General features: G+C 40.4%; 50 protein-coding genes and 2 pseudogenes (1 of these 52 running past the window's edge). 44 read left to right on the top strand and 8 right to left on the bottom strand.

All coding sequences use genetic code 11. The features are described 5' to 3' along the window. The 23 genes and pseudogenes from STRDD10_RS04595 to comGG form a co-directional block, all read left to right on the top strand. Positions 1 to 148: pseudogene (locus STRDD10_RS04595) on the top strand (HI_0552 family protein); it begins 472 nt to the left of the window's first position. Between the two features lie 158 nt (positions 149 to 306). Beyond that, positions 307 to 441, top strand: a complete 135-nt coding sequence (rpmH, locus tag STRDD10_RS04590; RefSeq protein ID WP_000831903.1) for a 50S ribosomal protein L34 — start codon at positions 307 to 309, stop codon at positions 439 to 441. Between the two features lie 74 nt (positions 442 to 515). Further along, complete coding sequence (locus tag STRDD10_RS04585) at positions 516 to 1304, top strand: TatD family hydrolase (protein ID WP_331709904.1); 789 nt, start codon at positions 516 to 518, stop codon at positions 1302 to 1304. Between the two features lie 3 nt (positions 1305 to 1307). Further along, complete coding sequence (gene rnmV, locus STRDD10_RS04580; RefSeq protein WP_067193510.1) at positions 1308 to 1874, top strand: ribonuclease M5; 567 nt, start codon at positions 1308 to 1310, stop codon at positions 1872 to 1874. Between the two features lie 167 nt (positions 1875 to 2041). Continuing rightward, positions 2042 to 2932 carry a 16S rRNA (adenine(1518)-N(6)/adenine(1519)-N(6))-dimethyltransferase RsmA gene (rsmA, locus tag STRDD10_RS04575; RefSeq protein WP_067193509.1) on the top strand — a complete coding sequence of 297 codons (891 nt, stop codon included), beginning with the start codon at positions 2042 to 2044 and terminating at the stop codon, positions 2930 to 2932. Next, the gene (gene rsgA, locus STRDD10_RS04570; protein WP_067193507.1) at positions 2933 to 3811 is read left to right on the top strand and encodes a ribosome small subunit-dependent GTPase A; all 879 of its coding nucleotides are present in this window, start codon (positions 2933 to 2935) and stop codon (positions 3809 to 3811) included. An 11-nt stretch (positions 3812 to 3822) separates the two neighbouring features. Beyond that, positions 3823 to 4482: a ribulose-phosphate 3-epimerase gene (rpe, locus tag STRDD10_RS04565; RefSeq protein WP_067193505.1), complete on the top strand. Its 660-nt coding sequence runs from the start codon at positions 3823 to 3825 to the stop codon at positions 4480 to 4482. Beyond that, positions 4475 to 5107 (top strand): thiamine diphosphokinase, encoded by a 633-nt coding sequence (locus STRDD10_RS04560; protein ID WP_067193503.1) that lies wholly within the window; start codon positions 4475 to 4477, stop codon positions 5105 to 5107. Before rpe ends, STRDD10_RS04560 begins: the two co-directional genes overlap by 8 nt. A 1-nt stretch (position 5108) precedes the next feature. After that, on the top strand, positions 5109 to 6365 hold the full coding sequence (rmuC, locus tag STRDD10_RS04555) for a DNA recombination protein RmuC (RefSeq protein WP_067193501.1): 1257 nt from the start codon (positions 5109 to 5111) through the stop codon (positions 6363 to 6365). Further along, complete coding sequence (locus STRDD10_RS04550) at positions 6355 to 7296, top strand: 3'-5' exoribonuclease YhaM family protein (protein WP_067193499.1); 942 nt, start codon at positions 6355 to 6357, stop codon at positions 7294 to 7296. The genes rmuC and STRDD10_RS04550 overlap by 11 nt, the downstream gene beginning before the upstream one ends. Before the next feature lie 102 nt (positions 7297 to 7398). Then, positions 7399 to 8217, top strand: a complete 819-nt coding sequence (gene purR, locus STRDD10_RS04545) for a pur operon repressor (protein WP_067193497.1) — start codon at positions 7399 to 7401, stop codon at positions 8215 to 8217. Positions 8218 to 8225: 8 nt separating this feature from the next. Beyond that, positions 8226 to 8882, top strand: a complete 657-nt coding sequence (locus STRDD10_RS04540; RefSeq protein ID WP_067193495.1) for an RAD23 family protein — start codon at positions 8226 to 8228, stop codon at positions 8880 to 8882. A 687-nt stretch (positions 8883 to 9569) separates the two neighbouring features. Next, complete coding sequence (gene rpoB, locus STRDD10_RS04535; RefSeq protein ID WP_067193493.1) at positions 9570 to 13142, top strand: DNA-directed RNA polymerase subunit beta; 3573 nt, start codon at positions 9570 to 9572, stop codon at positions 13140 to 13142. 263 nt (positions 13143 to 13405) lie between these two features. Then, positions 13406 to 17053: a DNA-directed RNA polymerase subunit beta' gene (gene rpoC / locus STRDD10_RS04530; protein ID WP_067193491.1), complete on the top strand. Its 3648-nt coding sequence runs from the start codon at positions 13406 to 13408 to the stop codon at positions 17051 to 17053. An 84-nt stretch (positions 17054 to 17137) separates the two neighbouring features. Beyond that, positions 17138 to 18583 carry a glycoside hydrolase family protein gene (locus STRDD10_RS04525; RefSeq protein WP_067193489.1) on the top strand — a complete coding sequence of 482 codons (1446 nt, stop codon included), beginning with the start codon at positions 17138 to 17140 and terminating at the stop codon, positions 18581 to 18583. A gap of 158 nt (positions 18584 to 18741) precedes the next feature. Next, positions 18742 to 19110, top strand: a complete 369-nt coding sequence (locus STRDD10_RS04520; protein ID WP_067193756.1) for a DUF1033 family protein — start codon at positions 18742 to 18744, stop codon at positions 19108 to 19110. Positions 19111 to 19175: 65 nt separating this feature from the next. Continuing rightward, positions 19176 to 20117 (top strand): competence type IV pilus ATPase ComGA, encoded by a 942-nt coding sequence (comGA, locus tag STRDD10_RS04515; protein ID WP_067193487.1) that lies wholly within the window; start codon positions 19176 to 19178, stop codon positions 20115 to 20117. Beyond that, positions 20047 to 21081, top strand: coding sequence for a competence type IV pilus assembly protein ComGB (comGB, locus tag STRDD10_RS04510; RefSeq protein ID WP_082782041.1), 1035 nt, complete (start codon positions 20047 to 20049; stop codon positions 21079 to 21081). The genes comGA and comGB overlap by 71 nt, the downstream gene beginning before the upstream one ends. After that, complete coding sequence (gene comGC, locus STRDD10_RS04505) at positions 21078 to 21404, top strand: competence type IV pilus major pilin ComGC (protein ID WP_067193486.1); 327 nt, start codon at positions 21078 to 21080, stop codon at positions 21402 to 21404. Before comGB ends, comGC begins: the two co-directional genes overlap by 4 nt. Further along, positions 21364 to 21798 carry a competence type IV pilus minor pilin ComGD gene (gene comGD / locus STRDD10_RS04500; protein WP_067193754.1) on the top strand — a complete coding sequence of 145 codons (435 nt, stop codon included), beginning with the start codon at positions 21364 to 21366 and terminating at the stop codon, positions 21796 to 21798. The genes comGC and comGD overlap by 41 nt, the downstream gene beginning before the upstream one ends. A gap of 8 nt (positions 21799 to 21806) precedes the next feature. After that, positions 21807 to 22082 (top strand): competence type IV pilus minor pilin ComGE, encoded by a 276-nt coding sequence (comGE, locus tag STRDD10_RS04495; protein WP_067193484.1) that lies wholly within the window; start codon positions 21807 to 21809, stop codon positions 22080 to 22082. After that, positions 22066 to 22503 (top strand): competence type IV pilus minor pilin ComGF, encoded by a 438-nt coding sequence (gene comGF, locus STRDD10_RS04490; protein WP_067193482.1) that lies wholly within the window; start codon positions 22066 to 22068, stop codon positions 22501 to 22503. Before comGE ends, comGF begins: the two co-directional genes overlap by 17 nt. Continuing rightward, positions 22484 to 22918 (top strand): competence type IV pilus minor pilin ComGG, encoded by a 435-nt coding sequence (comGG, locus tag STRDD10_RS04485; RefSeq protein ID WP_197458300.1) that lies wholly within the window; start codon positions 22484 to 22486, stop codon positions 22916 to 22918. The genes comGF and comGG overlap by 20 nt, the downstream gene beginning before the upstream one ends. An 868-nt stretch (positions 22919 to 23786) precedes the next feature. Here comGG and STRDD10_RS04480 read toward each other — a convergent pair. After that, positions 23787 to 24692, bottom strand: a complete 906-nt coding sequence (locus STRDD10_RS04480) for a helix-turn-helix domain-containing protein (RefSeq protein WP_067193480.1) — start codon at positions 24690 to 24692, stop codon at positions 23787 to 23789. A 263-nt stretch (positions 24693 to 24955) separates the two neighbouring features. Here STRDD10_RS04480 and STRDD10_RS04475 point away from each other — a divergent pair, with 263 nt between their 5' ends. The 6 genes from STRDD10_RS04475 to STRDD10_RS04450 all read left to right on the top strand — a co-directional run bounded on the left by STRDD10_RS04475 (position 24956) and on the right by STRDD10_RS04450 (position 31129). Then, entirely contained in the window at positions 24956 to 26083 is a 1128-nt protein-coding gene (locus STRDD10_RS04475; protein WP_067193478.1) for a G5 domain-containing protein, read from the top strand. Between the two features lie 102 nt (positions 26084 to 26185). Then, positions 26186 to 26833 carry a hypothetical protein gene (locus STRDD10_RS04470; protein WP_067193477.1) on the top strand — a complete coding sequence of 216 codons (648 nt, stop codon included), beginning with the start codon at positions 26186 to 26188 and terminating at the stop codon, positions 26831 to 26833. Positions 26834 to 26905: 72 nt separating this feature from the next. Beyond that, entirely contained in the window at positions 26906 to 27520 is a 615-nt protein-coding gene (locus tag STRDD10_RS04465) for a DUF6287 domain-containing protein (RefSeq protein ID WP_067193475.1), read from the top strand. A 148-nt stretch (positions 27521 to 27668) separates the two neighbouring features. Beyond that, positions 27669 to 28760: a DUF6287 domain-containing protein gene (locus tag STRDD10_RS04460; protein WP_067193473.1), complete on the top strand. Its 1092-nt coding sequence runs from the start codon at positions 27669 to 27671 to the stop codon at positions 28758 to 28760. Between the two features lie 168 nt (positions 28761 to 28928). Continuing rightward, positions 28929 to 29885, top strand: coding sequence for a class I SAM-dependent methyltransferase (locus tag STRDD10_RS04455; RefSeq protein WP_067193471.1), 957 nt, complete (start codon positions 28929 to 28931; stop codon positions 29883 to 29885). Between the two features lie 53 nt (positions 29886 to 29938). Then, positions 29939 to 31129, top strand: coding sequence for an acetate kinase (locus tag STRDD10_RS04450; RefSeq protein ID WP_067193469.1), 1191 nt, complete (start codon positions 29939 to 29941; stop codon positions 31127 to 31129). Between the two features lie 193 nt (positions 31130 to 31322). On the opposite strand, the gene pepA is transcribed toward STRDD10_RS04450, so the two are convergent. Further along, positions 31323 to 32387 carry a glutamyl aminopeptidase gene (pepA, locus tag STRDD10_RS04445; RefSeq protein WP_067193467.1) on the bottom strand — a complete coding sequence of 355 codons (1065 nt, stop codon included), beginning with the start codon at positions 32385 to 32387 and terminating at the stop codon, positions 31323 to 31325. Between the two features lie 101 nt (positions 32388 to 32488). Here pepA and STRDD10_RS04440 point away from each other — a divergent pair, with 101 nt between their 5' ends. The 10 genes and pseudogenes from STRDD10_RS04440 (at position 32489) to groL (ending at position 39971) form a co-directional block, all read left to right on the top strand. After that, a complete protein-coding gene (locus STRDD10_RS04440) occupies positions 32489 to 33343 on the top strand; it encodes a DNA adenine methylase (protein ID WP_067193465.1) in 855 nt (284 codons plus the stop codon). Next, a complete protein-coding gene (locus tag STRDD10_RS04435) occupies positions 33333 to 34145 on the top strand; it encodes a DNA-methyltransferase (protein ID WP_082782039.1) in 813 nt (270 codons plus the stop codon). The genes STRDD10_RS04440 and STRDD10_RS04435 overlap by 11 nt, the downstream gene beginning before the upstream one ends. A gap of 87 nt (positions 34146 to 34232) precedes the next feature. Continuing rightward, positions 34233 to 35144 (top strand): annotated as a pseudogene (locus STRDD10_RS04430) (type II restriction endonuclease). Between the two features lie 136 nt (positions 35145 to 35280). Then, positions 35281 to 35565 carry a DUF4651 domain-containing protein gene (locus STRDD10_RS04425; protein WP_067193751.1) on the top strand — a complete coding sequence of 95 codons (285 nt, stop codon included), beginning with the start codon at positions 35281 to 35283 and terminating at the stop codon, positions 35563 to 35565. A 2-nt stretch (positions 35566 to 35567) separates the two neighbouring features. Beyond that, a complete protein-coding gene (locus STRDD10_RS04420) occupies positions 35568 to 35882 on the top strand; it encodes a thioredoxin family protein (RefSeq protein WP_067193460.1) in 315 nt (104 codons plus the stop codon). Positions 35883 to 35885: 3 nt separating this feature from the next. Further along, the gene (locus tag STRDD10_RS04415; protein WP_067193458.1) at positions 35886 to 36410 is read left to right on the top strand and encodes a hypothetical protein; all 525 of its coding nucleotides are present in this window, start codon (positions 35886 to 35888) and stop codon (positions 36408 to 36410) included. Between the two features lie 31 nt (positions 36411 to 36441). Then, the gene (gene ytpR, locus STRDD10_RS04410; protein WP_067193456.1) at positions 36442 to 37065 is read left to right on the top strand and encodes a YtpR family tRNA-binding protein; all 624 of its coding nucleotides are present in this window, start codon (positions 36442 to 36444) and stop codon (positions 37063 to 37065) included. A gap of 66 nt (positions 37066 to 37131) precedes the next feature. After that, positions 37132 to 37527 carry a single-stranded DNA-binding protein gene (locus STRDD10_RS04405; protein WP_067193454.1) on the top strand — a complete coding sequence of 132 codons (396 nt, stop codon included), beginning with the start codon at positions 37132 to 37134 and terminating at the stop codon, positions 37525 to 37527. Positions 37528 to 37974: 447 nt separating this feature from the next. Next, a complete protein-coding gene (gene groES / locus STRDD10_RS04400) occupies positions 37975 to 38256 on the top strand; it encodes a co-chaperone GroES (RefSeq protein ID WP_067193452.1) in 282 nt (93 codons plus the stop codon). A 92-nt stretch (positions 38257 to 38348) separates the two neighbouring features. Then, positions 38349 to 39971: a chaperonin GroEL gene (gene groL / locus STRDD10_RS04395; protein ID WP_067193450.1), complete on the top strand. Its 1623-nt coding sequence runs from the start codon at positions 38349 to 38351 to the stop codon at positions 39969 to 39971. A gap of 272 nt (positions 39972 to 40243) precedes the next feature. On the opposite strand, the gene STRDD10_RS04390 is transcribed toward groL, so the two are convergent. Then, complete coding sequence (locus STRDD10_RS04390; RefSeq protein WP_067193449.1) at positions 40244 to 41707, bottom strand: glycoside hydrolase family 1 protein; 1464 nt, start codon at positions 41705 to 41707, stop codon at positions 40244 to 40246. A gap of 194 nt (positions 41708 to 41901) precedes the next feature. Between STRDD10_RS04390 and STRDD10_RS04385 the strand changes: the two genes are divergently transcribed. Together STRDD10_RS04385 and STRDD10_RS04380 are read left to right on the top strand one after the other, a co-directional pair. Continuing rightward, positions 41902 to 42816, top strand: a complete 915-nt coding sequence (locus STRDD10_RS04385; RefSeq protein WP_067193447.1) for an amidohydrolase family protein — start codon at positions 41902 to 41904, stop codon at positions 42814 to 42816. 1 nt (position 42817) lies between these two features. Then, positions 42818 to 43477, top strand: coding sequence for a putative quinol monooxygenase (locus STRDD10_RS04380; protein WP_067193446.1), 660 nt, complete (start codon positions 42818 to 42820; stop codon positions 43475 to 43477). Positions 43478 to 43563: 86 nt separating this feature from the next. Here STRDD10_RS04380 and STRDD10_RS04375 read toward each other — a convergent pair whose 3' ends face one another. From STRDD10_RS04375 to STRDD10_RS04355, 5 genes are all read right to left on the bottom strand, one after another. Continuing rightward, on the bottom strand, positions 43564 to 44892 hold the full coding sequence (locus tag STRDD10_RS04375; RefSeq protein WP_067193445.1) for a sensor histidine kinase: 1329 nt from the start codon (positions 44890 to 44892) through the stop codon (positions 43564 to 43566). After that, positions 44889 to 45545, bottom strand: coding sequence for a response regulator transcription factor (locus STRDD10_RS04370; protein ID WP_067193444.1), 657 nt, complete (start codon positions 45543 to 45545; stop codon positions 44889 to 44891). Before STRDD10_RS04370 ends, STRDD10_RS04375 begins: the two co-directional genes overlap by 4 nt. Positions 45546 to 45703: 158 nt before the next feature. After that, entirely contained in the window at positions 45704 to 47086 is a 1383-nt protein-coding gene (locus tag STRDD10_RS04365; RefSeq protein WP_067193442.1) for an FtsX-like permease family protein, read from the bottom strand. Positions 47087 to 47126: 40 nt separating this feature from the next. Beyond that, a complete protein-coding gene (locus STRDD10_RS04360) occupies positions 47127 to 47768 on the bottom strand; it encodes an ABC transporter ATP-binding protein (RefSeq protein ID WP_067193440.1) in 642 nt (213 codons plus the stop codon). 13 nt (positions 47769 to 47781) lie between these two features. Then, positions 47782 to 49038, bottom strand: a complete 1257-nt coding sequence (locus tag STRDD10_RS04355) for an ABC transporter permease (protein ID WP_067193438.1) — start codon at positions 49036 to 49038, stop codon at positions 47782 to 47784. Positions 49039 to 49330: 292 nt separating this feature from the next. Between STRDD10_RS04355 and STRDD10_RS04350 the strand changes: the two genes are divergently transcribed. The 3 genes from STRDD10_RS04350 (at position 49331) to STRDD10_RS04340 (ending at position 57332) form a co-directional block, all read left to right on the top strand. Further along, entirely contained in the window at positions 49331 to 54511 is a 5181-nt protein-coding gene (locus STRDD10_RS04350) for a ZmpA/ZmpB/ZmpC family metallo-endopeptidase (protein WP_067193436.1), read from the top strand. Positions 54512 to 54705: 194 nt separating this feature from the next. Continuing rightward, positions 54706 to 55620, top strand: coding sequence for an iron chelate uptake ABC transporter family permease subunit (locus tag STRDD10_RS04345; RefSeq protein ID WP_067193435.1), 915 nt, complete (start codon positions 54706 to 54708; stop codon positions 55618 to 55620). A 941-nt stretch (positions 55621 to 56561) separates the two neighbouring features. Continuing rightward, complete coding sequence (locus STRDD10_RS04340; RefSeq protein ID WP_067193433.1) at positions 56562 to 57332, top strand: Cof-type HAD-IIB family hydrolase; 771 nt, start codon at positions 56562 to 56564, stop codon at positions 57330 to 57332. Positions 57333 to 57671 lie beyond the last annotated feature (339 nt).

Genomic DNA, 57671 nt, shown 5'->3' with positions numbered 1-57671 from the left:
ATGTGATAAGGTAGCTAATGGAGCAGTCCGTAAAGTGTTAGTGAAGAAGGATGTCAATCTGTCTCAAGCAACATCTCATTCACACGTTTTACACCACATGCAAGTAGCTTTAGAAAGTTTGATTCCGTATTATGATGCCACCAGGTAGCCGAAACAGCAGAATATAGTAACAAGCTTGATTTTGTAAAAAAGAAGATAGAGGCTTGACAAATGGAAAATAATCCGATAGAATAGTAAAGTATGTTTAGTAACTGATCAAAAATAGCCGGCTAAACGAATACACAAATCTATCAGGAGGTATTCAACGTGAAACGTACTTATCAACCAAGTAAAATCCGTCGTCAACGTAAACATGGATTCCGTCACCGTATGTCAACTAAAAACGGCCGTCGCGTGCTTGCTAGCCGTCGCCGTAAAGGACGTAAAGTCTTGTCTGCATAATAGACGATTAAAAACCAGTAGAGACTCGAGACTACTGGTTTTTTGCTTGCCTTTTGGTATAATGGAGAAAAGAAATGGGAGGATTGAAAGTGAACATTTTTGACACACATACACATCTGAATGTGGAAGAATTTGCGGGTCGTGAGCAGGAAGAGTTGGCCTTGGCAACGGAGATGGGCGTGACTCGTATGAACATCGTAGGTTTTGACACACCAACCATCGAGCGTGCCTTGGAACTGGTGGAGAACTACGACCAACTCTTTGCAACAGTTGGATGGCACCCTACAGAAGCTGGGACTTATACGGATGATGTGGAGAACTATTTGTTAGAGAAACTTAAGCATCCTAAGGTAGTGGCTCTGGGGGAGATTGGACTAGATTATCACTGGATGACTGCTTCGAAGGAAGTACAAGAGGACGCTTTTCGTCGTCAAATTCAACTGTCAAAAAACTGTAACTTACCTTTTGTGGTGCATACACGGGAGGCTTTAGAGGATACTTACGCTATTATCAAAAGCGAGGGTGTAGGATCTCGTGGAGGCATTATGCATTCCTACTCAGGAACATTAGAAATGGCAGAAAAGTTCCTAGATTTAGGGATGATGATTTCTTTTTCAGGGGTGGTAACCTTTAAAAAAGCATTGGATATCCAAGAAGCTGCGACGAAGTTGCCACTGGATAAGATTTTAGTCGAGACAGATGCTCCTTATCTAGCTCCAGTTCCTAAGCGTGGTCGGGAAAACAAGACGGCCTACACACGTTATGTAGTTGAAAAGATAGCGGAACTCCGTGACTTAGAAGTTGAGGAAGTAGCAGTAGCGACTTATGAGAATGCCCAACGTCTTTTCGGTTTGAGGGATTAAAAAATGAGAAAAAGAATTTCGCAAGTCATTGTTGTGGAAGGACGGGACGATACGGCTAATCTTAGGCGATATTTTGAAGTTGAAACCTATGAAACCAGGGGATCGGCTATCGATGATAGAGATATGAAACGGATTGCTCGACTTCATGAACTGCATGGAGTGATTGTTTTTACGGATCCAGACTACAATGGCGAACGGATCAGGCGGTTAATCACAACAGCTATCCCTAGCGTACAGCATGCTTTTTTGAGAAGGGATGAGGCAAGACCCAAGTCTAAGAGTAGAGGTCGCTCTTTAGGTGTTGAACATGCTAGCTATGAAGATTTGAAAACTGCCTTGGCACAGGTTACAAAAAATGAGAAACGAGAAAAATATTGTGACATTAGCAGAAGTGATTTGATTCGTTTCGGTTTTTTAGCAGGGAAAGATAGCCGCAAACGGCGGGAGTTTTTAGGGGAGACTCTTCGTATCGGATATTCTAATGGTAAGCAGCTCCTTAAACGCTTGGAACTTTTTGGAATAACCTTGCACGAGTTGGAAAAGGCGATGAAAGAGTATCAAGGTAATTGATGAAAAGTGAAAGAAATCTTTCAATAGAAATGCATCGGAATAGAGAGGAATCAAGAAGGGGTGTCTCGTACGAGGGAGACAAAGTCAATATTTTTACTTATAAATTTTTAGGTAAAATGTAAGGAATTATGTTAAAATAAAAGCAGTACAGTTAGAAAAGAGAATACATGCGGATTGCAGATTACAGCGTGACGCGCGCTATTTTAGAGCGTCATGGGTTCACTTTTAAAAAGTCCTTTGGGCAGAACTTTTTGACAGATACGAATATTTTACAAAAGATTGTCGATACAGCTGAAATTGACAAAGATGTTAATGTTATTGAAATCGGGCCTGGTATCGGAGCCTTAACCGAGTTTTTAGCGGAAAACGCAGCAGAAGTTATGGCATTTGAGATTGATAATCGTTTGGTACCGATTTTAGCAGATACCTTGCGTGATTTTGATAATGTGACAGTTGTTAACGAGGATATTCTCAAGGTTGACTTGGCACGACATATACAGAATTTTAAAAATCCTGATTTGCCTATTAAAGTGGTGGCTAATTTGCCCTACTATATCACGACCCCCATTCTTATGCATTTGATTGAAAGTAGGATTCCTTTTAGCGAGTTTGTAGTCATGATGCAAAAAGAGGTAGCAGATCGGATATCAGCTCAACCGAATACCAAAGCTTATGGAAGTTTATCCATTGCTGTTCAGTATTACATGACTGCCAAGGTTGCTTTTGTCGTACCACGGACAGTCTTTGTACCAGCGCCAAATGTAGATTCTGCCATTCTTAAAATGGTGCGACGCCCTGAACCAGCGGTGACAGTAAAGGATGAGTTATTCTTCTTTAAGGTAGCGAAAGCCAGTTTTACTCATCGTCGGAAAACGCTTTGGAATAATCTAATAGGTTATTTTGGTAAGGGGGAGGAAGTAAGGGAGCAGTTGACAGCTGCTTTGAACTCATCAAACCTTGCACCCAGTGTCCGAGGCGAGGCTTTGGATTTAGTCGATTTTGCGAGACTGGCAGATGCTTTACAGGAACAAGGGTTAGGAACTAGGAGAGGAATATAGTTGCAAGGAAGAATTATCAAGGCGTTAGCAGGTTTTTACTATGTCGAAAGTGATGGAAAAGTTTACCAGACGCGTGCCCGTGGGAATTTTCGTAAGAAAGGGCAGACGCCTTATGTGGGGGATGAGGTTGACTTTACAGCTGAGGAAAACTCAGAGGGCTATATTCTTAGTATTGAACCACGAAGAAATAGCTTAGTTCGGCCGCCGATTGTTAACATTGATCAGGCGGTGGTCATTGTGTCAGCTAAAGAACCAGACTTTAATAGCAATTTGCTTGATCGCTTTCTAGTTCTATTAGAGTACAAGAGGATTCACCCGATTATTTATATTTCAAAGATGGATTTGTTAAAAACTGACTCTGAATTGAACCAGTTTCAGGAAGTTTATAGGGAAATAGGATATGATTTTGTGACCAGTAAAGAGGCGCTTTTGCCATTGTTGACTGGTAAAATCACGGTTTTTATGGGGCAAACCGGTGTAGGGAAATCGACTCTTCTCAACACGATTGCTCCGGACTTACAGCTTGAAACAGGGGAGATATCAGATAGCCTAGGGCGAGGACGCCATACAACACGTGCTGTTAGTTTTTACAATCTTAATGGTGGAAAAATAGCAGATACACCTGGTTTTTCATCTTTGGACTATGAAGTGTCCACAGCTGAAGAACTCAATTATGCTTTTCCTGAAATAAAGGAAGAAAGTCAAGCTTGCAAGTTTCGTAGCTGTACCCATACGCATGAACCAGCCTGCGCTGTGAAGCCAGCTGTTGAAGCTGGTCAAATAGCCCGTTTTCGCTTTGATAATTATTTGCAATTTCTCAGTGAAATTGAGAATCGTCGTGAAACCTATAAAAAAACAGCTAAAAAAATACCGAAATAAAGGAGTTTCGTATGTCACATTACAAAATCGCTCCATCTATTCTCGCTTCAGACTATGCCAACTTTGAACGAGAAATCAAACGCTTAGAAGAAGCAGGAGCAGACTACGCTCATATTGATATTATGGATGGGCACTTTGTCCCTAATATTAGCTTTGGTGCGGGTGTAGTTGCTGCCCTTCGTCCCCATAGTAAGTTGGTCTTTGACTGCCATCTTATGGTGTCTAACCCAGAGCAACATATCGAAGAGTTTGCCAGAGCAGGAGCCGATATTATCAGTATCCATGTGGAGGCAACGCCTCATATTCACGGTGCTTTACAAAAAATCCGTGCTACAGGTGTCAAACCTGCAGTGGTATTAAATCCAGGTACCTCTATTGAAAGCATTAAACCAGTGTTGCATTTGGTTGACCAGGTCTTGGTTATGACAGTAAATCCTGGTTTTGGAGGACAGGCTTTTCTACCAGAAACCATGGATAAAGTAAGAGAATTGGTAAACCTTCAAAAACAAAATCAGCTAGATTTTGATATCGAAGTAGATGGTGGTATTGATGATCATACAATTGCTGTTGCAAAGGAAGCAGGTGCTACCATCTTTGTTGCGGGTTCCTATGTCTTTAAAGGGGATGTAGCTGAGCGAATTCAGCTTCTTCGCGAAAAACTTCATGACTAAGATAGGGGTATTTGCAGGTGGTGATTTGAGTTATTACCATACAGATGTTGATTGGATGGTCGGAGTTGATAGAGGCGCTTTATGGCTGTTAGAGAAAGGGCTACCCCTTGACTACGCTGTTGGGGACTTTGACTCTGTGACGCAAAAAGAGTTTGACTGGATCCAGCAAAAAGCAGTCAAACTGGTGACAGCCTGTCCTGAAAAAGATGATACAGACTTGGAATTAGCCCTTTTAACGGTTTTAAAAGAACATCCTAAAGCGGATATCGTTATTTTTGGTGCTTTTGGGGGGCGATTGGATCACGGATTGGCAAATGTTTTTTTGCCTAGTAATACGCAACTTGCTCCTTATATGCAACAAATTCAGCTACAGGACCAGCAAAACCTGCTTTGTTATTGTCCGCAAGGATCTAGTCGTCTAGAGGAAAAATCAGGTTATCATTACCTAGCCTTTCTGCCTGTTCAAGATTGTCAATTGACGATTAAGGGAGCCAAGTATGAACTGAATGAAGAAAATTTTTTCTTTAAGAAAGTCTATGCTTCCAATGAATTTGATGGTCAACCTGTTGAAGTGTTCTGTCCACTTGGCTATGTGGTGGTTATATACAGCAGGGATAGGAGTTAGTATGGACGTCATCATTGTAATCTTGTTGTTACTTAATCTAGTGGGTCTTTATTTACTATTTCAGGGTCAAGGGAAGCGAGATGACCAGTTGAAACGTAACTTAGAAGACCAGGCTGATCATCTGTCAGACCAGTTGGATTATCGTTTTGACCAGGCGAGACAGGCTGATTTGATAGCTCAGAAAAATCTGGAAGTTGCCATTAGTGATCGTCTGCAAGCTGTCAGAGAGGATTTGTATCAAGGTCTCACTCAGGTTCGCCAAGAGATGACAGACAACCTTTCGCAAAATAGGGATAAAACAGATGAGCGTCTCAAAGAAATTCAAGCTTCCAATGAAGTCCGTTTGGAACAGATGCGACAAACAGTTGAAGAAAAACTAGAAAAAACCTTACAAACCAGACTTCAGTCCTCTTTTGAAACAGTCTCTCGTCAGTTAGAATCTGTTAATCGTGGTTTAGGGGAGATGCAAACTGTTGCAAGGGATGTAGGAACGCTAAACAAGGTTTTGTCGAATACGAAGACTCGAGGTATTTTAGGAGAGTTGCAACTTGGTCAAATTATCGAAGATATTATGACACCGGCTCAATATGAACGAGAATTTGCAACGGTTGCCTCTTCTAACGAGCGGGTTGAATATGCGATTAAACTTCCGGGACAAGAAGGTCAGGATTATGTTTATTTACCTATTGATTCGAAGTTCCCTTTGGCGGATTACTATCGCTTAGAAGACGCTTACGAAGCAGGAAATAAGGAAGAAATAGAGTTTCATCGTAAGGCGCTACTAGCTAGTGTTAAGCGATTTTCTAGGGATATACAACAGAAGTATCTGTCACCACCTAGGACAACAAATTTTGCGATTTTATTCCTGCCGACGGAGGGTCTCTACTCGGAAATTGTTCGCAATCCATCCTTTTTTGATGGGCTTCGTCGAGAAGAACAGATAGTGGTTGCAGGTCCAAGTACCTTGTCTGCACTACTGAACTCCCTATCTGTTGGATTTAAGACACTAAACATCCAGCGTAGTGCAGATGATATCAGCAAGACCTTAGCCAGTGTAAAAACAGAATTTGGTAAGTTTAGTGGTATTTTGGTTAAAGCCCAAAAGCATTTGCAACATGCTTCGGGTAATATTGATGAGCTGTTGACTCGAAGGACAAATGCCATCGAGCGAACACTTCGCCATATTGAATTATCAGATGGAGAGGCTCCACTTGAATTGTTGCAATTTCAGGAAGATGAGGTAGGATATGAAGATTAGTCAAATGAAAAAAGATGAGCTGTTTGAAGGTTTTTACCTCATCAAATCAGCTGAAGTTCGTCAAACGCGTGCAGGAAAGAATTATCTAGCCTTTACATTTCAAGATGATAGTGGTGAAATTGAAGGAAAGCTCTGGGATGCCCAAGCGCATAATGTTGCAGAATTTACAGCGGGGAAGGTTGTCCATATGCAAGGGCGACGCGAAGTTTATAACAACACTCCTCAGGTTAATCAAATTACACTGCGATTGCCTTTGTCAGGAGAGCCTCACAATCCAGCTGATTTTAAAGAGAAGCCTCCAGTTGACGTGAAGGACTTACGAGACTATCTCTCTCAAATGATTTTTAAAATTGAAAACCCAATCTGGCAACGCCTGGTACGAGCTCTCTATGCGAAGTATGACAAAGAGTTCTATCGTTATCCTGCTGCAAAGACCAACCATCACGCTTTTGAATCTGGCTTAGCTTATCATACGGCTACGATGGTACAACTAGCAGAAGCTATTGCCCAGATTTATCCTCAGCTCAACAAAAGTTTACTATATGCAGGAATTATGTTACATGATTTGGCCAAAGTTATAGAGTTGTCAGGACCAGATCAAACTGAGTATACGATAAGAGGGAACCTGATTGGGCATATTGCTTTAATTGATGAAGAAATTAGTAAGACTCTAACAGAGCTTAATATTGATGATAGCAAGGAAGATGTGATTGTTCTTCGACATGTTATCCTGAGTCATCATGGATTATTAGAATACGGCAGCCCTGTTAGACCTAAAATTATGGAAGCAGAAATCATTCACATGATTGATAATTTAGATGCTAGCATGATGATGATGACATCTGCTCTCGACCGAATCGGGGTTGGAGAAATGACCAGTCGTATATATGCTATGGACAATCGTTCTTTTTATAAACCTGATTTAGATTAATAATTTATTACAAACGAACATTTTTTAATTCGCAATGTTCGTTTTTTGAATAAAATGTGATATAATAAAAATAAATATGAATAGAATGGAATGAAAGATTAAATGAAATTACGACGTAGTGAACGTATGGTAGTCATTTCAAACTACCTAATTAACCATCCATATGAACTAACGAGCCTAAATGTTTTTGCACAACGCTATGATTCTGCTAAATCATCCATTTCAGAGGATATTGTGATTATTAAGCGTGCCTTTGAGCAGATGGAAATCGGGAATATTGAAACCATCACAGGGGCTGGTGGAGGGGTAGTCTTTACTCCTACCATCTCAGATCGTGAATCACGAGCAATGGCTGATGAATTATGTGAAAAATTATCAGAAAGTGATCGCATCTTGCCTGGTGGTTATATTTACTTGTCTGATTTACTATCTACACCTAGTATTTTGACCAATATCGGTCGTGTGATTGCTAAGTCTTTCCGTGATCAAAAAATTGATGCTGTTATGACTGTAGCTACAAAGGGAGTTCCTCTTGCAAATGCTGTTGCAAATGTCTTGAATGTTCCCTTTGTCATTGTCCGTCGTGATTTAAAAATCACGGAAGGATCTACTGTTTCTGTTAACTATGCATCAGGTTCTAGTGACCGCATCGAGAAAATGTTTCTTTCAAAAAGGAGTCTTAAAGCAGGGAGTCGAGTTCTTATTGTAGATGATTTCCTTAAAGGTGGAGGTACAATTAACGGAATGATTAGTCTCTTGTCTGAGTTTGATTCAGAATTAGCAGGTGTAGCGGTATTTGCAGATAATGCACAAGAAGCGAGAGAACAACATTTTGACTATAAGTCTCTACTTAAAGTGACGAACATAGATGTGAAAACAAATCATGTGGATGTCGAACTCGGGAATCTCTTTGACAAGTAGGAGTAGATATGAGGAATTTATTAGATAAGTTTGATCAAAGCTCACTGGTGGTTAAAATCTTGGCCTCTGCTTTGACGCTAGTTATTCTTTTTACAGGTCTTTTCTTTGCGAGTCGCAGTACAGCAAGCCAAAGTCAATACCGCTCTGTCCGTCGCGAAGCAAGTAGCACAAGTTCAAGTGTTACGACTAGTAGTCAGTCAGAAACTGAGCAAGAGATAAAGCAAGCTGCTGAAGATGCTGTTAAAAATTTGGAAGAAAATCCGGATGCAGATAAACTAGAAGCAGCGAAAACAGCCGTCGCTAAGATAAAATCTCCTGAAGATAAGAGAGCTTTTGAGGAGCGAATTGAAGCTGTTGAAAAAACTATGGCTGGTGAAACAACTGTTCAAGAGTCACAGGCAAGTAGTCAGACAAGCTCGTCTATTACTTCAAACCCAACAGTTACAACTCCACCTGCTGTCAATAATGCTCCATCCATTACGGTCCCAGAAACGAGTCAGCAACAGTCTGAAAGTTCGCAGACAGTTCCTAGCCAGTCTTCTTCTACTGTGGAAACTCCAGCTAGTTCTTCTACAGCCACTTATGTGGATTCTAGTGGACAAACTTATACTGCTGATCAGGTCTATACAGATCCAGCGACCGGAGAAACCTACGTAAGAGAATAAAGTGTTGAAAATGATTTGCATTTTCTGGGCAGATACGGTATAATAGTTATAATATTTGTCGTGTGTCTTGTTTGAAATATTGTCCGAGCAAGGCTTACAGCAGTTAAATCAAACTTGAATAAGTCGATTTAGCTGCTCTTTTTGTGCCTATTTTTAGGAAATGGAAATTCTGTAATCTAAACTTAAATTTTCTGAAAATTCCTTAAGAAGACAAATGGAAGGGAAATGGTGTTAAACCAGAACCTTAAATTAGATAATCCAGTTTTAGTTTCTTGTGTTATTCGATGAATGGATATTAGAGTGTAGAAGGGAAAACCCCTTCTCTAATCGCATATGCTTACGCTGTCTAATGACTTGAAGAATCAGAAACATACAAGGATTAAAAATGGACTGATAACGGTATGAAGGGATGAGGTTCAGCTTGCAAAGCAGATGTAGGCTCTCTTAGCGCATATCGTCTTCTTAGTCCTCAATATCTTAGTGACTTACCTTGCTCTAATTAGGATGAAAAGATAGAGGGTAACTCCGTCTGCTGTTGTAGGAATCTTGTGGTAGCATGCTTTTCTTTATCTTATGAGGATTGAAAACAAACTGGTTGACATGATGAATCTACAACAAGAGGGACAGAGAAACCTACTTTGTCGTTTATTTTAAAGAGCTTAGTATATTATATAAAGGAGACAAAACTTGGCAGGACATGACGTTCAATACGGGAAACATCGTACCCGTCGTAGTTTTTCAAGAATCAAAGAAGTTCTTGATTTACCAAACTTGATTGAAATCCAAACAGATTCTTTTAAAGATTTCCTTGACCATGGGTTAAAGGAAGTGTTTGAGGATGTACTTCCTATTTCAAACTTTACAGAAACAATGGACTTAGAGTTCGTTGGCTATGAAATGCGGGAACCAAAGTATACCTTAGAGGAAGCACGTATTCATGATGCCAGCTACTCAGCGCCAATTTTTGTGACTTTCCGTTTGGTGAATAAGGAAACAGGCGAAGTAAAAACGCAAGAAGTTTTCTTCGGTGATTTTCCTGTTATGACTGAGATGGGAACCTTCATTATTAATGGAGGGGAACGGATTATTGTTTCTCAGTTGGTACGCTCACCAGGTGTTTACTTTGGCGATAAAGTAGATAAAAATGGAAAAGTCGGCTATGATTCAACAGTTATTCCGAACCGTGGAGCTTGGTTGGAACTTGAAAGTGATTCGAAGGATATTGGATATACCCGTATCGACCGTACTCGTAAGATTCCATTTACAACGCTTGTGCGTGCACTTGGTTTCTCTGGTGATGATGAGATTGTCGATATTTTTGGGGATAGCGAAATTGTACGAAATACAATTGAAAAAGATATCCACAAAAACCCAATGGATTCACGCACAGACGAGGCTTTGAAAGAAATTTACGAACGTCTTCGTCCAGGAGAGCCTAAGACTGCGGAAAGCTCACGTAGTCTCTTGATTGCTCGTTTCTTTGATCCACGTCGATACGATCTTGCTGGCGTTGGTCGTTACAAGATCAATAAAAAATTAAACGTCAAGACTCGTTTGCTGAACCAAACAATAGCGGAACCTTTGGTTGATCCTGAAACAGGTGAGATTCTAGTTGAAGCAGGAACTCAAATGACACGTAAAGTTATCGATAAGATTTCTGATCAATTGGATGGTGATTTAAACAAGATTGTTTATATCCCAAATGATGCGGCTGTTTTGACAGAACCAGTGGTTCTTCAAAAGTTCAAGGTTGTTTCTCCAATTGACCCAGAACGTGTGGTGACGATTATAGGTAATGCCAATCCCGATGATAAAGTGCGTGTGGTGACTCCAGCAGATATCTTGGCAGAAATGAGTTACTTCTTGAACCTAGCGGAAGGTCTTGGTCGAGTGGATGATATCGATCACCTTGGAAACCGTCGAATTCGTGCCGTTGGGGAACTCCTTGCTAACCAAGTTCGTCTTGGTTTGTCACGTATGGAACGAAACGTTCGTGAGCGGATGTCTGTTCAGGACAATGAAGTGCTCACACCACAACAAATCATCAACATCCGTCCAGTTACAGCGGCAATCAAAGAATTCTTTGGTTCTTCTCAATTGTCCCAGTTTATGGACCAACATAACCCGCTATCAGAGTTGTCTCACAAACGTCGTTTGTCTGCTTTAGGTCCTGGTGGTTTGACACGTGACCGTGCCGGATATGAAGTTCGTGACGTACACTATACCCACTATGGTCGTATGTGTCCGATTGAAACGCCTGAAGGACCAAATATCGGTTTGATCAATAACTTGTCATCATACGGGCACCTTAACAAGTATGGTTTTATCCAAACACCATACCGCAAGGTTGATCGTGAGACTGGTACGGTTACCAATGAAATCGTCTGGTTGACAGCTGACTCTGAAGATGAGTACATCGTTGCTCAGGCAAACTCAAAACTGACAGAAGATAATAAATTTGCAGAGCCAATCGTCATGGGACGTCATCAAGGTAACAACCAAGAGTTCCCATCAGATCAAGTTGACTTCGTGGATGTGTCTCCTAAGCAGGTAGTTGCCGTTGCGACAGCATGTATTCCTTTCCTTGAAAACGATGACTCCAACCGGGCCCTCATGGGAGCCAACATGCAACGTCAGGCCGTGCCTTTGATTGATCCAAAAGCGCCTTACGTTGGTACTGGTATGGAGTATCAAGCAGCCCACGACTCAGGTGCTGCGGTTATCGCACAACACGATGGTAAGGTTACTTACGCTGATGCCGACAAGGTTGAAGTTCGTCGTGAAGATGGTTCGCTAGACATCTACCGCATTCAAAAATTCCGCCGTTCAAACTCAGGTACAGCTTACAATCAACGCACCCTTGTAAAAGTTGGTGACGTGGTTGAAAAAGGTGATTTTATCGCTGATGGTCCTTCTATGGAAAACGGGGAAATGGCCCTTGGTCAAAATCCTATCGTTGCCTACATGACATGGGAAGGATACAACTTCGAGGATGCTGTTATCATGTCAGAACGTCTGGTCAAAGACGACGTTTATACCTCTGTTCACTTGGAAGAGTTTGAGTCAGAAACACGCGACACCAAGCTTGGACCTGAAGAAATCACTCGTGAAATCCCTAATGTGGGTGAAGAAGCTCTGAAAAACCTTGATGAGATGGGAATTATCCGCATTGGTGCGGAGGTTAAAGAAGGTGATATCTTGGTAGGTAAGGTCACACCGAAAGGTGAAAAAGATCTGTCAGCTGAGGAACGTCTGCTCCATGCTATCTTCGGTGACAAGTCACGTGAAGTACGTGATACATCTCTTCGTGTACCTCACGGTGCTGATGGTGTCGTAAACGATGTGCGTATCTTTACTCGTGAAAACAAGGATGAATTGCCATCAGGTGTTAATATGCTGGTGCGTGTCTTCATCGCTCAAAAACGGAAAATCAAGGTCGGAGATAAAATGGCGGGACGCCATGGAAATAAAGGGGTTGTATCCCGTATCGTTCCTGTGGAAGACATGCCATATCTTCCTGACGGTACGCCAGTCGACATCATGTTGAACCCTCTTGGGGTGCCTTCACGGATGAACATCGGTCAGGTTATGGAACTTCACCTGGGTATGGCGGCTCGTACTTTAGGTATCCATATCGCGACACCAGTCTTTGACGGGGCAACTTCAGAAGACCTCTGGTCAACTGTCAAGGAAGCCGGCATGGATAGCGATGCCAAGACTATCCTTTATGATGGACGTACAGGTGAGCCATTTGACAACCGTGTCTCTGTAGGTGTCATGTACATGATCAAGCTTCACCACATGGTTGACGATAAACTCCACGCCCGTTCTGTTGGACCATACTCTATGGTTACCCAACAGCCACTTGGAGGAAAAGCTCAGTTTGGTGGACAACGTTTTGGAGAGATGGAGGTTTGGGCACTCGAGGCTTATGGTGCGTCAAACGTTCTTCAAGAAATTTTGACTTACAAGTCAGATGATGTCAACGGACGTTTGAAAGCTTATGAAGCCATCACTAAAGGGAAACCAATTCCAAAACCAGGCGTACCAGAATCTTTCCGCGTTCTTGTAAAAGAATTGCAATCTCTAGGTCTGGACATGCGTGTCCTTGACGAGGATGACCAAGAAGTTGAACTTCGTGATTTAGACGAGGGTGAAGATGATGATATCATCCATGTTGATGATTTAGAAAAAGCGCGTGAAAAAGCAGCTCAAGAAGCAAAAGCAGCTTTTGATGCTGAAGGACAAGATGAGAAATAAAACTGTGTTTTAGATAAGAGGGCAGGCTTAGCCTACCTCACTGGATAGTTATTACTGTGATGTGTTCTTGGATGTTCGGAAGAACCTAGATTCAAGAATGAATTAGGAAAGCTACTTAGATGGGGACTTAGTCTTGCTTGGAGATAGAGTTGTCTAAAAGCAAGACTCTAGCCCCTTGCTAAGTCAGTTTCGAATGTTTTCGTCACTTGAAATAATTGTCAGAAACACAAAGTAACATTCAAAGTAAAGAAAGGTAAGAAATAGTGGTTGATGTAAATCGATTTAAAAGTATGCAAATCACCCTAGCTTCTCCGAGCAAGGTCCGTTCATGGTCTTATGGAGAAGTCAAGAAACCTGAAACAATCAACTACCGTACATTAAAGCCAGAACGAGAAGGGCTATTTGATGAAGTCATCTTTGGTCCAACAAAAGACTGGGAATGTGCGTGTGGGAAATACAAACGTATCCGCTATAAAGGGATCGTTTGTGACCGTTGTGGTGTTGAGGTAACTCGTGCCAAAGTGCGTCGTGAACGCTTAGGTCATATCGAGTTAAAAGCCCCTGTGTCTCATATCTGGTACTTCAAGGGGATTCCATCTCGTATGGGTCTGACTCTCGATATGAGTCCTCGTGCCCTTGAAGAAGTCATCTATTTTGCAGCCTATGTAGTCATTGATCCAAAGGATACTCCGCTTGAGCATAAATCGATTATGACGGAACGAGAATACCGTGAGCGTTTGCGTGAGTACGGTCCTGGTTCTTTCGTTGCCAAGATGGGAGCTGAGGCGATTCAAGACTTGCTCAAACAGGTTGACTTAGAATCTGAAATTGTTGAGTTGAAAGAAGAACTCAAAACTGCTACTGGTCAAAAACGAATTAAGGCAGTTCGTCGTTTGGATGTTTTGGATGCTTTTTACAAATCTGGCAACAAGCCAGAATGGATGATTCTCAACATCCTGCCAGTTATCCCACCAGATTTGCGTCCTATGGTGCAGTTAGACGGTGGACGTTTTGCTGCATCTGACTTGAACGAGCTCTATCGCCGTGTGATTAACCGTAACAATCGTTTGGCACGTTTGCTTGAACTCAACGCGCCTGGAATTATCGTACAAAACGAAAAGCGGATGCTCCAAGAGGCCGTAGATGCCCTTATCGATAACGGTCGTCGTGGTCGTCCAATCACAGGACCTGGTAGTCGTCCACTTAAGTCACTGAGCCACATGCTCAAAGGGAAACAGGGACGTTTCCGTCAAAACTTACTTGGTAAACGGGTTGATTTCTCAGGACGTTCTGTTATCGCTGTTGGTCCAACACTTAAGATGTACCAATGTGGTGTTCCACGTGAAATGGCGATTGAGCTTTTCAAACCATTCGTTATGCGAGAAATCGTTGCGCGTGATATCGTGCAAAACGTGAAAGCAGCGAAACGCTTGGTAGATCGTGGAGATGAGCGCATCTGGGATATTCTCGAAGAAGTCATCAAAGAACACCCAGTTCTTTTGAACCGTGCACCGACCCTCCACCGCTTGGGAATCCAGGCCTTTGAGCCCGTTCTGATTGATGGTAAGGCTCTTCGCTTGCACCCATTGGTCTGTGAAGCCTACAATGCCGACTTTGACGGAGACCAAATGGCTATCCACGTACCATTGTCTGAAGAAGCCCAAGCAGAAGCTCGTATCTTAATGCTTGCGGCTGAGCACATCCTTAACCCGAAAGATGGGAAACCAGTTGTAACACCATCTCAGGATATGGTTCTTGGTAACTACTATCTGACTATGGAAGAAGCTGGTCGTGAGGGTGAAGGCATGGTCTTTAAGGATGCGGATGAGGCAGTCATGGCCTACCGCAATGGTTATGTTCACCTGCATTCACGTGTTGGTATCGCAACAGATAGTCTGCAAAAACCTTGGACTGAAAACCAACAACACAAGGTTTTGATGACTACTGTTGGTAAGATTCTCTTCAACGCAATCATGCCAGAAGACCTGCCATATCTGCAAGAACCAAACAATGCTAACCTAACAGAGGGTGTTCCAGATAAGTACTTCTTGGAACCAGGTAGTGATATCAAAGAAGCCATCAGCAAGCTCGAACTCAACGTACCATTCAAGAAGAAAAATCTAGGAAACATCATCGCTGAAATCTTCAAACGTTTCCGTACGACAGAAACATCTGCTTTGCTTGACCGTTTGAAAGACCTTGGTTACTACCATTCAACCCTTGCTGGTTTGACAGTGGGGATTGCTGATATCCCTGTTATTGATAATAAGGCAGAAATCATCGAAGAGTCTCACTCACGTGTAGAACAGATTACAAAACAATTCCGTCGTGGTATGATCACAGACGAAGAGCGTTATAATGCTGTTACTGGCGAATGGCGTACGGCTAAAGAAAAATTGGAAGCTCGTCTTCTTGAAAGTCAAGATCCTAAGAATCCAATCGTTATGATGATGGACTCTGGAGCCCGTGGTAACATCTCTAACTTCTCCCAGCTTGCCGGAATGCGTGGTCTGATGGCCGCTCCGAACGGACGGATCATGGAATTGCCAATCTTGTCAAACTTCCGTGAGGGTCTCTCCGTTTTGGAAATGTTCTTCTCAACCCACGGTGCCCGTAAAGGGATGACCGATACGGCCTTGAAGACTGCCGACTCAGGTTATCTGACTCGTCGTTTGGTTGACGTTGCCCAAGACGTTATTATCCGCGAAGATGACTGCGGAACAGATCGTGGTCTCCTTATTCGCTCTATCGCTGATGGTAAGGAAATGATTGAGTCCCTCGAAGAGCGTCTCAACGGTCGTTACACCAAGAAATCAGTCAAACATCCAGAAACTGGTGAGGTCATTGTTGGTCCAGATACCTTGATTACAGAGGATTTGGCTCGTGAGATTGTCAATGCTGGTGTAGAGGAAGTGACTATCCGTTCAGTATTTACATGTAATACTCGCCACGGTGTCTGCCGTCATTGTTACGGAATCAACTTGGCAACAGGTGATGCGGTCGAAGTTGGTGAAGCGGTTGGTACTATTGCCGCTCAATCAATCGGGGAACCTGGTACTCAGTTGACGATGCGTACCTTCCACACGGGAGGAGTTGCCTCTAACACCGATATCACACAGGGTCTTCCTCGTGTCCAAGAAATTTTTGAGGCTCGCAATCCGAAAGGGGAAGCGGTCATCACTGAGGTTAAGGGTGAAGTAACTGCTATCGAAGAAGACGCTTCAACTCGTACGAAGAAAGTTTATGTACGTGGAACAACAGGTGAAGGTGAATACGTGGTACCATTTACGGCACGCATGAAAGTGGAAGTGGGTGATCAAATCGCTCGTGGTGCGGCTCTGACTGAAGGGTCAATCCAACCAAAACATCTCCTTGCAGTGCGCGATGTCTTGTCTGTTGAAACTTACTTGCTTGCGGAAGTTCAAAAAGTTTACCGTAGCCAAGGGGTTGAAATCGGAGATAAACACATTGAAGTAATGGTTCGTCAAATGATTCGTAAAGTTCGTGTTATGGATCCAGGAGACACAGACCTTCTTATGGGAACTTTGATGGATGTCAACGACTTCACAGATGCTAACCGTGATGTTCTTATTGCTGGAGGTGTTCCTGCGACAGCTCGTCCAGTTCTTATGGGAATTACTAAAGCTTCACTTGAAACCAATAGTTTCTTGTCAGCAGCTTCCTTCCAGGAAACCACTCGTGTCCTTACAGACGCTGCTATCCGTGGTAAGAAAGACCATCTCCTTGGACTTAAAGAAAATGTTATCATTGGTAAGATTATCCCAGCGGGTACAGGGATGGCTCGCTACCGTAACTTGGAGCCAAAATCAATCAATGAAGTAACAACACTTGAAGAGCTTGAAGCTGAATTCGCAGCAGAAGAATTAGCTGAAGAAACTGTTGAAAAATAAAATTACCAGCCATAGAAAATGGCAAATCAGAGTTGAGACAATCTATTCTCAACTCTTTTTGATTAGAGTGAACAAATATAAAATATGAGTAAAAAACAAATGAAATTTTCTATCTTTATTCTTTTCGTATTTCTCGCACTTTTGTTGTCTGTGTGGACCATACAGAAATATCATCAAAAAAATGATAAAAGAGCATTAAGGGCCTCTTATCATTTATCTGTAGAAAGCGGGTGGTCAAATGATCTGCAAACCATTATATGGAATGAAGAAAAGCAGGTGTATGATCTTTACTTTTTACATTCAAAAGATGGGGCTACTAACCCGTTTGGTCCAAGTGGTCAAGATTGGTACCATACGACGACAAAAGATTTTTACACTTTTTCTAAACAAAACACTGCAATAGTGAGTCAAGGAGGGGATGAAGAGAGAGGATGGAAAACAGCCTGGACAGGGTCTATTATTCAAAGTGATGGGCGGATAGCTGGGACTAAAAATGGTCAACTGGTAGCGTATCTATCTGGACAAAGAAAGGATAATGGACAACAAGCAGTATGGGCAATTGCTTCAGAAGATAACGGAGAAACCTTCACAAAAATCCTAAATAATGGGGACTTTCTCCTTGATGCCAGTCAAGCAGAAAATCAAACGGACTTTCGTGACCCGTATGTGTTTAGATTGAAGAACGACTTTTATATGTATGTAGCTGAGGGTGACTATATAGGAGTCTATCGTTCCGATGATGGTCTAACATGGCAATTAGCTGATGGAAATGGGATGTCAAAGATTTTTCCAGAAACATTTTTTAATGGTAGAAATTGGACAGGGAATGCACCTGTCGAGTGTCCAGTCATTAAAACTATGGTCTTGCCAGATGGTCGCCAAAAGCAGGTTCTCTTTTTTGGAGCAAAGGATGCTAGTAAGGGGGAGACAACAGGGACTTATTACACTGTTGGAAGAGTTGACGAACACGGCCTCTTTCATGCTGAAAAGGAAACGCTGAGATTGGATGCAGGTTCGGACTTTTACGGCGCAAACTTTAGTGGAACGGCAGATCTTTCTCAGTCGAATACGGAGCTGATTGCTCTTGCATGGATAGGAAATTGGAATTACACAGCGAAAGGAGTGCATGTAGATGAAGCAGCTGAGAAAGAGTTGCTAGATACCTTAGGTTCTTACTCCTTAGCTAGAAACATTAGGCTAGATGCTGATTTGACCTTGCGTCAAGAAATCCAAGCTCCACAAGGGAATAAAATTGTTGATTGGCAATTAATCGGATACAATCTGAAAGACCACCAACCACATAAAGATTTGACGCCAAATCCAACCCCAACACCACAACCAACTCCAGTCCCACAACCTGAAACACCAAAACAAGGGGACAAAGTAGGTAAAGGTGTACCAGTGCAACGCGCAAGTGTGTTGCCAAATACAGCTACAACAAGCTCATCAACCGCTTTAATGACTGGTCTAGTGACCTTGATTACAGCTGGATTTGTAGCAATGACCTATCGTGGAAAACATGAGCGTTAAGGAGTAATCTTATCATCGTCTTTTAGCTCGATAAAGATATGTTAGAGTTAGGAGCCTTTGCTCTTAGCTCTTTTTGCTTGGATGCAAAAAATATAAACAAATCAGTTCCTTTTTGCCTGATTTTTCGCTATAATACTCCTTACAAGGAATGTATGAGTATGTATAGAATAATTGAAATGTATGGCGATTATGAGGCTTGGTGGCTAATAGATGGCTGGGAAGAGGACATTGTCAGTAGTCGCAATTTTGATGATTACTATGAAGCCCTAAAGTATTATAAGAAATTATGGATTCAAAAAGCTAGAAGATATCCTTATCTAAAGAGTAGGAGTGATTTGATGTCGGCTTTCTGGGATACGAAGGATCAACGCTGGTGCGAAGAGTGTGACGATTATCTCCAGCAGTATCATTCTTTAGCTCTTCTAGAGGATGATGGACGTATTCCTGATAGTAAATGTAGACCTGGTTATAGTAAGGCTAACGGTGACCTACCACATCGTCTTTGTAAAATAAAGCTAAAGGCTTAGAATATTTCTAAGCCTTTTTATTTTTTTAAAATTCTCTGCGAATAGATAATATGAAGGAGGGAGATATGGTAAAAGAGATAGCACAAGCCATTATCAAGATGGGACGTGAAAAAGAAGCACAAGATATTTATTTTATTCCGAAAGAAGACAACTATGAGCTTTATATGCGTATTGGGGATGAACGTCAGTTTATTGGAAAGCGTAATATTGAAGAAATGGCAGCAGTGATTAGTCATTTCAAGTTTATGGCTGGTATGAACGTCGGTGAAAAACGTCGTAGTCAACTAGGTTCATGTGATTATCTAATAGATTCGTCATTAAGTTCTCTTCGTTTATCAACGGTAGGAGATTATCGTGGTCTAGAGAGTTTAGTCATCCGCTTATTGCATGATCAGCAGAAAAAACTTCATTTCTGGTTTGAAGACATCAATACATTAAAAGAACAGTTTCATAGAAGAGGTCTCTATCTTTTTTCAGGTCCAGTGGGAAGTGGAAAGACAACTCTCATGCATCATTTAGCTCAAGCGGTATTTGCAGAGCAACAAGTGATGTCAATCGAAGACCCAGTTGAAATCAAGCAAGAAAACATGCTTCAGTTACAGCTTAATGAAACGATTGGAATGACATATGAGAGTCTGATTAAGTTATCGCTTCGTCATCGTCCGGATTTACTGATTATCGGTGAAATAAGAGATGTAGAAACGGCTAGAGCTGTGGTGAGAGCAAGTTTAACAGGAGCAACTGTTTTCTCCACTATTCATTCGAAGAGTATTTCAGGAGTTTATGAGCGTTTGTTGGAGCTTGGGGTTAGTTCTGAGGAATTATCGACAGTTTTACAGGGCGTCTGTTATCAACGCCTAGTTGGAGGAGGAGGTGTTATCGATTTTGCCAACCAACACTATCAAAACCACTCAACAGCCAAGTGGAATAGTCAAATTGATCAGCTTCTTACAGCAGGACATATCAGTCCTCGGCAAGCAGAAGCAGAAAAGATTATCCACAGCTAAGCAAAAAAAGGTTATCGGTTTGTTTAATAATCTTTTTTCGTCAGGATTTCACCTAGCGGAAATTGTGGATTTCTTGGGGAAAAGTCGTCTTTTGGATCAGTCTTATGTGGATAAGATGCATGGAGGCTTGTCTTTAGGTCAATCTTTTTCAGATATAATGGACAATTTAGGATTTTCTGAAAGTGTCATCACACAGTTGTCTTTGGCTGAATTGCATGGGAATTTGCAACTTAGCCTATTAAAATTAGAAGATTACTTAGATCAGATGAGTAAGGTCAAGAAAAAATTGATTGAAGTTGGAACGTATCCGATTATCTTACTTGGTTTTCTAGTATTAATTATGTTGGGCTTGAGGAATTATTTGCTTCCTCAGCTGGATAGTCACAATATCGCTACACAGCTTATCTCTATTTTTCCACAGCTTTTTATGGGGACTTTGGTGCTAATCCTCTTGGGTAGTATATTTTCGTTGTTTTTTATCCGACGCCTATCTCGCATACGTTTTATGACCCTTCTAGCGAGATTGCCTTTCTTATCTCAATATGTTAAAAACTACCTCACTGCCTACTATGCTGGTGAATGGGGAAGTATGATGGAACAGGGATTGGAATTATCGCAAATTTTTCAGTTGATGCAAACGCAAAAGTCTCAACTTTTTCGAGAAATTGGTCAGGATATGGAGGAGGCTTTACAAAAGGGGCAGTCTTTTTCCAAAAAGATTGCGACCTATCCTTTTTTTACGGAAGAGTTGGCTTTATTCATCGAGTATGGAGAGGTTAAATCAAAGCTAGGACGTGAACTAGCTGTTTATTCTGAAAAGACCTGGGAGAACTTTTTCTACCGAGTTAATCGTGCTATGAATCTCATTCAACCATTGGTTTTTGTCTTTGTAGCCCTTGTTATTGTCTTACTATACGCAGCAATGTTGCTGCCAATTTATCAAAGTATGGAGGTTTCCTTATGATTAAAAAATTCTTTCTTTCTGCTAAAAAAACTACCGTCAAAGCTTTCACTCTTGTTGAAATGTTGGTCGTTCTTCTTATCATCAGTGTATTGATGTTGCTATTTGTTCCAAACTTAACGAAGCAAAAAGAGGCTGTTAAGGATAAGGGGCATGCGGCAGTGATAAAAGTTGTCGAAAGTCAAGCTGAACTGTATAATCTGAACCATGATGACTCAGCTACTGTAGATAAGTTACAAAAAGAAGGGATGATTTCAGATGAGCAAGCAAAGTCTTATAATGAAAATGCTGGAAAATCTACTTCTGGTCAGAAAGTTCCAAGTTAAGGCTTTTACTCTCCTTGAGAGTTTGGTGACCCTTTTTGTGGTCTCCTTTTTGGTACTAGCCCTATCAGGTGGCGTACAGCAAACCTTTTCAAAAGTGCAGGAACAACTCTTTCTCCTTGAGTTTGAACACTTTTATAAGGAAAGCCAGCAATTGGCAGCTAGCAGTCAGACCAAAGTGAATCTGCAATTTTCTAAAAGCGAGATTTCTAATAGTGTCAGTAGTTTGGCAGTGCCAGATAGCGTTGCTCCACCTGCTGGTCTGATCATCGACTTTGATCGTGCTGGGGGAAATTCATCTTTGAAAAAAATCTCTTTTGACTTGCCAGATAAGCAGGTACATTATCAGTTGTTCCTGGGAAATGGTAAGTTTAAAAAGACGGAGACTGTTAAGTAGGAGGATGTATGAAGGTTAAGGGCTATATTTTGCTAGAATCACTGGTGGCACTGGGGATTTTCTCCATCGTGGTCACCCTCTTTCTCGGGCAAATTAATCAAGCTAGACGAGAGGAGCGCCGTATCTTGCGTGAGGAGGAAGTTCTGCGTGTGGCTCAGATGGCTTTGCAGACGAGGCAGTCCAGTTTATCTCTCAATGGTGTTACAGTAGAAGTTCAGCGGACGGAGCGAGCTGTGCAGGTTTTTGAAAATGGAAGGGAGCTTGTTCATGTTGTTAAAAACTAAGGTTCGAGCTTTTACACTCCTAGAAGCGATTGTTGCGTTGCTTGTGATTAGTGGTGGACTGCTTTTATTTCAATCCATGACCCAACTCTTATCGGCAGAGCTTCAGTACCAACATCAGCGAGTAGAAAAAGATTGGTTGCTTTTTGCAGACCAGCTGGATCAGGAATTAGCCCGCAGTGAGTTTGTCAAACTAGAGGGGAATCGTGTCTATCTCAAGCAGGCTGGCAATACTATTTCTCTAGGGATTTCGCGAGCGGATGACTTTCGTAAAACCAACGATAAGGGACAGGGCTACCAGCCCATGGTCAAGGGACTCCGGTCTGCTAGTGTGGAGAAGGAGGGACAGATTCTCCATTTTCATTTTCAGTTTGAGCAGGGGTTAGAAAGGGAGTTTGTTTATCGTGTGGAAGAAAAAAGTTAAGGCAGGTGTGCTCCTTTATGCCCTGCTCATGGTGGCAATTTTTAGCTTGGTGCTGGGCTTTTACCTCAATCGCCAAGTAGCAACACAGAGAAATCTAGTCCTAGAGCAAGAAAAAGTGACGGCTTATGCTCTTGCCACCCTCTCTCAAAAAGAGGCAGGCAACTACAATCTCGGCACCAGTCAAGTCCAGATAGATAAGCAGACCACCAAGGTCGAGGTGGACCTGCAGACGGGACGGAGCTATGTTTTTCATTTCCCTAAAAAGGAAGAGGGGAAATCCAAGGAAAACGACGAGAAAAAGGCTGAGAAAACGAAAGAGGACCAGCCAGCCGAAGAAAGCAAGGAAAAGGTTACAACTAGCCCGACAGCAGACACCAAACAGCAGGAAAAGATTGAGTCTTCCAGCGAAAAATAGTACAATAGTATAAAACGCTTACAAAAGGAGGCTTTCTATGTATAAGATTGTAAAACTAGCTGACTACGAATTTGAATACTACCCAGCCTTGGAGTGTTTTGCTTTTACAGTCTTTTAGTTTATCTTTTATTACGTTGTTAGCTCGTCTTGCCTAATTCAAGTTATGTCTGCGACTCGCTGCCTAGTACTAAAAGTAAACTAAAAAACTGTATATCTCAGGAATATGACGAGATTCACCTCATTGTGGAGTTGAAAGACGGATAGATGGTCTTTCATGCTACATCATTGAGGTTAATTTTTTAGATGAGTTGACCAACTATGATGATATTTTAGAGGAGTGAGTGGGTTAATTCTGCCTCTAATAACATAACCGCTAAGGAAATCGCTTAGCGGTTGTTTTCGGTTGAATCTGAATCGCTAAGTTGCGTTTTTGCGATTTTTATTGTATAGTGGAGTAGCAGAAAAGTAAAAGACGGTAGCTCCAATCTTTAAAGAGGTGATGCCTATGAGGATAGGCAGAAAAATCCAACGGAAAGGAGCAGGGCTTTTGACTGCATACGAGATTATTTCTGTAATCTTTGCATTCACCATTGTTGTGATCGAGATTATCAGATTGGTTATCGATATGTTGCGTAAAAAATAAACCGTCTATAACTTTGGCTAGTTAGACGGTTTATTCTAATAAATCAGTTAAACTTAGCTACCGTCTTCAACGGTTCTGCTTGGAGTTGGACTGCAATCCAGCTCCTTTTTCTATACCTAGTATAGCATGATTTACTTAGAAAGGCAAGATAGCTCTTGAGAGTTTTTCAAAAATCCATATAGAAATTATATATAGAGTAATTTTTAGCTAAAGAACTGTTTGAATTTAAAATAAATCAATACCTGTTTTGTTTAGCTTATGGCAGTGGTAGGTAAATGCTTTGATAAAATTAGAATAGTAGTTTTGATCGATAAATTTTGCACTCTCAAGATAGTTAAGCATGTTTTTGGCTAAGGGAATAGCCTCACGTTTATTCCACCGAAATTGGTTATATACATGTTCAACTTCTAAAAACATGAGTGGTACCGCTAGATACCCTCGCTCAAAGGTTTGTAATTTTTTGACCGACTGAATGATTTCGTCGGATTTGTTATAGTATCCTTGTTCAGAAAAATGCTTGGCGGTGAATGTTATAGCATTTAAAATTTTTATGTAGGTATCGATGGTGTGGCTCTGCTTGTACATAAACAGTAACTGTTTGGACATATGCTCTACCAATGTTATTGGACAATGATTAACGATAACTGTGTAGATTGATAATTCCGTACTGTTAAATGTCTCTAATTTCATCAAGTGATTAATGATGGGTTGAATTTTTTCAATAGTTTTATCGGATTTTGAGATGGTTGGATAATGCCCAAGTTTGATAACTTTTAGGAGCATATCACCTTGGAGAGGATTATCGGTGAGATAAGTATCAAATAGTTTCTCATATTCAGGCATGTATTTGATAATATCTTCTTCATTCTTGACGTTCTTAGCAAATTCTATTTGTAGTAATTCTAAGCAATCTCCACCATTGTCGGCATAAGCTGAGGTGAAGTCACTCCATTCTATTCCTAGAACGATGAGGAGGCGACTAAAGTTTTCAAGAGAAATACCTTTTTCCTCCTTTTCAAAACGACTTAAAAATTGAGGTGAAACAACGTTACCAGATGCTTCTTTAAGACTCAATCCTCTGCTTTCCCGAAGTTCTTTAAATGTTTTTCCAAATGGGTACAAGTTACTCATATAATAAAAATACTTCCTAATTTTTTATATCTCTAAAATAGATTATACCTTAATCTTGAACGAAATGGCTATAAATTGTTACTATAGTTTCAAAAAAAAAATGTATGAATTTTGCCGGTTTTGAAGAAAAAAGAACCTATAGATTAAAAATGGCATTTTAAGAATTGAGTTTTTGGTATGATTATATGGATAGCTAGGATTTTGGAGATATACTAAAACCTAGTCTACCTAAATTTGTTAATAAATTTTAAAGGAGTTTTTGAATGAAAACGAAAAAAGTTTTATACACAACCCTCGCGGTTTTGACTCTTGCCACAGCAGGATTTGCACCTGTTCTGGCAGATGATACGACTTCAACTTCATCTGATGTTACCACTGTTGCTCAAGACATCCAAGAAGTTAAGTTGGATATCACAGTTACCCGTGATGCTCAAAATCGCATTGTTTTTCAAATCAAGCCTGATACTGACCTTGGGCTATCATATCTTTACCTTACCAACATTCGTGTTTCTTACCTAAATGGCAAGACCCCTATTTTGGCTACGGATAAGCAGGGTATGGGCTTTACTATAAATCCAGCAAGAGTTTATGAAAAAGTCTGGATGCTTCGTCTGTCTGGTACTGAAAGAGACCCATATAAACTGGACGATTACTCTAAATCACGGGCTGGGAACTACCGTTTTGAAATTGACGAGATTGTAAATCGAACTGGTACGGATAAAAAATACCATGTAACTGGCTCAGTTGACTTTGGTATGAACGATCAGTATGAGTATGCACCGCTCTCAAAGACAGAGACAAACGTGGTGGAAAAAACAGAGGCTATTCCTTATGTGAGCACCGAAGTTGAAGATGCTACCCTATCAAAAGGTGAAAAGAAAGTAACGACTGCAGGTGTAAATGGTGAAAAGACTGTCAAAGTACGCCAAACTTTGGTAGGTGGAAAAGTAACCAGTGAGGAAGTCATCTCCGAAACTATTACCAAAGAACCAGTGGTAGAAGTTGTAGCCGTGGGCACCAAAGAAACGGTTGTCACACCACCAAGTACGTCTGATAAGGGTAAAAAAGACGATAAGGTCACCCCGCCAACGAGCTCCAGCTCCAGTCAGTCTACAAGCTCGACTAAGACAAGCAGCTCAAACTCTACTCAATCCCCGACATCAACACAAGCAAGCTCAAAAGATGAGGATAAAGATCCAAACGGAACCACATCAATCTCAAGCAGTCAAGCCAAGACAGCAGAGTCAAACGATAAGAAAGCTACTGACAACAAGAGCAAAAAATCCCTACCAAACACAGGTGAGCAACTTTCAATCGCTGCTATCGTAGGAGGAGTGCTCCTTGCAGTTGTCGCTTTTGTTGTTTTGAAAAGAAATAAAAGTGAGAAATAAAAACTAGCTCCAACAAGAGACTATCTTGGGAGAGAACTCCTGAGATAGTCTTTGTTTGGGGTAGAACGATATAGTAAAGTATTAAAGGAAAAAAGGTATAAAATGGGATTATTCACCGATTCATTGAAAGTTAGTTCTGGATTGACATTGGGGCATGTTGCAACCAAGATAGGTATCCAAAAAACATTAACAGCTGCTGAAGAGCATGCTGAAAATAAGGTAAAAAATTATCAAGCAAAGTTTTTTGATCCAATTATTCGTGATGACTTATGTCATTTAGAAGTAGATGGACAATTGGAAAATAGAGTCTATCCCTTTCCAACTAAAGTGTCAGTTGTCAATATATCAGATGTGCAGAATGATTTTCAAAATTTAACAAAAGAATTTTCTATTGAGAAATTAATTTCATTTGTTAAAGTGCATCCATGGATTGCATTATTTGTTGTATTGATACTGTCAGTTCCATTTGGTTGGTCAGATTTGGGTTCTATTATAGGATTAGCAGTATTCATTATTGTTGTGAGATTGATATTTGCCCGTCCCAAAAAATTTCAAAAAGTTTTACTGGAAGATGCAAGGCAATATTGGAAAATTCGAGAATATGTCCGAAATGCTTTATCTATGGGAGAATTGACTCAGCAGGAAAGTCTGAAAAAACTTTTGAATGCTAGACTAGTTCAACGTTTTCCTGATACTATTGAAGAAATTGAAGCACACGCGTTTAATTATAAGCATGGTTTAAATAAGTAATTGTCTGTAGCTATTTTTATTTTAGTTTGCATGTATTTAAAATAAAAGTGTAAAAATAATATGGAAGACAGTATGAAGAAGTTTGTAAATTTATTGTTGTTTACTATAACTGCTCTTACGTTAACAGCCTGTAGCACCCAGCAGGAAAAGACGCAGACCAGCAGTTCTAGAACCCAAGCATCAACGAGCAAGGATACTGGGCAAGATTCCCAATCTACTAGCTCAGATAGCCAAGCAACGTCAAGTGAGAGTAAGTTCCAAGTGAAGGTCAGCGTAGATAATCTCTGTATTCGCAAAGAACCATCAACTACAGCTCAAGAAAATGGTATGGCTGCACAAGGTATTTATACGATTATAGAGATTGTATTTGCTGATGATTATACTTGGGGAAAACTCGAATCAGGTCAGGGATGGATAGCTTTGGAGTTTACCAGCCGGCTGGACGGAACTACTACGACATCTTCAAGTGGTGAAATGAACTTGCAAGATATTGTTAGTGGAGATTTCTCAAGTGTTTCAGGGACTTGGCGTAATGCTAAGGGAGAGGTTTTGATTTTTGACAAGCATGGGTTGCTATCGGATGACTTTATACTAGGCAAGTTCTCTATTAAGGATGGTTATCTGGGAACAGGTGTTTCTTTTACTAATACCCCAGTTGGAGGAGAACTTTTATTATCTATCCTGTAGGAGTTTGGAATCACGGTATGGAACAAGTGTCGGATTCAAGTAGAGTTCGTATGACGAAAAGTAATGGCATTCCAACTGCAGATGACTACTATTATAAAGTGGATTGATAACTATTGAAATAAAAAAACAAACAATAGAAAAGAAAAATATGAAACAATATCTAAGTATACTATTGGCAAGTCTCGCACTACTCTCTCTAACCGCCTGCGGAACCAAACAAATAGAAACGCAATCTAGCAATTCCAGTACAGAAGTGTCAAGCTCTAAGAAAGAGGTAAAAGATACAGGGCAAGCTCACTATCAACCAGTTTTGGACCGCTATAAGAACTACTTATCTGCCTTGAAAGCTAAGAATCGTCCTGCTTTGCAAGAAGAGCTGGGTAAACTTGGAGAGTTTACAGGTGAGTCTGAGCTTATCTATAACTTTGCAGATTCTAGTCGTGTACCTGATTTACAATATGCCTTTGTTGATCTGAATAAGGACGATCAAGATGAACTCTTAGTTGGTGAGGATGATTATTTATCAGCCATCTATTATCTAAAAGACGCACAACCTGAGTTACTACATGTTGCTTACGTTGGTTCTGTTGGTGGGGGGCGTTCTGGTCTTGCCATCTATGATAATGGTCAGGTTTCTTATGCTAGTGGACAATCCACAAAGCCTGAGATGACTTTGAAACTTTATACCTTTACCAAAGAGGGAGTAAAGCAAGATAAGGAAGCTACTTATCAAATAGGTGGTGAGGAAACAGCAGAGCAGATTTTGGGTATTTCAGCTAGTCAAGTGGATGTGGCCAAGTTTGACTGGAAGGATTTTGAGCAAGAGACGCAATCAAGTAGCTCAACATCAACTGCCTCTGAATCAAGTGCTACAAAAGCAGAATCCACTAACGCAACAGGAATGGATATTAATGCCATTGCTACTGGAGATTTTTCTAGTATTGCTGGTACTTGGGAGAGAGGGACAGGAGACTATCCGCTGACCTTTGATGCCAAGGGGTTAGTTGATAGTGATTTGATGATACGATTTGGTGGGATTAGAGATGGTCTTCTTACGGCAAGTATTGGCACAGCTGAGCCAAACTCAGCAGGTACTTCAGGAATGTTCTTCTTGCCAGCAGGAGTTTCGCTTTCAGATGATCCTAGTGTAGATTCTTCAGACAGTAGTAGAGATCGAATCTATGTCAGTCCACCAACTCCTGTTTATCCAGCCGAGTATTTTTACTATCGTGTGAAATAGTGACTCTTTACAAATCCTAATGGGGAGATAAACATCTATCATTTTCATGGTAATCACATATAAAAAATTGCCTTTTTAGTCAACTAGGGAGGTTTATTTTTTATATGTGTGGCGTGACGATTTCCCTTTCTTATAGCCAAAACCTCTAAAATTTGCTATCATAGAGACATGGATTTTGAAAAAATTGAACAAGCATACGAATTATTATTAGAAAATGTGCAAAACATTCAAAACGTTTTAGGGACCAGCTTTTATGACGCTTTGATTGAGCAAAATGTAGCTTATATAGAGCAAAAAAGTGAGTTGGAAATCATCACTAAAAATAACCAAGAACTGAAACGCTTGGCTTTGCGTAAGGAAGAGTGGCGACGAGCTTATCAATTTGTATTGATAAAAGCAGCTCAGACGGAACCCTTACAAGCAAATCATCAGTTTACTCCGGATGCGATTGCTTTTTTAATCGTCTTTATCATGGAGCAGTTGGTGGTAAAGAAAGATCTAGATGTGTTGGAAATCGGTTCAGGAACTGGAAATCTATCCCAGACCTTGGTCAATCAGTCTATAAAAAATCTCGATTATTTAGGCTTGGAACTGGATGATTTGTTGATTGACTTATCGGCTAGCATGGCAGAAGTAATGGGAAGTAAGGTTCACTTTGTCCAAGCAGATGCCGTAAGACCTCAAATGCTCAAGGAAAGTGATGTTATCGTGAGTGATTTACCTATTGGTTATTATCCAGATGATATCATCGCATCTCGTTATGCAGTGGCAAGTAAAATCGGTCATACATATGCCCATCATTTGTTGATGGAGCAAGGACTTAAATATCTAAAACAGGATGGTTTAGCCATTTTCTTGGCTCCCAATAATCTTTTAAGCAGTGAACAAGGTGACTTATTGAAGACTTGGTTAAGGAAGGAAGCACAAATTCTAGCTATTATTACGTTACCAGAAAATATTTTTAGTTCGAATTCTCAAGCGAAGTCCTTGTTTGTTTTGAAAAAGCAAGAGGAGAACCAAGAGATTGAAACCTTTGTTTACCCTCTGCAGTCTTTACAAGATCAAGAAGAAATGATGAAGTTTATGAAAAATTTTCAAAAATGGTGTAAAGAGAGTGAAATTTAAGAAATAGTTTGATATAATAGAGATGAAAACGCTTTATTGAAAGAGGTAGTAACATGTCAAAAACCATTGCAATCAATGCAGGAAGTTCAAGTCTTAAATGGCAATTGTACCAAATGCCAGAAGAAAAGGTACTCGCTAAGGGTCTGATTGAGCGGATTGGTCTTCCTGATTCGATTTCCACTGTAAAATTTGATGGTCGTTCGGAGAAACAGGTTCTCGATATTCCTGATCACACTCTAGCAGTTAAAATTTTGTTGGATGATTTGATCCGTTTTGATATTATTCAATCTTACGATGAGATCACAGGAGTGGGGCACCGAGTAGTTGCTGGTGGTGAATACTTCAAAGAGTCTGCTATCATAGATGAAGAAGCTCTCGAGCAGATTCAAGAATTAAGTTTGCTTGCGCCTCTTCATAATCCTGCAAATGCAGATGGAATTCGTGCTTTTAAAGAGATTTTACCAGAAATTACAAGCGTAGCTGTCTTTGATACTTCTTTCCATACGACAATGCCGGAGAAAGCATATCGCTATCCATTACCGACTAAATACTACACAGAAAATAAAGTTCGTAAGTATGGTGCTCATGGAACGAGTCATAAGTATGTGGCAGAAGAAGCAGCTAAAGTTTTAGGTCGTCCGCTTGAGGAATTGAACATCATCACTTGCCATATCGGAAATGGGGTTTCTATCACTGCAGTCAAACATGGACAATCTGTAGATACTTCTATGGGCTTCACTCCGCTTGGTGGTGTAATGATGGGAACGAGGACAGGTGATGTCGATCCCGCTATCATCCCATATCTCATGGAACATACAGATGATTTCAAACATGCTGAGGATATTAGTCGCATCTTCAATCGTGAATCAGGGATTTTAGCTGTTTCAGGTCGTTCAAGTGATATGCGTGATATTGAAGCCGGTATTGATGAAAATGATCATTCTTCGATTTTAGCTCATCAAATGTTTGTGGATCGGATCCAAAAATACATTGGTCAGTACTTAGCTGTCTTAAATGGTGCAGACGCCATTGTATTTACAGCGGGAATTGGAGAAAATTCGGTCCTAGTACGTGAGGATGTGATTTCAGGCATCTCTTGGTTCGGTTGTGAACTGGACCCAGAAAAAAATGTTCGAGGTGCTGAAGGCGATATCTCTACTCCTGATGCAAAGGTGCGTGTTCTCGTTATTCCTACGGATGAGGAACTAGTTATCGCGCGTGATGTGGAACGATTGAAAAAATAGAATAAACAATAAAGGGAGTGGTACAGAACTAAAAATTGAAAATTTTTAGTTCTGTACCACTCCCGCAAGGATGATTAGGAGCTCTTACGATCTTGAAAAGCGAAGAAAGAGTCCAACCATCTACTGCGTTATCAGTTTGTTACTGAACTCATTTAGAGGCTGAAGACTATTGTCCCAGCCTTTTTTTGTCTATCTAGTAATTCTTAATCAGATCCACAGTAGAGCGGTCTAGTTTTTTGACCAAAGCTTGGAGGAAGGCTTGAGCCTCTAAGAAATCATCCATAGCATAGAGGGTTTGGTGAGAGTGGATGTAGCGTGCACAGACACCGATGGTAGTAGAAGGCACACCGCCATTCTTGAGATGGGCAGCCCCCGCGTCAGTTCCACCCTTGCCACAGTAGTACTGGTACTTGATACCGGCTTCTTCTGCAGTAGTGAGGAGGAAGTCCTTCATGTTTGGCAAAAGCAGGTGACCTGGGTCAAAGAAACGAAGAAGGGTACCCTCCCCAATTTTTCCTTGACCGCCATAGACATCACCAGCTGGTGAGCAGTCTACTGCGAGAAAGATTTCAGGGTCAAACTTAGTAGTAGCCGTGTGAGCTCCACGCAGACCGACTTCTTCTTGGACATTAGCACCGACATAAAGTTCGTTACCTAGTGTCTGTCCGGAGAGATTTTTGGCTAGTTCAGACACCATAAGAACTCCATATCGGTTGTCCCAAGCTTTAGATATAATGTTCTTACCGTTAGCTGTTAGAATAGCAGTGCTTTCTGGAACGATGGTATCACCTGGTCGGATACCATAGTTTTCTGCTTCTGTTTTATCTGCAAATCCACCATCGAAAACGATGTCACTAATAGCAGGCAAGCTAGGTCCCCCTGCGCCACGAGTCAGGTGTGGAGGAACGGAACCTGAAATCACGGGAATTTCTCGTCCATCACGAGTGAAGAGTTTGAACCGCTGGCTACTCACGACCATAGGATTCCATCCCCCAATCTCAACCACACGGAAAGTTCCGTCAGGCTTAATCTCGCTGACCATAAAACCGACCTCATCCATGTGAGCTGCAACCAGTATACGAGGTGCATTTGTCACTTGTGCGTGTTTTACTCCAAAGATGCCTCCTAAGCCATCGGTTAGGATTTCATCTACATGAGGTGTGAGTTGAGTACGCAAGTAGTCTCTCACAGGTGCCTCATGACCTGAAATAGCAGGGATTTCAGTTACTTCTTTGATTTTAGAAAATAAATCTGTCATATCTTACCTTCTTTCTGACCCCATTTTACCACTTTTTATGAGAATTTGGTAGGGGAAATATTCTGTTTGTACCGGTCTAGTTTTAATGTTATAATAAAATCATGAAATCAATATTAACAAGTAAGGTCGTTTTACAGCCATTCACCAAATGGACTGGTGGAAAACGTCAACTATTACCCATCATCAAGTCACTTATGCCAACTTCTTACAATGCTTATCATGAACCTTTTGTTGGTGGAGGAGCTTTATTTTTTAACTTAACTCCACAGAAAGCTTTTATCAATGATTTTAATGCGGAATTGATTAATTGCTATCAACAAATTAAAGACAATCCAGAAATACTGATTGAATTGTTGACCATACATCAAGAAAATAATAGCAAAGTGTACTATTTAGATTTACGTGCAGCCGACCGAGACGGGCGCATACAGCAGATGTCAGATATGGAACGTGCTGCTCGAATTATGTATATGCTTCGAGTAGATTTTAACGGCCTTTATCGAGTAAACTCTAAAAATCAGTTTAATGTTCCCTACGGTCGTTATAAAAATCCTAAAATTGTGGATAGCGATTTAATTCTAGCTATTTCAGAGTATCTTAACAACAATCATGTGACCATTCAAACAGGTGATTTTGAAAAAGCGATTGAGGATGTTCAAACAGGTGATTTTGTCTATTTTGACCCACCTTATATACCATTATCTGAAACCAGTGCCTTTACTTCTTATACCCATGAAGGTTTTTCTTATGAGGATCAAATACGCTTAAGGAATGCTTTTAAACGATTGAGTAATAAAGGAGCCTATGTCATGTTGTCAAATTCCTCTAGTCCATTAGTAGAGGAATTGTACCAAGAGTTTCATATCCATTATGTTAAGACAACTCGAACAAATGGTGCAAAATCCTCTAGTCGTGGGAGAATTTCGGAGATTATCGTAACCAATTATGAAAAATAACGAATATAAGTATGGAGGTGTTTTAATGACAGAACCATACTATCATAAAGACAAGGCTATTTTGGTTCATGCAGATACATTTGAACTCTTATCACAGATGAAACCTGAAAGCATGGATATGATTTTCGCTGATCCACCTTACTTTTTGAGTAATGGTGGTATTTCTAATTCTGGTGGCCAAGTTGTGTCGGTTGATAAAGGTGCTTGGGATAAGATTTCTTCTTTGGAAGAAAAACATGATTTTAATCGTCGCTGGATAAGACTAGCTAAAGAAGTCTTAAAACCTAATGGAACTATTTGGATTTCAGGAAGTTTGCACAATATTTATTCAGTTGGCATGGCTTTAGAACAAGAGGGATTTAAAATCCTCAACAATATCACGTGGCAGAAGACCAATCCATCTCCTAATCTATCTTGTCGTTATTTTACTCATTCTACGGAAACAATACTGTGGGCCCGTAAGGATGATAAGAAAGCCAAGCATTACTATAACTATGACTTGATGAAGGAGATAAATGGCGGCAAACAGATGAAGGATGTCTGGACAGGTGCTCTGACTAAAAAAACTGAAAAATGGGCTGGAAAACATCCAACACAGAAACCAGAATATATATTAGAACGCATTATTTTAGCAAGTACCAAAGAGGGGGACTATGTCTTAGATCCATTTGTCGGTAGTGGAACAACGGGAGTTGTTGCTAAACGCTTAGGCAGACGGTTTATTGGAATTGATGCTGAAAAAGAATATTTGGAAATAGCGAAATCGAGGATTGAAAAAGAAACATATGCTTCATACAGGTGAGTATACTACTTATAAAGAATTTGGTCTTGAGTTGAAATTTTTGGGATTTAAAGCAAATGGTGATTATTTTTACAGGAGTGTAAATAAATGAATTTTCAAGATTACATCAGTTCTTCACCTGAAGAACGTCTGCAACAATTTTTAAACACCCTTTCCGTGACCAACCGAACCCCAGAGTATTATGTTAACTGGAGAAAAGTTGAACGAGAAACAAGGAAGTTTGAATTAGAACTGAATACATTAAATTATCTAATTGGTAAAGAAGATATTTATAATATTGCGTTAGAATTATTTCAAAATCAACCGGACTTGCTAAAAGCGGTGCCAAGTTTGATTGCTAGTCGTGAAAAGGTTTTGGATATTCTGACGATAGATAATGACGATAACATGTCTTTTGAGCAATTGAACTTTAAAAAAATAGATACTAGCAGATTAAACGACTACCTGAATTTTATAGAGCAAGCTGGTTTGCTAGAATTTTTACAACTTCATGCCAATCGTTCTTTGGTTGATTATGTTTATGGGGTGGAAACAGGATTAGATAGCAATGCTTGAAAAAATCGTAGTGGTGGAACTATGGAAGGTATTCTTGAACGTAGCGTTGCAAAAGTTTGTCAACCGTATGAATTGGAGTTTAAAGCTCAAGCCACAGCATCTTTCATTAAAGAATATTGGAATATAGAAGTTCCAGTTGATAAATCTCAGCGTCGCTTTGATATGGCTGTTTATTCTAAAGAAAGACATAAAGTATGGCTGATTGAAACCAATTATTATGGTGGAGGTGGAAGTAAACTCAAGGCGGTTGCAGGAGAGTTTACGGAATTAAGTCAGTTTGTCAGGACTTCTTTAGATGATGTTGAGTTTGTTTGGGTTACGGATGGACTAGGTTGGAAAATTGCTCATTTACCTCTAGCAGAGGCATTTGGACATATTACCAATATTTTTAATTTAGAAATGCTGAAAGATGGATTTTTGTTTGAATTATTCGACCTTGATTAAAAATTTGAATCGCATAAGTTGGTGTTAAACATAATCTATACTAATTCACTTACTAAATTATTTTAATGAATTTATCTTGCTAGCTACCTTGATTAAAGTGTTGGAAAAGGTTACAAATTTATGTTACAATAGTCCCATGAAATCAAAAAAAATAGTGGCGTCTGTTCTTGCTCTAGCTGGGTTAGGGGTAGCTGCTTATGCAGGGAAAAAAATAGTAGAAGATAAAAAGCGGGCTCAGAAACAAGAAGAGATGGTAGCTGAAATCAGGCAACTCTTTTTGGATATGGGAGTGATTGCGACTCTTTACGTAGAACTTTATAAGAGTGATGATAGTCTCTTAGAGGGTGGTGTGATATTTGAGGATGGTCGCCACTACAGTTTTGTCTATGAGGACGGAATTTTGCATTATGAGGAGGAGTAGGCATGATTATTCCTAAGAATCTTGAAGAATTGGCAAGCTATGTTGAAAGTGTTCAAAAGGTGGTTTTCTTTTTCACTGCTGATTGGTGTCCAGACTGCCAGTTCATCTATCCCGTTATGCCTGAAATTGAAGCCCTCCATCCAGATATGACCTTTGTGCGTGTTAACCGTGATGATTATATGGATTTGGCACAAACTTGGAATATCTTTGGTATTCCAAGTTTTGTCGTGACTCAAAAAGGTCAGGAATTGGGACGCTTGGTCAATAAAGCTCGTAAAACCAAAGAAGAAATCAATGCCTTTTTGTCGGAGATTTAAAAGATGAAAATCAATCATTTTCTTAATTTCTCTCTTGATATTTCAGAAACTAAAGAAAGGTATCTGACAGAAAAAAATGAGGAGATCATCGAAGAATTATGCCAAGTTTTAGTAGAGCATTCCAAAATTGAAAGTGATATCTTCCTAAAACACCAAGAAATAAACACCTACAAAAAGGAAAATAATCTTCCTACACATCAAACTATTCCTGGAGAAATGGAGTTATTTGATGAATTTAAAGAGAAGTTGACTCCTTTAGCTCAAAAACACTTGACTGACAACTGTTATAAAAGAGGTTTTTCAGCTTCTTTTGGTTCTCCAGGCACCTATGATTTTGTGTTAGAGCCCTGTCGAGTTAAGTTTATTATGAAGAGTAAGGCTAAGATGTTTCTCGAATTTTCTTATGGGAATGACTTTTGGTACCATAAACAATTTATCGTAAAGTTAACAGAGAGTGACTGGAAAATTGACAAGATTAGTTATCGCTATGGTAGTAATGACGATTCTTTGCATGTCAGTCGATTTTAAAATCTATAAAAGAACCATTGAAGGAGAACCCATGATTTTTGCATACAATAAGGAACAAGTTGGTGACGTTTTGTTGGTTATCTTGGAAGATACTAAGGACATCAAACGTAGCGTAGAACGTAAAGGTAAAGTGGCGCGTGTCACAGCTGATGAAACAGGCAAGACTCTTGCTTGGAATATTTTTGAAGCGTCAAGCCTCATTGATATTGAAGGTAACGGTCAAGTTTTCTTGTCAGACCAAGATGTAGCTATTTTGAACGAGGAATTGGCTAAAGAGGGCTTTGAAGAGCGTTTGGAAAACATACAAGGTCCAGTCTTTGTGGTTGGACAAATTGATGAAATGGTTGCACATCCAGACAGTGACCACCTGAACATCTGCCAAGTGAACATCGGTGATAAGAAGGTCCAAATCGTTGCAGGAGCACCAAACGCAGCGCTTGGTCTTAAAACTATCGTAGCTCTTCCTGGTGCTATGATGCCTAGCGGTGCCCTTATCTTCCCAGGAAAACTTCGTGGTGAAGATAGTTATGGTATGATGTGTGCCCCACGTGAGTTGGCACTTCCAAATGCCCCACAAAAACGTGGTATTATTGAACTTGATGACTCAGCAGTAGTCGGAGAGGCTTTTGATCCTGAAAAACATTGGACTGCATAATAAAAAAGTTGCAAATAAAAGCAACTTTTTTATTTTTCTGCGAATAATTAAGTAGGAGGACATCATATGTATAATAAAGTTATTTTAATCGGTCGCTTGGTTTCAACACCTGAAGTTACTAAAACCAGCAATGATAAATCAGTTGCCCGTGCAACGCTTGCTGTGAATCGTCGATTTAAAGGGCAAAATGGAGAACGTGAAGCAGACTTTGTGAACCTAGTAGTCTGGGGAAAGTTAGCTGAAACAATGGCAAGTTATGCTAGTAAGGGTAGTCTTATATCGGTTGATGGTGAAATTCGTACCCGTCGTTATGAGAAAAATGGACAGATGCAATATGTGACAGAAGTCCTTTGTAATGGATTCCAATTGTTAGAGAGCCGTGCACAACGTGCAATGAGAGAAAATAATCTTACCCAAGATTTGGCGGATCTTGTATTGGAAGAAGAAGAACTTCCCTTTTAATAATTGTTGAAAGTAAGACTAGTTTGGTATGTGAATTGGTGAAAACGTATAAGTTAGCTCCCTTCGTCCAATAGGACTCTCCTTAAAATATCTCTCTAAAAATAAATAAGAATAGCTTTCCCTTGTCAGTATTATCATCAGATAAGTTCTGCTCTCTCGGGTTCTTGCTTTTTATGGGGGATCTCTCTGAATTCAATTTTAATCTCCCTCTAATCTTCTATCCTAACTTTTGCGTTTGTATCCATAAGCAAAACTGGTCTATATGAATATTCATTAAAAACTTTGCCAAAAAGGCAGAGTTTTTTCTTGACTATTTCTGACCAAGTGATACAATAGAAACATAAGTTAGCACTCAATATCAAAGAGTGCTAATCCTCTTGAGAAGGAAGAACAGCATTTGTAGGGTTGCTCTTGCCATCTAACGAGGTAAATAATGGAGGAAATACGATGTTAAAACCATTAGGAGACCGTGTGGTCTTAAAAGTTGAAGAAAAAGAACAAACTGTAGGTGCTTTTGTCCTTGCAGGTGCAGCTCAGGACAAGACTCAGATTGCAGAAGTGATCGCTACAGGCGTTGGTGCTCGTACACTGACAGGTGAGTTAGTTGAACCAAGCGTGAGCGTGGGAGACCGGGTTTTAGTTGAGAGCCATGCTGGGGTAGATGTCAAGGATGGGGATGAAAAGTACCTTATCGTTGGTGAAGCAAGCATTCTTGCAATTATTGACTAATACAAAAATAGGATGTCCCATGACGTTAAGACTTAATTGTTCTGAGTTGGAATGGCATTTTATGAATATGTAAGATAGAAAGAAGGAAACGTATGGCAAAAGATATTAAATTTTCATCAGATGCACGCTCTGCAATGGTGCGTGGAGTTGATATTTTAGCAGATACTGTTAAAGTAACCCTCGGTCCTAAGGGGCGGAATGTTGTTTTAGAAAAATCCTTTGGTTCGCCATTAATTACAAATGATGGGGTAACGATTGCTAAGGAAATTGAACTAGAAGACCATTTTGAAAATATGGGAGCTAAGCTTGTCAGTGAAGTGGCTTCAAAAACAAATGATATTGCAGGTGATGGAACGACTACGGCTACTGTTTTAACACAGGCGATTGTACGTGAAGGGATTAAAAACGTGACTGCTGGGGCAAATCCAATTGGCATTCGTCGTGGGATTGAAACAGCAGTGGCAACAGCAGTAGAAGAACTTAAAACTATTGCTCAGCCTGTATCTGGTAAAGAAGCGATCGCTCAAGTTGCAGCAGTTTCTTCTCGTTCTGAGAAAGTTGGAGAATACATTTCAGAAGCGATGGAAAAAGTTGGAAATGACGGAGTCATTACAATCGAGGAATCTCGGGGAATGGAAACCGAGTTAGATGTGGTTGAGGGCATGCAGTTTGACCGTGGTTACCTTTCACAGTATATGGTAACGGATAATGAAAAGATGGTGGCTGATCTTGAAAACCCATATATCTTAATCACGGATAAGAAGATTTCAAATATCCAAGAAATCTTGCCACTTTTGGAAAGTATTCTTCAAAGCAATCGTCCACTTTTGATCATCGCAGATGATGTGGATGGAGAAGCACTACCAACCTTGGTTCTCAATAAAATCCGTGGAACCTTTAACGTAGTTGCGGTTAAAGCGCCAGGATTTGGTGATCGTCGTAAGGCTATGTTGGAAGACATCGCTATCTTGACGGGTGGTACAGTTATTACGGAGGATCTTGGTTTAGAGCTAAAAGATGCCACTATTGAAGCACTCGGGCAAGCTGCTAAAGTTACGGTTGATAAGGACAGCACTGTTATCGTAGAGGGTGCTGGAAATCCAGAAGCAATCTTAAATCGTGTAGCCGTTATCAAGTCTCAAATCGAAACCACAACATCAGAGTTTGATCGTGAAAAATTGCAAGAACGTTTAGCGAAATTGTCAGGTGGTGTGGCTGTTATTAAGGTGGGTGCTGCAACAGAGACAGAGCTTAAGGAAATGAAACTTCGTATTGAAGATGCACTGAATGCAACTCGTGCAGCTGTGGAAGAAGGAATTGTATCTGGTGGTGGTACAGCCTTTGTCAATACTCTCTCAGCTGTTGCTGCTCTTGAACTAGATGGAGATGAGGCGACAGGGCGGAACATTGTTCTTCGTGCTTTGGAAGAACCTGTTCGTCAAATCGCGCATAATGCAGGATTTGAAGGGTCAATCATCATTGATCGTTTGAAGAACGCAGAAGTTGGTACAGGCTTCAATGCTGCAACAGGAGAGTGGGTCAACATGATTGAAACAGGAATTATCGATCCTGTTAAGGTCAGTCGCTCGGCTCTACAAAATGCAGCTTCAGTTGCTAGCCTTATCCTCACAACAGAAGCTGTTGTCGCAAATCAGCCAGAACCAGTTAGTCCAGCTCCAGCAATGGATCCAAGCATGATGGGTGGAATGATGTAAGGTAAAGCAGAGTAAAAGGATGGGTTAGTCCTTATGAAAGAAAATCCCTTGAGTTCAATCTGACTCAAGGGATTTTTAGATAGGTTCCAAGGGATATGTGAGGAAGCTAGATTCATTTCACTAATTCAAATTCAGACATTAATCCCCTTATAGTTTTGTAAATACATTGAGGTTAACTGACAATCATCCTGATGATACCTTTAGCTGGGGCAGTATATTGTAACAGGGACTCACTATTAATTGTATTTCGATCTAATCTTTTGAAAATGTTGCTAATCTAGCACAGATGCGCCATTGCTCTCAATGACTTCCTGATACCAATAGAAAGAATCCTTGCGGGAGCGGTCATAGGTCCCATGCCCCTCATCATCCGCATCCACATAGATGAAGCCATAGCGCTTGCTCATTTCAGAAGTCGATGCGGACACCAGGTCAATACAGCCCCAAGGCGTGTAGCCCATGAGCTCCACTCCGTCCTCAATGGCCTCATACATCTGCTCAATGTGGGCTTTCATATAGTTGATGCGGTAGCTGTCATGGATCGACCCGTCTGCTTCTACCTTGTCCAGCGCACCGAGGCCGTTTTCCACGACAAAGAGCGGTACCTGATAACGGTCATAGAGGTTGTTGAGTGTGATGCGCAGGCCCACCGGATCAATCTGCCAGCCCCAGTCAGAGGCTTCTAGGTAAGGATTTTTCTCACCTAGAGAGAAGTTGCCGGCTGTCTTTTCGCCGGAGCCTTCTGAGGCCCGTGCTATTGAGCTCATATAATAGCTGAAGGACATGAAATCAACTGGGTATTGAGCCAGCAGCTCCAAGTCGCCATCCGCAATCTCCAGCTCAATGCCCTTTTCTTTAAAGAAACGCTTGGCATAGGCAGGGTATTTGCCTCTTACCTGCACATCGGAGAAGAAGAGGTTTTCATGGTCTTTTTTGATCTCTTCCATGACATCCAGCGGATTGCAGGTGGCAGGATAAGCCTGCATACGGGCCAGCATCATGCCGACCTGAAACTGAGGATTGATCTCTCGCGCAGCCTTGACTGCGAGACTTGACGCCACAAACTGATGATGGGCCGCCTGATAGAGGTCTTGGAAATTCTGTTTGCCGTCTTCAAAGAGAAGGCCGCCGCCGACATAGCCCGAAATGCCCATAATATTGATTTCGTTAAAAGTCAGCCAGTATTTGACCTTGTCCTGATAGCGCTCAAAGACTGTCCTGGCGTACTTTTCAAAGAAGGCAATCACTCTTCGGTCTTTCCAGCCGCCGTATTCCAAAGCCAGATGAATCGGTGTTTCATAGTGGGAGAGGGTCACCAAGGGTTCAATGCCGTATTTGCCCAGCTCATCAAAAACCGCATCATAGAAGGCCAGACCTTCTTCATTGGGCTGGGCATCATCGCCATTTGGGAAAATCCGGCTCCAGGCAATCGAGAGGCGGAAGGTCTTAAAGCCCATTTCCGCAAAGAGGGCAATGTCTTCCTTGTAGCGGTGGTAAAAGTCCGTTCCCCAGCGCTTGGGATAGAGCCCCTCCTTGTCATGAAGGGCAAACTCGACTTTTTCCCGGGTCATCGCCGCTGAAAATCCTTCTAAGTTCTGACGTTCTTCAGGCTGAACTGCCTTGGCGGTATCCGATGTTGCCGGACCGCGGCCGCCCAGATCCCAGCCGCCTTCGTACTGGTTGGCTGCCGTAGCCCCGCCCCAGAGAAAGCCTTTTGGAAATTGTTTTTTTGTCATCTGTATCACCTCGCTAATGTTTGATACAATTATAACTGATATCGGCGCCTATTTCTCGTAGAATTAGGAAAAATAGTGATACTATTCTATGATGTTTTGCGAACAAATCGAATCGTTTATGACCGATAACTGTTTATTACTTTTTATAATCCAAGATAAAATTATGATATAATGAAGAGGAAAAGGGGAGAGCCATGCCTAAAATTGATGTTTTTGCTCATGTATTATTACCACAATACTACCACAATATGCTCGCTATTGAGCCTAAATTAGCCGATTTATTTCCTTTTATCCAGAATCCTTTGTTGATGGACATGGGTAAGCGACGTGAGTTCTGGGATGGAAAAACCCAACAAATTCTTTCGTATGTAAATATTAATCCAGAAGATTATGTGTCTTCGGAACGTTCTCCTTTCCTTTGCCGTCAAGCAAATCAGGAGCTGGAGAGAGTTGTTTCTGAAAATAAAGATATGTTTCTAGCAGGAGTTGCTATGGTCCCCATGAACAACCTAGCAGAAACGGTGAACATAATAAAAGATATTGCTGTATCGGAACACTTGGTTGGGATTCAACTTTTTACTAGAGCCTTGGGTAAGTCAATTGCAGATGAGGAATTCCGTATTGTTTTTGAAACGTGTTCTCGTCTTGGGCTACCAATTTGGCTTCATCCGATCTTTGATGACCGAAAGCCAGATAATAATATTGTCTTTTCTTGGGAATATGAGCTGACTCAAGCCATGCTACAAATCGTTCAAGCAGACCTCTATCGAGATTTTCCAAACTTAAAAATTATTGTTCACCATGCTGGTGCCATGATTCCATTTTTTGCTGAACGAATCCGGCATATTCTTCCTAAGGAGCAAGAGCGAGATTTTCACCAGTTTTATGTGGATACTGCTATATTAGGAAACCCGAAGGCACTTGAGTTGACTGTGGATTATTTTGGGGTGGATCGGGTCCTTTTTGGTACAGACGCACCACTTGGGATTCAACCTGCAGGAGCTAGCCAAGTTATTATCGATGCGATTGAGCAATTACCACTATCGGAGAAAGAAAGAAAAGCCATTTTCACAGAAAATAGTCTTGTAGTCATTGGAAGGAAAGATTGATATGAAACCTATTGTTCACCTTTTTCACCTCAGTGTGGCTCCAGCTGACGTGCATGATTTTCATGAAGCTGGTGTGTATAACCTCATGACCTCACAGAGACAGGAAACAGGAACCCTTGCTATGTATGCGAGTCGTTTTAAGGACTTTTCCACAGAATTCATCGTTTTTGAAGTATATGCAGATGAAGTTTCTTATCAAACCCATAGAGCTTCTCCACAATTTCAGTATTATGTGGACAAGGTTGGTGGAAAACTGCTTCGAAAAGACTCCTTTGAGGTAGAAGCTGTTTTTCTAGAAGAAAAGTTATCCACAGGAGAGTGGCTTGGGAAGGAAGAGTTTTGTCTTAAATTTGCTAAAGTAGAAACGACTAAGGAGGGGATTGTAGGCTTTACAAAGAGTGTCTTAGAAAATATGAAGACCTCCCTAGCGGTGGAAGATGGGGTGCTTGCCATGTACGCTATGAGAGAGGTGAAAAAGCCAACTTGTTGGTATTTTTATGAAATCTATGCTAGTGAGGAAGCGTACCAAAGGCATCGACAGACCCCACATTTTCAAACCTACCTTATCGAAACGGAGGAACTTTTAGTAGAGAAACAATTACATGACTTGCTAAATGATATAGCCGTTACAAAGGGAAAGAATAAATTTTTAGAAAGATAAATGAAAAAGAGTTGAGACAGACCTCCAAGATTGCCTTACAATCAGAGGATCTATCTCAACTTCTTTTTTATGGTATAGGAGTTGATTTACTTATTTTTTGAGTTATCAAAGTTAATCCAAAATACAATTTTATCTTCAGTTGTTTTTAAGTGATAAGGGAGTTTTTCATGTTCTAGTAGGCTTTTAATAATAAACAGTCCTAGACCCGATCCTTTATTTGGGATGGTTGTGTCTGTGGAAAAGACATTGATAAGTCTTTCGAGTTCATGGTTGTCAGCTGTGTTTTCAATAGTCAGCCAGCTTCCTTGCTGACAAATGTAGATAGAACTACCGTTTTTTGAGTGTTTGATGGCATTGCTGATAAGGTTAGATAGGATGAGATTTAGAATGCTAGGATTAAGCATGGCCTCTAGTTGATGAACCTGATTATGAATCTTGATTTTTTTGTCTTTTATAAGGAGGTGATACTCTAGGATGAGGTTTTCTATGCTTTCTGCTAAGGAAATTCTCTCTTTTTTTTCTTGCAAATCTTGGACGGAGGAAAGGGTCAGAATCTGCCCCACATGACCACTGAGTTGTTCTACGATTTGGTTGGCTTGGGCGAGGTAGCGATCTCTGTCTTTGTAACGACCGACCTTGTAGAGCATATTTTCAAGGAGAATATGAAGGCTGGCAAGGGGAGTCTTGAGCTCATGGGAAGCTCCACGTAAAAACTCTATTTTCATTCGTTCCAATTTGAGAATGGCGGTATTTTTCTGGGATATATCAGAAATTGCTGTCAGAAGATGATGGTAGAGACGATTGATTTGCTCTTTTAGTTGTCCAATCTCATCTTGAGAATCAACTGTTAATTGGGCAGTTGGGTCTAATTTCATCATATGGTTAGTCATTTGTTTGATTTCCAAAATTGGTGCCACAATCATTCGAGCATAGAGATAGGCGATAAGGAGGGATATCAGAAAGGACGTTACAAGTGTGTAAGGGAGGTAACGTAGGCTTAAGTCCTGGGCTGATTTTTGCAAATCCATAGAGATGATAAATTGCAGAGTCAGAGTTTGGCCATCTTGATCATGAATGGTTCTTTCTTCGATTACGAGAGAGGTGGTTTGACGTTTTTTATTAATTGGAAGTTTTGACAAAATCTCGATGTTGTTTTTTGTCGCCCTCTCCTTGATGTTTCCTTTGATTTCACTGGTTTCGGAGTAGAGGGCTAGTACTTGAGCGATAGTTTCTGGCTGCTTGCCTTCTAATGACTGGGCAATCGCTGTTGCTTGATCTACTAAATTCTCCTGTTCCTTATTTAGATAGGTTGTTGGGAAGAGGAGATAAATAGCTAGATGGAGGCTGATAACAAGAATAGAAAAGATCGAAAAGGTGGAAATAAAGATTTTCGTAAATAGACCTAAAGGCTTCATTTTCTCTCCAATTTGTAACCGACATTGCGCACAGTGAGGATGCAGTCTAGTTTCAATTTTTTTCTAAGTTCCTTGATATAGACATCGACAACTCGGTCAAAAGGGGCGTCTTGCGAATTTTTCCAAAGGGCATCAAGAATTTGGGTTCGACTCAATACCTGCCCCTCGTGTTGAACGAGGTAGTGTAGAATTTCAAACTCCTTGGCATGAAGCACAACCTCTTGATCGTTTAGTTCGGCACGATAGCTTTCAAAGTTGACACGAGCTTCTTTATAGGAAAAAGTTTCCTGTTTTTTATAGTAGCGTTTGAGGATGGCTTCCATGCGAATTTTGAGAAGAGCTAGTGAAAAAGGTTTTTCTAAGTAGCCATCTGCTAAGGAAGAAAAAGCTGTCATTTTATAGTTTTCGTCCTGAAAAGCTGTCAAGATGAGAATGGGAACGGTACTGACTTGACGAATCTTTTCTAATACAGAAAGTCCGTTTAGTTTGGGAAGCTGGATATCAAGGAGAACTAAATCGATAGGATGGTTCGTAAACAAGTCTAAGGCTTCAACACCGTTAGTAGCCTCCAATGTTTCATAACCACAGTCATTTAAATAATCACTTATCCCCTCTCGGATGATGGTTTCATCTTCGACAATTAATATCTTCATGTAATTCTTTCTAAAATGGTCATTCACTTGATTGAGAGATGATTTCTTTACAGTAGCATATTGTTCTGTTAAAAATTGAGGTGATGACTCAGGCAGTTTTTTATTTTTTTATGGATTACTTTTATTATACTTTATTTTATAAGGAATAGATAGAATGTCTATTCATTTTCTAATAACAAAGTTTTCGCCTCTTTCCGTAGAAGTGGATAGGCAGCGATTGTCACTGCAAGAACTAAAAGGAGAAGACTGAGGGAAAAGACTAGACTAAATTGACTAAAATCAATTGTGATGGCTAAATCCGTTAGAGTCTTGTTGAAACCATCAACCTCAGCACCTCCCCCTAAATTAGAGGTTTGTACGGCCTTACTAGTCTCTTTAGCAATCGTAGTAGTTACGTCAGATAAGAGATAGCGTCCAATATCAGTCGCTGTGTAATTGGCTAAGGAGTAAGTTAATATCAGGGCTGGTAGAGCGATTAGAATTGCTTCAGTGACGAACTGTCCCCAAATTGAGAGGTGTTTAAGACCGATGGATAAGAAGATACCGACTTCCTTACGGCGAGCATTGATCCATAGTCCAAAAAACAAGAGGAGAAGTAAAATAGAAAGAATCAAGCCACCCCAGAAGAGAAAATCGGCCATACGATACATACCTGATATGGATTTTTCGAGGGCTGGGTAGTTAGATGAACTTTTGATGAGATTATAAGACTGCCAGTCAATGCTTTGGATAGAGGTGAGTTTTTTCATAACAGAGTCTAGATTTTTGTCTGCTGCAACAAAGAAAGTCGCATCTTCATATAGGGCTGTCTGTTCGTCATAACCATAGAGGGCAGAAGCTGTCTGGATATCAGTAATAGCTGTATTTTCATAGAGTTCTTGAGCGTAGGTGACGGAACCTTGGTTGTGTCCGTCAAACAGTCCTTTGATGGTGATATCAATAGATACCTTAGCTTGTTTTTGGTTATCAGCATCATAAATATTAGAAGAAAGTTGGATTTTATCTCCTACTTTCCAACCATGTTTCCTTGCTAAATCCTTGTGAAGTAAAATTTGTCCTTTATCTCCATCGGTAAGATGCTGTCCTTCGACTAGTTGGTAGACACCAGAAACAAACTTATCTTCTTTCAAAGAGTCATTGACCCCAGTTAACATGAGGCTATGACCAAATCGTGCAGCACGATCGGGTGTCAAATTTTGCTTGGTTTCAGGAGTTTCGATTAAGTCATATCCAGTTAAATCTCCAATAGTATTGATTCGCTTGATGTAAGAAATAATCGCTTTGTTTTGATTGATGATCGTTTGAATGTCGTTTCCTTTGAGATTTCCTGCACCGCGCGGGGTTCCTTGGTTGACTCGACGGTTGATTTGCATAGAAAAGCTATTCGTGATTTCTTTAAAGGATTCTCTAGATGCTTGATTTGTTGCTTCTTTGATGGCTATTCCGACTAAGCTCATGCTGGACATTAGGAGAATCACTAAAAAAATGACCAGAGATTTGAAATAGTTTCTGCGAATATAGGCAAGTGCTCTTTGTAACATAGGACTCCTTTCGTGTTGAAAAACAGTTAGTATAGTTTCATTATTGATGATTTACTTCAATTAATCGTTTGTTTTTTAATTCCAGCTGAATATCAGAAGCAAGGGCTACTTCTTTGCTGTGAGTTACAACGATGACGCATTTTCCCTGATCGTGGGCTAGACGCTGTAATAATGCGACAATTTCTGAAGTGGTTTTGGGGTCTAGATTACCAGTCGGTTCATCAGCTAGAAGGACAGGGGTGTTTGAGGCCAAGCTACGAGCTAGAGCTACTCGTTGTTGTTGCCCACCTGATAATTGCAGGACATTGCGTTTGATTTGATTTTCTTTTAACCCCAAGTCTAGGAGGACCTGTTTATCTGCTTTTTTATGAACTAAGCGAATATTTTCCAGTGGGGATAGATAATCGATCAGGTTATAATGTTGAAAAACGAGAGAAATTTGTTCTTTTCGGTGATGAGAATAGCCTTTTTCTCGGATATCGGTGCCATCAAATAAGATGGATCCCTCAACAGGAGTATCTAAGCCAGCAAGTAAAGATAGTAGAGTTGACTTTCCTGAACCGGACTCTCCGATAATACTATAAAATGTACCAGTTTCAAATGGGTAATGAATCTGGTATAAAACTGCTTCGGCAGTATGTTGGTAGCGATAGGTTACGTTTTGTAATTCTAATATAGTCATAGTTTCTCCTTTATTATCGAATAGTTGTTAAGAGTGATCTAGGATTTTTCCAAAAAAAGATGAGAAAGGATAGGCTTAGAGTCAGAGCTGATAAAATGAGTAACAGACAATAAGCATGCAGAAAAGATGGGAAACTGCCTTCTTGCTGGCCAGTAAATAGGATTTGGCCTTTTGTAAAAACGGTATCCAATATAGCAGGACTAGAAAGATTCACGATGCCAAGAGCCAGTGGTAGACTAAACAGCGATAAAAGAACGATTTCGAAGCTAAATTGACTTAAGATATTAGTCTTGGATTTTCCGAGAGACAAAAGAATTCCCACCTCATAGACACGTTCTCGCATCCAAAGAGATAACACTAAGAGTAGAGTCCCTCCGCCTGTAATGATAATTCCTATGAGAAACAGTTGTAAAAAAGACTGACTAGCAGAAAGGCTATCTTTGATTTGAGTGAATTCCTTATCATTTTTTTCGACTTGAAATCCTTGTTGAGAGAGGTTCAACTGGTTAACTTGTTCTAAAATGCTACTCATTTGTTCGGGATGTTCAAGATAAAAGTGGGCACTAGTGATCAGTGGTTTTTGTTCTCCAAGGAGTTTCTGGCTGGAGTTATAGTCGCTAAATACGGTATTTTCACTAAAATCTGAGGATAAACCTGTAAACTCTTCTTCCTTTTTTCCTGTAAAAATACCGATAATTTCATAGTTAATGGGCTTGTTGGTCGCCTTGTTTGTCTGAGAAGAAACTAGCTTCAGTGTATCATGTAAAGTTAATCCATTTTTTTTTGCTAATTCCTGATGGATGAGAATTTTGTGTCTGTCATCTTTATTGAGATGACGTCCAGCTATTAGAGTAAAGGCAGTACTTCTAAAGATAGGGTCTTTGTCCGAGTCGTTTAAAGCCTTTAAATTTAGTAATTGCTGGTTTGCTATATCGAGGTCCTCTCTCTGGATATATTGTTGTCCTGCTACTACCTGATGATTGAGTAGGGTCACATTTGTCTCCAGCTCTGGTGCTAGCTGGGAAATTCCTTTAATCGAGCGAATGTTTTTTACTTCATCTAAAGGGAAAGTTACTCCTTTCTCTATTTTTTTTATCGTAAAGGATGTATTAAGGGAGTGAACAAGCTGTTTTTTTAGTAGGTGGTTTTGATCTAGGATGGTCAAACATATCGCCATACTGGTTAATAAAAGAGTTAAAATCAGGAATAAAATAAGACTTCTCATTCGCTTTCGGCTAATATAAGCCCAAGCTCTGTGAATTGGATTCATAAGCTACCTCCGTTTTATAAGATGAGTATAAACCAGAAATGTGAAGTAGTGATGAAATAAGGATATATAAGTAAAAAAATGATGACGTTTTCCTAGATTTTTTGAAGATTCGAGAGTATAATGTTATAATGAATATTAGGAATTAGTTTACTTCTAAATCAGAGACCCCAGAAAATGTAGGATTTTTTGTTGGATTTAGGATGAGTTCTTAGAAAATATGGATGTTGTAACAGTCCATTTTCATCTAGGACTACTAAATTTGAGAAGTAATAAACAAGTGAGAGGTTAAGATATGAAACCATATTTTGGAGATAAACAAAGTCGTTTTTCCTTAAGAAAATTAAGCATAGGGCTTGTTTCAGCTACGATTTCAAGTTTGTTTATTGTAGCGATTTCAGGAAATGAACCTGTTCAGGCACAAGAAAATATAAGGATTCAGTATAAATATGTTACTGATGCGGAGTTGAGTTCCTCAGAAAAGGAATTGATTGTGAGTGATATTCCAAGGGTAGCAGAGGAGGATAGTATTTATTATCTTGTTTATCAAATGGATTCTAAAACAGGAACCGAGACGCTACCTCATACAGGTGGCGTAAGTAATGGAACCCCATTCTTATTTGGTAGTGTTTTGGCTACGACAAGCATTCTTATTTTGCTGATATCAAAGGGAAGAGTAAAACGGAAACTCTTTTTGACCTTGCTACTCTCTACTGGTCTTGGAGGAGGTCTGATTCTGACAGTCAGTGCATTAGAAAACAAGCAATTCTTTGATTTTAATACGAATTATCAGCTTGTCAGTGGAGAAAAGCTACCCCTTCCTCAATCTATAGCAGGCTACAGTTATATTGGTTATATAAAGAATGGTATCGAGAATAGCAGTTTAGATAAAACTACTAGGGATTCAATTGAATCATCTCAATGGGAAAGTGAGGTGAAAAAAGGAATCAAAAGAATTTTACCTCAAATAGCGAAAGGAATTCTCTCTGGCCAGTTTGAAACTCCCCTATCCAAAACTGATGATAAGGAGATAAAAAAGGGAAATAACAATAGTGACCAGCCGGGATACTCGCAATTGACTTCGCCAGTTATTGAACCAGTATTGCCAGACGATACAGACTCTCAATCCGGCTCTATTGTAGCACCTGCAGTTCAAGACGCCTTACCAGAGTACAGTGGTCCTCAATCCGGCTCCATTGTAGCCCCTGCAGTTCAAGACGCCTTACCAGAGTACAGTGGTCCTCAATCCGGCTCCATTGTAGCCCCTGCAGTTCAAGATTCCTTACCAGAATACAGTGGCCCTCAATCCGGCTCCATTGTAACACCTGCAGTTCAAGATGAGTTACCAGAATACAGTGGCCCTCAATCCGGCTCCATCGTAGCACCTGAAGTTCAAGATGAGTTACCAGAATACAGTGGCCCTCAATCCGGCTCCATCGTAGCCCCCGCAGTTCAAGATTCCTTACCAGAGTACAGCGGTCCTCAATTCGGTTCCGTTGTAGCCCCTGCAGTTCAAGATGAGTTACCAGAATACAATGGCCCTCAATCCGGTTCCATCGTAGCACCTGAAGAACGTCCTTCTCTAGAAGTTTATAAGGGAGATGGAAGTGATGAGTTTGCCAGTCAGGGAGATCCTATTGAAAAGCAACAAAATCTTAAGAAAACCTTAGAAGTTAGGAGTATCTCTGATATAGAATTATACCGAGTATCAGACGGAGAATACAAACAAGAATTTCTGTTGGATCATTTCCCAAGTGATACAGAGAATTATTTTATCAAAATAAAATCCTCTAAATGGAAAGATAGAGTGATACCTGTTTCATCAATTGTTGAAAGTGAAAAAAATGGTCAAGCGGCATATAAAATCACTGCGTATCTGGAGACTGCTAACCATGACACAATAGGAGACTCTGGAAACCCAGTTACATTTTATATAGGCAAAAGAATAAAAGGTGAGAAAAAAGTCTTCACTTCATTTGCCAATCTGGTAGAGGCCATAGAAAAGAATCCAAATGGGACTTATTATCTTGGGGCTAGTTTAAATGCTCTCGAGGTCGCATTGCCTGAAAAAGCCACAAGCTACATTTCTACCCCTTTTACTGGAAAATTGATTGGAGAAAAGGACGGGAAGAGTTATGCTATCGATCATTTGACTAAGCCCTTGTTTAGCATTTTAGATGGAGCTACGGTAGAAAATCTTACCTTGGATCATGTCATGATATCATCAAAAGAGAATGTTGGTGCACTTGCAAATGAGATAAAACACTCTAGTCATATTCAAAATGTTCATGTGGTTGGTGAACTGATGGGAGAGCGTGGGCTAGGTGGTCTAGCCTGGAAAGTAGAAAATTCTAGGATTACAAATAGTAGTTTTGAAGGAAACCTAACAAACCAAGTGGAAACAAATGCTAGTTATGAAATTGGTGGTTTAGCCGGTCAAATAATAGGCAAGCAGGCAGAAATAGTTACATCTAGAGCAAACATCATCCTTTCCACAAATGCTACAAAATCAGATCAAGTAGTCGGCGGTCTAGCTGGACTTGTAGCACAAGATGCAGCAATCAGAAGTAGTTACGCACAAGGAAAAATCAATAACAGTCAGCCGTATGCTAGAGTTGGTGGTTTAGTAGGATCTCTTTGGGATGTGTTTTCTAATAAAGAGCAACATTCTGGTACCTTATCTCGTGTTCTTAGTGATGTTGTTGTTCAAAATGGAGGCTCGATCAGTGGGTATTCGTTTACGGGAATGAAAGTAACGGAAACTTATCAAACTCCTCAATCGGAGCGTTCTACAGTAAATGACCATGGAATCGTGATAAAAGATGACCAAATCGAAGAGAAAAAAGTAGTCCTTGTTCCTAAAGTGAGGACGAGAGTGGAACCTCTTCTGAATCGAATTCATAAAGAAAGTGATTTTACGGCAGTGGCGACCTATCAAGCTAAAAGAGAGGTAGCTTATAGAAATATTGAAAAAATGCTTCCTTTTTATAATAAGGAAACGATTGTAGCTTATGGAAATCTAGTTGGCGAGGATAGTAACCTTTATCAAAAAGAACTCCTCTCTCTTGTAATGATGAAAGGGAGTGAAATTATTACTGATCTTGCCTCCGATAAACAGAGTGCTGATACATTATTATTGCATTATCAGGATGCCTCATCTGAAAAACTAGAGATTAGTTATCGATCTGACTTTGAGGGGCTACCGGAATACAGTGTAGGAAAAACAGGACTGTTGTACACTCCTAATCAATTTTTGATAGATAGTAGTCCGATTGTTCAAGCTGTTTTACCAGAATTACAAGCGATTGCCTATCAATCCGAAGGTATTCGAAAAGTCTTGGGGATTTCATCAGCTAATCAGCAACGGGATCTGTATCTAGAGGAGCAGTTTACGAAGACACAAGATAGTTTGGAGGAGACACTGAAAAAACTACTCTCGTCAGATGCCGTACTGCTTCACCAAAGTCAAGCAATCAATGATGCGATTATCAACAAGATTCGAAATCACAAGGAGGCATTCTTACTAGGTTTGGCCTATTTGGAACGTTGGTACAACTTTTATTATGGTGATGTCAGTGCCAAAGATTTAGTTCTTTACCATATGGATTTCTTTGGAAATAGTGCGGTTTCACCGCTTGACACCATCATAGAGTTGGGTCAGTCCGGCTATGCAAATCTGGTGGCGAAACAGAATGTCGCAACCTTTGCTGGCAGTTTAGCTAAGAAATTTGGTCGAAAGGACTTATTTACTGCGTTAGAAGGGTATCGAAAGGTATTTTTACCAACTCAAACCAATAATGACTGGTTTAAAAGTCAAACAAAGGCTTTTATAGTGGAAGAAAAATCAACTATCCCTGAAGTAAGAGAAAAACAAAGTCAAGCAAATTCAATCTACTCTATTGGGGTATATGACAGACTGACAAGTAAAAATTGGAACTATCAAAATATGGTCTTACCCCTATTAACGTTGCCTGAAAAGTCTGTTTTTGTGGTGGCTACTATTTCAAGTCTTGGATTTGGTGCTTATGATCGGTATAGAGATAGCCATCATAGAGCAGGAGATGAACTGAATCATTTCGTAGAAGACAATGTGCGTGAGACGGCTAAACGCCATCGGGATCACTATGATTATTGGTATAAACTACTGGATGAAACAAACCGTAAGAAATTATTTAGAAACATTTTACTATATGATGCTTATCAGTTTGGGACAGATAATGAGCTCGGAAAGCCAACAAAAGTAGCCAATCTTTATGATTCTAATCCAGCCATGAAGCATTTCTTTGGTCCAGTTGGTAATGATGTGATGCATAATGAACACGGAGCCTATGCGACAGGGGATGCAGTCTACTTTATGTCTTATCGCATGCTAGACAAAGATGGAGCTGTTACCTATACTCATGAGATGACACATGATTCGGATGGTGATATTTATTTGGGTGGCTATGGTAGACGAAGTGGATTGGGGCCTGAGTTCTTTGCAAAAGGCCTTCTTCAGGCTCCAGATCATCCAGATGATGCGACCATTACGATTAATTCGATTTTGAAGTACAACAAAGCAGATGGGGCAGAAAAAATTCGTTTGCAGGTACTGGACCCAACGGAACGCTTCCAAAGTTCAGAAGACTTGAGGACTTATCTCCATAATCTGTTTGATGTGATTTATCTGCTCGAATACCTAGAAGGACAGTCAGTTGTGAAATTGACGGCAAACGAAAAACTCCGAGTCCTTCGTAAGATTGAGAATCAGTATCTTCCCGATCGTGATGGCAATAGTATCTATGCTACAAATGTTGTTAGAAGATTGTCGCTTGCTGAGGCAGAACGTTTGACTTCATTTCATCAGTTGATTGAGGAGAATATTCTCTCAGCTCGAAGTTACACAGAAGGCACTTATGCTAGAAATGGCTATTATACAATTCAGCTATTTTCTCCGATTTATGCGGCTTTAAGCAGTGAAAAAGGAACTCCAGGTGATTTGATGGGACGCAGAATTGCTTATGAACTCTTGGCAGCAAAAGGCTTTCAGGATGGGATGGTTCCTTATATCTCTAACCAGTTTGAAAAAGAGGCGAGGGAAAGAGGAAAGGTTATCACTTCTTATGGTGTGACAAAAGGGTTGGTTACAGATGATCTGGTCCTTGAAAAAGTATTTCAAGGTCAGTATCCATCTTGGGTTGCTTTTAAAAAAGCGATGTATCAAGAACGGATACTTCAATTCCCTTATTTAAACAAGGTGACATTCGTCGACCCTAAAGAACCATGGTATAAAAATGTTACCAAAACCATTACTAGGATAGATGAACTGCAGAAATTAATGGATGAAGCTGTTCGTAAGGACTTAGAAGTGGATGATGGGGTTAATGAGATGCCTGAGTACAGTAGTGCTGTCCACAAGTTGAAAAAGGCTGTCTTTAAAGCCTACTTAGACAAGACGGATGACTTTAGATCTTCTATTTTCCAACATCAGAAATAATCATTATAGAATTAATTCCCGTGTGGTGGATCCACATGGGAATTTTCCTTGAAGGGCGTGAAAAAGTTTTATTAGAGCAGAAATGACTAATATAGGGAGGAGAGTTTTGATTAAATTTTCAGACAATTTTAAGAAAAAATTTGACTTCCCCCTTCTTTTTTGTTAGGCTATTACTAGAGAAGAAAGGGGAAGAGATGAACAAGCGGTGGATAGGGTGCTTTGTGACGGTGGGATTGGTTCTATTATCACTGTCTATTGGCCCCAACGATGCCTTTGGCTGGCAGGCACTCTTTCGTGGAGAAAGTCAAGCACGGCAACTCTTTGTGGAGTCCCGTCTCCCAAGGACCTTGGCCATTGTGATGACCAGTGGGGTGATTAGTTTAGCAGGTTTACTCATGCAGACGATTACCCAAAACCCTTATGCCGCACCTTCTACAACAGGAACGACAGAAGCCTCTCAGTTAGGAATCTTGGTCTCCCTTTTCCTCTTTACCAAAGCCACATTGTTCCAGAAGATGAGTTTGGCCTTTTGCTCGGCTCTGCTCTTTACGGGAGTCTTCTTGCTGGTGTTGAGACGGATGCAATTTAAGGAAAAATGGATGTTGCCCTTGGTGGGGATGATTTACAGCGGGATTATCGGTGCCTTGGGGCAGGCCTTGGCTTATCGCTTTCACCTTATCCAATCCATGACTTCCTGGAGTCAGGGCTCCTTTTCCATGATTCAACGCAATCAGTATGAGTGGCTTTTCTTGACGCTTCTGGTCTTTTTAGGGATCTGGCTCTATTCGGAGTCCTTCTCGATTATGTCCCTGGGCGAAGAAGCCAGCTCTGGGAAAAAAGGAGGCGGGAATCACGGTTCTTCCCTCAGTTTTGAAAGTGTTAGCCAGGTCAACCCAGATTTGATTTTTGTCGTAGACCGGACCTTGGCGATTGGTGGCGATGATACCCAAAATTCCGACATTCTTAACAACAGCCTCCTCCAAGCAACCAATGCTGGAAAGAACAAGAAAATCGTGACCTTAACACCAGATTTGTGGTACCTTTCTGGTGGCGGCCTAGAATCTACCAAACTCATGTTTGAAGAAGTCGCGAAATACGCTGGAAACTAAGAAGACAGTAGGATTCTTGGCTCGAAAATTCTGAAGCAAGTCAAAAAGTGTCCAACCATAGATATGCGGTAGTAAAAACGGCATAATACAGTGGTTGATTGGTATCTTAGTTTACTTTTAATAATGATGGAAACAAGACTTCTTTTATCTACAACCTCAAACAGTCTTCTAGATAGTTTAAACTGTGAGGGGGTGGGAAAACGAACTCTCTTTATTGGTTGGAGTTCTTTCCCACCCCATTTTTGTTTTGGAAAGTAAAAAACGGGGTGAAAAGTGATTCCTTTGTCTTGTTAGGCACGACTGCGGTCGGCAACAAGATTCTTAGAGCAAGTGTTATCTAGGTCTTAAAAAAATCGATAAAAAATGAAAACTTTAAGCTTATTTTATGGTAATTTTAAAAGAAATAGTGTATAATAGTTTTATCAAGTAAAGACCTCCTAAACTTTATTTGATGTGGTTGTCGAATGACGACCAGGAAAAATCCTAAACTTTTTCATAATAATCTCCCATAGAAGTCACCGAATACGGTGGCTTTTTCTGTATTTTAAAATGGCTTGAAACCAGAGATTCTACTAGATAGTAGACTACGAAATATTAGTGATAGAGGACCAGTGTATTTCTATTTTTTAATGCTTCTTTGCTTCATTTTGGTGCAGCACATAAAAATAGTTGTTTCTCTTTTCAAGTCGTGATAGGATAGGGTATAGTGAGAGTGGGAACGAAATTTTTCATATAGAAGGGAAAAAACGCTTATTTCAGCCTTTTCTTTTTGGATTTAGTGGAAAAGTTTAGATTCTGATTTATATGAAGTAAACCAATCAGAATGAAATGTTATTTACGATTTTAAATGAAAGATGATGTTTAGAATTGTAGAGGAGATTCTTCTCAATTTCTCTCATCACAATGATTTATAAATAAGATATTAAAGGGAGTATAGTATCATGACTCATTTCATTGTCTTTTTCGACATTGATGGTACGCTGGTGGACAGTCAAGGGAAGGTAACGAATGAAACTCGTCAAGCCATCCAACAATTAAAGGGAAATGGGCACCTGCCTGTTGTCTGTACAGGTCGTGGAAGAGGAGAGTTAGGGAGTATTATGGCAGATGCGGGGATTGAGACTGCGATTTTGCTGAATGGTATGGAGTTAGTCCACAATAATGAGCTGATTTTTCAAGGACATGTGGCAGTAGAATTAGTCGCAAAGTTAAAGGGATTAAGCAGTCGAAAAGGACATGAATTAGGCTATTACTCTGATGGTGCTATTAAGGTAGAGTGTCATAGCCGGACGATGAAGCAAAATTTTAAGCATTTCCATCAATCTTTACCACAGCTAGGAGATAGTATAGCTAGTCGTGCCAATTGTCAGATGTTGCTCCTTTTTAGCAGTGATTCATCTTTAGATCAGTTTTATATGGATAATCTGCCACAGTTGACCTTTGCACGAAATAGCCCCTATTCCCTCGATGTTACACCAAAAGGATGGGACAAAGGTACTGGTATACGGCATTTGATGGAAATTTTGGATTTAGCAGGACCAACGGTTGCTTTTGGTGACGGACTGAACGATCTTTCGATGTTTTCGGTAGTAGATAGATCAATAGCAATGGGAAATGCTAAGAAAGAAGTAAAAGAAATGGCTGATAGAGTAACCTTGACAAATGATCAGGGAGGGATTCCAGTGGCTTTGCAAGAGCTCGGATTGGTTTAGTGATTGTCTTTAGCTCTTCCTAAACATCTGTATTTAAACATTTGTATCTTAGGAATTCTTCTAATTTAGAGCAGTTGAGGAAGGTGATTATTAGAATGAAAATCTAATTGCTAAGTGTATTGATAGTGGTTTGGGGAGTTAAGTTGGGATTAGATAGGATGATTTTTCCTTCGATGGCAAAGTTTCAATAGCTGTTCATAGGTAGATTCTATCTAAGCTGAGCAAGAGGGAAAAGCTCGAAAACTCCTAAATTGAAAATCCCCATATGTGTTTGAATTTTGCTATAATCCCATCTTTGACAGTTTTTTGAAAACAAAGATCCCCTAAATGCTGATATGA

The organism is Streptococcus sp. DD10 (assembly GCF_001578805.1).
Classification (GTDB): Bacteria; Bacillota; Bacilli; order Lactobacillales; family Streptococcaceae; genus Streptococcus.
The sequence above is the reverse complement of the archived record's forward strand: the minus strand, read 5'-3'. Positions and strand labels throughout refer to the sequence as shown.

Coding starts and splice junctions, on each gene's coding strand:
- STRDD10_RS04585 (WP_331709904.1), top strand. CDS start 516: ATGGGAGGATTGAAAGTGAACATTTTTGACACACATACACATCTGAAT.
- rnmV (WP_067193510.1), top strand. CDS start 1,308: ATGAGAAAAAGAATTTCGCAAGTCATTGTTGTGGAAGGACGGGACGAT.
- rsmA (WP_067193509.1), top strand. CDS start 2,042: ATGCGGATTGCAGATTACAGCGTGACGCGCGCTATTTTAGAGCGTCAT.
- rpe (WP_067193505.1), top strand. CDS start 3,823: ATGTCACATTACAAAATCGCTCCATCTATTCTCGCTTCAGACTATGCC.
- STRDD10_RS04560 (WP_067193503.1), top strand. CDS start 4,475: ATGACTAAGATAGGGGTATTTGCAGGTGGTGATTTGAGTTATTACCAT.
- rmuC (WP_067193501.1), top strand. CDS start 5,109: ATGGACGTCATCATTGTAATCTTGTTGTTACTTAATCTAGTGGGTCTT.
- STRDD10_RS04550 (WP_067193499.1), top strand. CDS start 6,355: ATGAAGATTAGTCAAATGAAAAAAGATGAGCTGTTTGAAGGTTTTTAC.
- purR (WP_067193497.1), top strand. CDS start 7,399: ATGAAATTACGACGTAGTGAACGTATGGTAGTCATTTCAAACTACCTA.
- STRDD10_RS04540 (WP_067193495.1), top strand. CDS start 8,226: ATGAGGAATTTATTAGATAAGTTTGATCAAAGCTCACTGGTGGTTAAA.
- STRDD10_RS04525 (WP_067193489.1), top strand. CDS start 17,138: ATGAGTAAAAAACAAATGAAATTTTCTATCTTTATTCTTTTCGTATTT.
- STRDD10_RS04520 (WP_067193756.1), top strand. CDS start 18,742: ATGTATAGAATAATTGAAATGTATGGCGATTATGAGGCTTGGTGGCTA.
- comGA (WP_067193487.1), top strand. CDS start 19,176: ATGGTAAAAGAGATAGCACAAGCCATTATCAAGATGGGACGTGAAAAA.
- comGC (WP_067193486.1), top strand. CDS start 21,078: ATGATTAAAAAATTCTTTCTTTCTGCTAAAAAAACTACCGTCAAAGCT.
- comGD (WP_067193754.1), top strand. CDS start 21,364: ATGCTGGAAAATCTACTTCTGGTCAGAAAGTTCCAAGTTAAGGCTTTT.
- comGE (WP_067193484.1), top strand. CDS start 21,807: ATGAAGGTTAAGGGCTATATTTTGCTAGAATCACTGGTGGCACTGGGG.
- comGF (WP_067193482.1), top strand. CDS start 22,066: ATGTTGTTAAAAACTAAGGTTCGAGCTTTTACACTCCTAGAAGCGATT.
- STRDD10_RS04480 (WP_067193480.1), bottom strand. CDS start 24,692: ATGAGTAACTTGTACCCATTTGGAAAAACATTTAAAGAACTTCGGGAA.
- STRDD10_RS04475 (WP_067193478.1), top strand. CDS start 24,956: ATGAAAACGAAAAAAGTTTTATACACAACCCTCGCGGTTTTGACTCTT.
- STRDD10_RS04470 (WP_067193477.1), top strand. CDS start 26,186: ATGGGATTATTCACCGATTCATTGAAAGTTAGTTCTGGATTGACATTG.
- STRDD10_RS04465 (WP_067193475.1), top strand. CDS start 26,906: ATGAAGAAGTTTGTAAATTTATTGTTGTTTACTATAACTGCTCTTACG.
- STRDD10_RS04460 (WP_067193473.1), top strand. CDS start 27,669: ATGAAACAATATCTAAGTATACTATTGGCAAGTCTCGCACTACTCTCT.
- STRDD10_RS04455 (WP_067193471.1), top strand. CDS start 28,929: ATGGATTTTGAAAAAATTGAACAAGCATACGAATTATTATTAGAAAAT.
- STRDD10_RS04450 (WP_067193469.1), top strand. CDS start 29,939: ATGTCAAAAACCATTGCAATCAATGCAGGAAGTTCAAGTCTTAAATGG.
- pepA (WP_067193467.1), bottom strand. CDS start 32,387: ATGACAGATTTATTTTCTAAAATCAAAGAAGTAACTGAAATCCCTGCT.
- STRDD10_RS04440 (WP_067193465.1), top strand. CDS start 32,489: ATGAAATCAATATTAACAAGTAAGGTCGTTTTACAGCCATTCACCAAA.
- STRDD10_RS04435 (WP_082782039.1), top strand. CDS start 33,333: ATGAAAAATAACGAATATAAGTATGGAGGTGTTTTAATGACAGAACCA.
- STRDD10_RS04425 (WP_067193751.1), top strand. CDS start 35,281: ATGAAATCAAAAAAAATAGTGGCGTCTGTTCTTGCTCTAGCTGGGTTA.
- STRDD10_RS04420 (WP_067193460.1), top strand. CDS start 35,568: ATGATTATTCCTAAGAATCTTGAAGAATTGGCAAGCTATGTTGAAAGT.
- STRDD10_RS04415 (WP_067193458.1), top strand. CDS start 35,886: ATGAAAATCAATCATTTTCTTAATTTCTCTCTTGATATTTCAGAAACT.
- ytpR (WP_067193456.1), top strand. CDS start 36,442: ATGATTTTTGCATACAATAAGGAACAAGTTGGTGACGTTTTGTTGGTT.
- STRDD10_RS04405 (WP_067193454.1), top strand. CDS start 37,132: ATGTATAATAAAGTTATTTTAATCGGTCGCTTGGTTTCAACACCTGAA.
- groES (WP_067193452.1), top strand. CDS start 37,975: ATGTTAAAACCATTAGGAGACCGTGTGGTCTTAAAAGTTGAAGAAAAA.
- groL (WP_067193450.1), top strand. CDS start 38,349: ATGGCAAAAGATATTAAATTTTCATCAGATGCACGCTCTGCAATGGTG.
- STRDD10_RS04390 (WP_067193449.1), bottom strand. CDS start 41,707: ATGACAAAAAAACAATTTCCAAAAGGCTTTCTCTGGGGCGGGGCTACG.
- STRDD10_RS04385 (WP_067193447.1), top strand. CDS start 41,902: ATGCCTAAAATTGATGTTTTTGCTCATGTATTATTACCACAATACTAC.
- STRDD10_RS04380 (WP_067193446.1), top strand. CDS start 42,818: ATGAAACCTATTGTTCACCTTTTTCACCTCAGTGTGGCTCCAGCTGAC.
- STRDD10_RS04375 (WP_067193445.1), bottom strand. CDS start 44,892: ATGAAGCCTTTAGGTCTATTTACGAAAATCTTTATTTCCACCTTTTCG.
- STRDD10_RS04370 (WP_067193444.1), bottom strand. CDS start 45,545: ATGAAGATATTAATTGTCGAAGATGAAACCATCATCCGAGAGGGGATA.
- STRDD10_RS04365 (WP_067193442.1), bottom strand. CDS start 47,086: ATGTTACAAAGAGCACTTGCCTATATTCGCAGAAACTATTTCAAATCT.
- STRDD10_RS04360 (WP_067193440.1), bottom strand. CDS start 47,768: ATGACTATATTAGAATTACAAAACGTAACCTATCGCTACCAACATACT.
- STRDD10_RS04355 (WP_067193438.1), bottom strand. CDS start 49,038: ATGAATCCAATTCACAGAGCTTGGGCTTATATTAGCCGAAAGCGAATG.
- STRDD10_RS04350 (WP_067193436.1), top strand. CDS start 49,331: ATGAAACCATATTTTGGAGATAAACAAAGTCGTTTTTCCTTAAGAAAA.
- STRDD10_RS04345 (WP_067193435.1), top strand. CDS start 54,706: ATGAACAAGCGGTGGATAGGGTGCTTTGTGACGGTGGGATTGGTTCTA.
- STRDD10_RS04340 (WP_067193433.1), top strand. CDS start 56,562: ATGACTCATTTCATTGTCTTTTTCGACATTGATGGTACGCTGGTGGAC.